38 protein-coding genes and 1 pseudogene are annotated in these 40,621 nt (G+C 47.7%); 10 read left to right on the forward strand and 29 right to left on the reverse strand.

The window, feature by feature from the left end; all coding sequences use genetic code 11:
- From F3H20_RS15300 to F3H20_RS15315, 4 genes and pseudogenes are all read right to left on the reverse strand, one after another.
- Window positions 1-210 (reverse strand): annotated as a pseudogene (locus tag F3H20_RS15300) (IS256 family transposase); the annotation flags it as partial.
- 75 nt (window positions 211-285) lie between these two features.
- Window positions 286-486 (reverse strand): small, acid-soluble spore protein, alpha/beta type, encoded by a 201-nt coding sequence (locus F3H20_RS15305; protein WP_149735781.1) that lies wholly within the window; start codon window positions 484-486, stop codon window positions 286-288.
- A gap of 315 nt (window positions 487-801) precedes the next feature.
- A complete protein-coding gene (locus tag F3H20_RS15310) occupies window positions 802-1,614 on the reverse strand; it encodes a nitroreductase family protein (RefSeq protein WP_149735782.1) in 813 nt (270 codons plus the stop codon).
- Window positions 1,601-2,269 carry a flavodoxin family protein gene (locus F3H20_RS15315; protein WP_149735783.1) on the reverse strand — a complete coding sequence of 223 codons (669 nt, stop codon included), beginning with the start codon at window positions 2,267-2,269 and terminating at the stop codon, window positions 1,601-1,603. The genes F3H20_RS15310 and F3H20_RS15315 overlap by 14 nt, the downstream gene beginning before the upstream one ends.
- Before the next feature lie 111 nt (window positions 2,270-2,380).
- On the opposite strand from F3H20_RS15315, the gene F3H20_RS15320 reads away from it, so the two are divergent.
- Window positions 2,381-2,713, forward strand: a complete 333-nt coding sequence (locus F3H20_RS15320) for a winged helix-turn-helix transcriptional regulator (RefSeq protein WP_149735784.1) — start codon at window positions 2,381-2,383, stop codon at window positions 2,711-2,713.
- A gap of 379 nt (window positions 2,714-3,092) precedes the next feature.
- A complete protein-coding gene (locus F3H20_RS15325; protein ID WP_149735785.1) occupies window positions 3,093-3,551 on the forward strand; it encodes a hypothetical protein in 459 nt (152 codons plus the stop codon).
- A gap of 66 nt (window positions 3,552-3,617) precedes the next feature.
- Here F3H20_RS15325 and F3H20_RS15330 read toward each other — a convergent pair whose 3' ends face one another.
- Complete coding sequence (locus tag F3H20_RS15330; protein ID WP_149735786.1) at window positions 3,618-5,069, reverse strand: nicotinate phosphoribosyltransferase; 1,452 nt, start codon at window positions 5,067-5,069, stop codon at window positions 3,618-3,620.
- 450 nt (window positions 5,070-5,519) lie between these two features.
- On the opposite strand from F3H20_RS15330, the gene gltB reads away from it, so the two are divergent.
- The gene (gene gltB, locus F3H20_RS15335) at window positions 5,520-10,109 is read left to right on the forward strand and encodes a glutamate synthase large subunit (protein ID WP_149735787.1); all 4,590 of its coding nucleotides are present in this window, start codon (window positions 5,520-5,522) and stop codon (window positions 10,107-10,109) included.
- 16 nt (window positions 10,110-10,125) lie between these two features.
- Complete coding sequence (locus F3H20_RS15340) at window positions 10,126-11,610, forward strand: glutamate synthase subunit beta (protein WP_149735788.1); 1,485 nt, start codon at window positions 10,126-10,128, stop codon at window positions 11,608-11,610.
- 140 nt (window positions 11,611-11,750) lie between these two features.
- On the opposite strand, the gene F3H20_RS15345 is transcribed toward F3H20_RS15340, so the two are convergent.
- From F3H20_RS15345 to F3H20_RS15405, 13 genes are all read right to left on the reverse strand, one after another.
- Window positions 11,751-12,524: a glucose-6-phosphate isomerase family protein gene (locus tag F3H20_RS15345; protein ID WP_149735789.1), complete on the reverse strand. Its 774-nt coding sequence runs from the start codon at window positions 12,522-12,524 to the stop codon at window positions 11,751-11,753.
- A gap of 30 nt (window positions 12,525-12,554) precedes the next feature.
- On the reverse strand, window positions 12,555-13,877 hold the full coding sequence (locus tag F3H20_RS15350) for an ABC transporter substrate-binding protein (RefSeq protein WP_223191798.1): 1,323 nt from the start codon (window positions 13,875-13,877) through the stop codon (window positions 12,555-12,557).
- 13 nt (window positions 13,878-13,890) lie between these two features.
- Complete coding sequence (locus F3H20_RS15355; RefSeq protein ID WP_149735790.1) at window positions 13,891-14,565, reverse strand: response regulator transcription factor; 675 nt, start codon at window positions 14,563-14,565, stop codon at window positions 13,891-13,893.
- Window positions 14,540-15,868 (reverse strand): sensor histidine kinase, encoded by a 1,329-nt coding sequence (locus tag F3H20_RS15360; RefSeq protein WP_149735791.1) that lies wholly within the window; start codon window positions 15,866-15,868, stop codon window positions 14,540-14,542. Before F3H20_RS15360 ends, F3H20_RS15355 begins: the two co-directional genes overlap by 26 nt.
- Window positions 15,865-16,836, reverse strand: coding sequence for a sugar ABC transporter substrate-binding protein (locus F3H20_RS15365; RefSeq protein WP_223191799.1), 972 nt, complete (start codon window positions 16,834-16,836; stop codon window positions 15,865-15,867). Before F3H20_RS15365 ends, F3H20_RS15360 begins: the two co-directional genes overlap by 4 nt.
- 120 nt (window positions 16,837-16,956) lie before the next feature.
- The gene (locus F3H20_RS15370; RefSeq protein WP_149735792.1) at window positions 16,957-17,244 is read right to left on the reverse strand and encodes a hypothetical protein; all 288 of its coding nucleotides are present in this window, start codon (window positions 17,242-17,244) and stop codon (window positions 16,957-16,959) included.
- 32 nt (window positions 17,245-17,276) lie between these two features.
- Window positions 17,277-18,089, reverse strand: coding sequence for a PTS system mannose/fructose/sorbose family transporter subunit IID (locus F3H20_RS15375; RefSeq protein ID WP_149735793.1), 813 nt, complete (start codon window positions 18,087-18,089; stop codon window positions 17,277-17,279).
- A 2-nt stretch (window positions 18,090-18,091) separates the two neighbouring features.
- On the reverse strand, window positions 18,092-18,931 hold the full coding sequence (locus tag F3H20_RS15380) for a PTS mannose/fructose/sorbose/N-acetylgalactosamine transporter subunit IIC (RefSeq protein ID WP_149735794.1): 840 nt from the start codon (window positions 18,929-18,931) through the stop codon (window positions 18,092-18,094).
- A gap of 23 nt (window positions 18,932-18,954) precedes the next feature.
- Window positions 18,955-19,449, reverse strand: a complete 495-nt coding sequence (locus tag F3H20_RS15385; protein WP_149735795.1) for a PTS system mannose/fructose/N-acetylgalactosamine-transporter subunit IIB — start codon at window positions 19,447-19,449, stop codon at window positions 18,955-18,957.
- Window positions 19,450-19,462: 13 nt separating this feature from the next.
- Window positions 19,463-19,885, reverse strand: coding sequence for a PTS sugar transporter subunit IIA (locus F3H20_RS15390; RefSeq protein ID WP_149735796.1), 423 nt, complete (start codon window positions 19,883-19,885; stop codon window positions 19,463-19,465).
- A gap of 620 nt (window positions 19,886-20,505) precedes the next feature.
- Window positions 20,506-22,272, reverse strand: coding sequence for a class I mannose-6-phosphate isomerase (locus tag F3H20_RS15395; RefSeq protein WP_149735797.1), 1,767 nt, complete (start codon window positions 22,270-22,272; stop codon window positions 20,506-20,508).
- Between the two features lie 91 nt (window positions 22,273-22,363).
- Window positions 22,364-23,101, reverse strand: a complete 738-nt coding sequence (locus F3H20_RS15400; protein WP_149735798.1) for a GntR family transcriptional regulator — start codon at window positions 23,099-23,101, stop codon at window positions 22,364-22,366.
- A gap of 200 nt (window positions 23,102-23,301) precedes the next feature.
- Window positions 23,302-23,724 carry a hypothetical protein gene (locus F3H20_RS15405; RefSeq protein ID WP_149735799.1) on the reverse strand — a complete coding sequence of 141 codons (423 nt, stop codon included), beginning with the start codon at window positions 23,722-23,724 and terminating at the stop codon, window positions 23,302-23,304.
- Window positions 23,725-23,970: 246 nt separating this feature from the next.
- On the opposite strand from F3H20_RS15405, the gene F3H20_RS15410 reads away from it, so the two are divergent.
- The 5 genes from F3H20_RS15410 (at window position 23,971) to F3H20_RS19985 (ending at window position 28,885) form a co-directional block, all read left to right on the forward strand.
- Window positions 23,971-24,423 carry a hypothetical protein gene (locus F3H20_RS15410; protein WP_149735800.1) on the forward strand — a complete coding sequence of 151 codons (453 nt, stop codon included), beginning with the start codon at window positions 23,971-23,973 and terminating at the stop codon, window positions 24,421-24,423.
- 184 nt (window positions 24,424-24,607) lie between these two features.
- A complete protein-coding gene (locus F3H20_RS15415; protein WP_223191800.1) occupies window positions 24,608-26,230 on the forward strand; it encodes a spore germination protein in 1,623 nt (540 codons plus the stop codon).
- Window positions 26,227-27,471: a Ger(x)C family spore germination protein gene (locus tag F3H20_RS15420; RefSeq protein ID WP_149735801.1), complete on the forward strand. Its 1,245-nt coding sequence runs from the start codon at window positions 26,227-26,229 to the stop codon at window positions 27,469-27,471. Before F3H20_RS15415 ends, F3H20_RS15420 begins: the two co-directional genes overlap by 4 nt.
- 107 nt (window positions 27,472-27,578) lie before the next feature.
- Entirely contained in the window at window positions 27,579-28,742 is a 1,164-nt protein-coding gene (locus F3H20_RS15425; RefSeq protein ID WP_149735802.1) for a GerAB/ArcD/ProY family transporter, read from the forward strand.
- Between the two features lie 2 nt (window positions 28,743-28,744).
- Entirely contained in the window at window positions 28,745-28,885 is a 141-nt protein-coding gene (locus F3H20_RS19985; protein ID WP_177173577.1) for a hypothetical protein, read from the forward strand.
- Between the two features lie 61 nt (window positions 28,886-28,946).
- Here F3H20_RS19985 and F3H20_RS15430 read toward each other — a convergent pair whose 3' ends face one another.
- The 5 genes from F3H20_RS15430 to F3H20_RS15450 all read right to left on the reverse strand — a co-directional run bounded on the left by F3H20_RS15430 (window position 28,947) and on the right by F3H20_RS15450 (window position 34,710).
- Window positions 28,947-30,242, reverse strand: coding sequence for a glutamate-5-semialdehyde dehydrogenase (locus F3H20_RS15430; RefSeq protein ID WP_149735803.1), 1,296 nt, complete (start codon window positions 30,240-30,242; stop codon window positions 28,947-28,949).
- Between the two features lie 78 nt (window positions 30,243-30,320).
- Window positions 30,321-31,196: a PHP domain-containing protein gene (locus tag F3H20_RS15435; RefSeq protein ID WP_149735804.1), complete on the reverse strand. Its 876-nt coding sequence runs from the start codon at window positions 31,194-31,196 to the stop codon at window positions 30,321-30,323.
- 406 nt (window positions 31,197-31,602) lie between these two features.
- Window positions 31,603-32,052, reverse strand: a complete 450-nt coding sequence (locus F3H20_RS15440) for an aminoacyl-tRNA deacylase (RefSeq protein ID WP_149735805.1) — start codon at window positions 32,050-32,052, stop codon at window positions 31,603-31,605.
- Between the two features lie 7 nt (window positions 32,053-32,059).
- Window positions 32,060-32,899, reverse strand: a complete 840-nt coding sequence (aroF, locus tag F3H20_RS15445; RefSeq protein ID WP_149735806.1) for a 3-deoxy-7-phosphoheptulonate synthase — start codon at window positions 32,897-32,899, stop codon at window positions 32,060-32,062.
- A gap of 782 nt (window positions 32,900-33,681) precedes the next feature.
- The gene (locus F3H20_RS15450; protein WP_316843177.1) at window positions 33,682-34,710 is read right to left on the reverse strand and encodes an asparaginase; all 1,029 of its coding nucleotides are present in this window, start codon (window positions 34,708-34,710) and stop codon (window positions 33,682-33,684) included.
- 338 nt (window positions 34,711-35,048) lie between these two features.
- On the opposite strand from F3H20_RS15450, the gene F3H20_RS15455 reads away from it, so the two are divergent.
- Complete coding sequence (locus F3H20_RS15455) at window positions 35,049-35,816, forward strand: epoxyqueuosine reductase (RefSeq protein WP_149735808.1); 768 nt, start codon at window positions 35,049-35,051, stop codon at window positions 35,814-35,816.
- A gap of 63 nt (window positions 35,817-35,879) precedes the next feature.
- On the opposite strand, the gene deoC is transcribed toward F3H20_RS15455, so the two are convergent.
- The 6 genes from deoC to F3H20_RS15485 all read right to left on the reverse strand — a co-directional run.
- Window positions 35,880-36,560 carry a deoxyribose-phosphate aldolase gene (deoC, locus tag F3H20_RS15460; protein WP_149735809.1) on the reverse strand — a complete coding sequence of 227 codons (681 nt, stop codon included), beginning with the start codon at window positions 36,558-36,560 and terminating at the stop codon, window positions 35,880-35,882.
- Window positions 36,561-36,637: 77 nt separating this feature from the next.
- Window positions 36,638-37,021, reverse strand: coding sequence for a bacteriohemerythrin (locus F3H20_RS15465; protein WP_149735810.1), 384 nt, complete (start codon window positions 37,019-37,021; stop codon window positions 36,638-36,640).
- Window positions 37,022-37,257: 236 nt separating this feature from the next.
- A complete protein-coding gene (locus F3H20_RS15470; RefSeq protein WP_149735811.1) occupies window positions 37,258-37,875 on the reverse strand; it encodes an outer membrane beta-barrel protein in 618 nt (205 codons plus the stop codon).
- Window positions 37,876-38,055: 180 nt separating this feature from the next.
- The gene (locus F3H20_RS15475) at window positions 38,056-39,444 is read right to left on the reverse strand and encodes an amino acid permease (RefSeq protein ID WP_149735812.1); all 1,389 of its coding nucleotides are present in this window, start codon (window positions 39,442-39,444) and stop codon (window positions 38,056-38,058) included.
- Between the two features lie 203 nt (window positions 39,445-39,647).
- Complete coding sequence (locus tag F3H20_RS15480) at window positions 39,648-40,196, reverse strand: hypothetical protein (RefSeq protein ID WP_188128362.1); 549 nt, start codon at window positions 40,194-40,196, stop codon at window positions 39,648-39,650.
- Window positions 40,197-40,433: 237 nt separating this feature from the next.
- Window positions 40,434-40,621: transposase (locus F3H20_RS15485; RefSeq protein ID WP_188128363.1), on the reverse strand; the 188-nt coding region annotated here is incomplete at its 5' end.

The following is a 40,621-nucleotide window of genomic DNA, read 5'->3' on the forward strand; positions in this document are numbered from 1 at the left end:
ATTATCGGTTTCCTTATTACGATAATCGTACTTGCTATAGCCTAATTCATCATCTAATTCGCCTTCCAGTCCATTTTCTAAAACGGTACTTACCATTTCCTTAAACAGTTCCTGGACTCCGGCAACATCGTTAATTCCGGCTCTTTGTAGCAGTTCTAGTAATTTCTTTCTTTGTTCTCGTCGTTCCGGGGTGATTTTTCTTTTTACCATAATTAAAACCTCCAAGTTCGGTGCTTCTATTTTACACCATCTTGGAGGTTTACACAGTTTTCGGGATAGTCTCATTTATTTTGCATTCTGATGAAATTCACCATTGGCTTTCGCTTCTTCTGCGATTGCCTGTTCACCGCGTTTGATTGCTTCTCTGACCATCGAACCCACTTCGCCGGTAGTTACATCCGACCAGTCATGGTCTTCGACCTTTTCACCAAACCCTAGATCGTGGGCTAATTTATATTTCGTTTCTTCCGACATAACTTTTCCCATATACAGCCACCTCCAATTATAGTTTAGGAAGCTTAGGGAACCACCAATTTATTCGCACGACGCGTCCTGACGGATCTCTTTTCGCCTAGCCATTAGAAAAGCTATTGAAATAGTGCAACTATTTCTGTGACTTTACTTTTTTGCTAGACGAAAAATTTCTCGCCATGCCGGCAGGCTCATTAAATCAGTGGTTCCTTAAATGTAGTATTTCTTTTATGCCGGGAGATATTCTACTAAAATATATCCAAAAAGCAGCGCAATCCTATGACTAGTTGTTTAGCAAGTAAAAAATTCCTAAATTTATATATTGTTACATTAAACATAAGTGACTGACAACGGGTCCCTGTCCGGCAGGCGTCTAAATGTATATTGAGGGTAACCAGCCATAACAGCGCCAGTGATTACGTTTCCTTCCGGAACCGGAAATAAGGCAAGCAGCGGTGCATAGTTATCAAAGATACACATTTCCAAAATTCCGGCCCAACAAGAACCCAAACCCAAGGCAGGAGCAAAAAGTTCTAAATAGGAAAGAGCGGAAATGGTATTTTCCCGTCCCCTGGCAAAATCTTTCGGGGCTATAGCCAGTATCAAATGGGGCGCGTTACGCAGGACCGTATCCTCTTTCCCCTGTCGCCAAGCCCGTATATGAAGCGGCATACTCTTGTGAAACGGCGGTGTGGCAACCTTCTTTTCCATCCATTGAACCGTCAGTTCCACCGCCTCCCGCAAAATTTGCCGCTGTTCAATAACCATATAGGATATATTCTGGCTATTGCTTGCTGTCGGAGCAAAGCGGGCCATATCCACTAGCTTTGCCAACTGCTCACGGGGTACAGCTTCCTGTTTGTAGCGCCGGCTGGAACGCCGGGAACGCAAAAAAAGTGCTGCCTGTTCCGCCGAAATTTTGGTACTACTAGGAATTTCTGTTTGCTTTGCCAGCGGCGCCCTTGCATAATCCAGCGCTTTAGTCGGGCAAACAGCTACGCAGTGACCACAGCTATTGCAAAATTCCGGATTGACCGCTATAGGGCCTTTATTTTCCTCCATTTTTAATACTTTGATCGGACATACCTCACAGCAAATGCCGCATTGTACGCATAAGTCTGGTTGGGCCTCAATCAGCGCCATTGTCACCGTCTCCCCCGGTCAGCCGGCTTCCCATCTGAAAAGCACTCTCACAGTCTACAGGAAATACTTCCTGATGCCGTTTGAGCTTGTGCGCGGCATCAAATCTGGACGATTCATACTTGGAATAGTCGGAGAACTGGTACGTATCGGTGACGTAAAGCGATTCGACCCTGCCAAATATACGACCGGCCATTTTTTCATTGAAGGAAAAATATTGATCATAGCCCCATTCTTTCATAACTTCTTCAGAAACATTCATCGTGTAAATAAAGCCTAGATCAACCTTTTTGGAAAACAAGGATGTACCGGCTTCATCATAAACTAAATAGGGAAAAATCAGCCGCTCCATAAACGACCTCATTTCTCCCGTTGCCGTTCCCAGATAGACCGGCGATCCCAGGATTAAGGCATCGGCCGCTTCGATTCTGCTTGAAACAGGCTGCAAATCATCAGCAACGGCACATTTACCATAACTTTTGCCGCCTTTCAGCTTGCAGGCAAAACAGCTTCTACAGCCTGTAAAATGCAAATCATACAAATGAATCAGTTCGGTTTCAGCACCGCCTGCCCTGGCTCCCTCCAATGCCTTTTCCAGTAAAACCGCCGTATTTCCCTGCTTGCGTGGACTTCCATTGACTGCAATCACCTTTTTCATAGCATACCTGCCTTTCGTTTTTATAAGAAACTCTGCTATAATTGTATAATAAAGAAAAGAAATGAGAAGTATGTACTTTTAAGATAGCTACTACCTAAAAGGAGAGTATATATGAAAAAGTGGTCACCGGAAACCTCCACCTGTTCTATTACCTATACCTTATCAATTATCAGCAGTAAATGGAAATGGCTTCTCTTATATAAGCTCTTTCAAAACGGCGTCCAGCGTTATGGTGAAATCAAACGCAGCATCCCGCCGATCACTCATAAAATGCTGAGCCAGCAGTTAAAGGAACTGGAGGAAGAAAGCCTGATTAACCGCAAGGAATATCCTCAGGTCCCCCCCAAGGTAGAATACTCTTTAACAACCAAAGGAGAAACGCTCATCCCCGTTCTGGAACTTATGAGTCAATGGGGCGCCGCCCACAAGCCGGCGGTTAAATAGACTAACGGCACTCCTTCCTTATTCGGTCCAAAATCAGCAACAATTCCCCTGAGAAGCTGCTTCAGATACTTACCTATAAGAAAGAAAAGGCGAGGCCAGAAACTATTTCCGGTCTCGCCTTCAAGCGGTCCGGGATAATCTATGACCGGAACGTTGTTTTTCCTTGGCTATTTCCGCAGCAGCTTCTTTAAGAAATCTGGCGGGCTGTAAACTGGTACTATGCTCCGCTGATTATAATGGCGTCGGTTCTCGCTCCAGTCAGCTTCCGGCAGGCAGTAACAAATTGCTTAAAATATCGTACCAAGAAAGCAATAGTTATAAATGCCTTTAAACTGATTCATACTAAAGGGGAAAGGAATCCGTTGAGGAGGTTGTTGTGATGAACCACAAATCGATATGGCTGTACCCGGCAGCCATAGTCCTGCTGGCAGTAATGCTCTTTGCCGGCGGCTGCACTGACATTAATCCCATTGATCAGACTTCTCCCTCTTCGCCAAGCCCAGCGCCCAAACCACCCTCTCAGATAGTCACCCCCGCCGAGGTTAAAGTTATATACAAATATGGTGATACCGGTCCGGTCCAATTAACCAACGCCAATGTGATCCTCAAGCCTGGGCAGAAGCTGATACTGGAACCGGCGGCAGGCCTTACTAAGAACACCCGGTTCCGTTCCTCCGGTGATACCTATATTGGCGACATCGTAAAGCAGGAACAGGAGGGCAAGGATGCCGGCCGGGTTGTGTTTACAGCGCTCAAAGCAGGAAAAGGGAAACTTCAGATTATCCCCAACAGTACCGAGGATAACCGTGCCGCCGATCTTTGGATTACGGTACAATAGCAAGCTTTGCCAAGTAAAAAGAACCGGCTGTCAGGCCTAGGCCCGTCAGCCGGTTCTCTATGTCGTTTATTTTATCAAATACTCTGCCAGCAAATCTTCTTTCAACTGCCACAAGGCTTTAGACAAATCAACATAATATGTATGCGGATTCTCGAACCGGAGAACTTCATCCCACAGGGTGTCCACCTGCTCCTGGCAGTAGGCCCGGACAGTCTTTAAGTCAGGAATATCGTAGACACACTTACCCTTCACATAAGCCGGAACCAGCAGCTTTCTGGCATGGAAATTGGTAACCCGCTTGCGCTTCCAGGTGTGCGACGGATCGAACAGCTCATAGGGCCGGCTTTCGTCAATTTCCTCGTTCGCCAGCGTAATGACATCGGCGATAGCCTTACCGGTTTCCCGGTCAAAAAAGCGCCATACCTGTTTAAAACCGGGATTGGTTAACTTTTCCACATTCTCGCTGATCTTAATTTTGGGCGTCATAACTCCATCCTCTTCGATAGCCGCCAGTTTATAAACCGCGCCAAACACCGGCTCCGATTTAGAGGTGATGAGGCGCTCCCCTACCCCGAAGGAATCAACTTTAGCGCCCTGGACCAGCAATTCACGGATAATATATTCATCAAGCGAATTGGATGCCACGATTTTGCAATCAGGGTAGCCGGCTCTGTCCAGCAGCTTACGGGCCTGCTTGGACAAATAGGTGATGTCGCCGCTGTCCAGACGTATTCCCTTGGGACGGATTCCCCGGGGCGCCAGTTCTTCATCAAAAATCTTAATGGCGTTGGGCACACCCGATTTGAGTACGTTATAGGTGTCAACCAGGAAAACACAGTCATAAGGATAAGTCTGCGCATACGCCCGGAACGCCTCTAGTTCGCTGGGAAACATCTGTACCCAGCTATGGGCCATCGTTCCAAAAGCCGGAATATTAAAATCCCGCTCCGCCAGCGTGCAGGCCGTGCCTACGCAACCGCCGATATAGGAGGCCCGGGCGCCAAAGATCGCCCCGTCATAGCCCTGGGCCCGCCGGGAGCCGAACTCCATGACCGGCCTGCCCTCCGCCGCCCGGACTATCCGGTTGGCCTTGGTAGCAATCAGACTTTGATGATTGATGGTCAAGAGCAGCATGGTTTCGATAAACTGCGCTTCAATGACAGGTCCCCGGACGGTAAGGATAGGTTCGTGCGGGAATATGGGCGTTCCCTCCGGCACCATCCATACATCACAGCTAAACTTAAATTTGCTTAGATATTGCAGGAATTTCTCACTAAATAGCTCTTTACTGCGCAAATAGGCAATATCTTCTTCATTAAACTGGAGCTTGTCCAAATAACGGATTACCTGCTCGACGCCTGCCATAATGGCAAAGCCACCTTTATCAGGAATCTTCCGGAAAAAAATATCAAAATAGGCAATCCGGTTTTCCAGGCCGCCCTCAAGATACCCATTGGCCATGGTCAATTCATAAAAATCGGCCAGCATAGTCAGATTCAGCGTTTCTTCAAAGCTCATCTATAATTCCTCCAAACTCCATATAGCGAAACCTTTTTATTTATTAGATGAAATAATTTACAGTACTCGTCCCTCATTGTAGTAAGCTCTGCGCTAAATGTCAAGTGAACGGCACCCGGGGCTGCCGGGCAAGCTGCTATTTGCTGCTCCGCCGGCAAAAAATTATTATGAAGGAATTACATGGGCTGATATTTTTTCCCTCATACTAACATAGTAATTCCTATTATATATAATGCCTGCAGCCGCCTTATTTACCGCTTACGACAAATACCAATAAAAACCTTCCCGGCTTGCAGGAATTTCATACCATCTTTCGAAAGTAACTACTTATACATTACTTTTTCTTTTTATTACATTAAAGCACGCAAGGACAAAGCAGAACCTGTTCAGCTTTTCTGCCTGCAATCAGGCAGCGACTTGACATGAATCATGCGGAAAGGATGGCGAGATATGAGAAGTTATAAAGTACCGGAGAAGCAGGGACTGTATGACCCGCAATTCGAACATGATGCCTGCGGTATGGGCTTTGTCGTACATATGAAAGGAGAAAAATCCAACGACATACTCCGTCAGTCTTTACAAGCCCTGAAGAATCTTACTCATCGCGGCGGTGTTGGCAGCGAGCCGGATACCGGCGATGGCGCAGGGATTTTATTGCAAATCCCCCACCGGTTTTTTCTTAAGGTTTGCGCCGATCAGCATATCACGCTACCGCCGCCCGGCCAGTATGGCGTAGGCATGGTTTTCCTGCCTCTCCAGGAAACGCTGCGTTACCAGTATGAAACCAGCCTGAAAGAAATCATTCAAGCAGAAGGTCAACAACTGCTGGGCTGGCGTGACGTTCCGGTCGACCCGACCTGCCTGGGTAAGACGGCGCACGACTGCCGGCCGCACATTCGTCAGGTATTTATTGCCGGTTCGGGACTGGCACCGCAGGAGTTTGAGAAAAAACTGTTCGTCATTCGCAAAAGCGCCGAGAAGGCGGCTGCCCAACTGGCAGCAGAAGCCCCGGAGGACTTTTATGTAGCCAGTCTGTCTTCCCGTACCATTGTCTATAAGGGCATGCTGAAGGCCGATCAATTGGAACGCTTTTACCCCGATCTGACTGATCCCGCCTGCGAGACAGCGCTGGCGCTCATTCACTCCCGCTATAGCACCAATACCTTCCCCAGTTGGCCCAGAGCTCACCCCAACCGCTACATGATCCACAACGGCGAGATCAACACCCTGCGGGGCAACGTCAATCAGATGCATGCCCGGGAAGCCATGTTCAAAGACAGCAGCTTTGGTAATGATCTGCCCAAAGTACTGCCGGTCATTAACCAGAACGGCAGCGATTCGGCCATGTTTGACAATTGCGCGGAATTTTTGCTCCATGCAGGCATGGCGTTGCCCCATGTGATCATGATGATGATCCCCGAACCGTGGACTCACCACGAAAGCATGAGTGATGAGAAAAAAGCCTTCTACGAATATCATAGCTGCCTGATGGAGCCGTGGGATGGCCCGGCGGCCATGGCCTTTACCGACGGGACGAAAATTGGCGCCGTACTGGACAGAAACGGCCTGCGCCCCTCCCGATACTACGTCACTACCGATGATACCGTCATTCTTGCTTCCGAAGTGGGAGTTATTGATATTCCACCGGAAAAAATCCGGCAAAAGGAACGGCTCCATCCGGGAAGAATGCTGCTCATCGACACTGAAGCAGGCCGCATGATCAACGACGAGGAACTGAAGCATACGATGGCAGCCAGTCAGCCTTACCGCGAATGGCTCAACCAACACATGGTTCCTCTCGACACCCTGCCCGAACCGGAACCAGCCGTTGCTGTTGATGCGGCAACGCTCATCCAGCAGCAAAAGGCCTTTGGCTATACCTATGAAGAGCTTCGCATCATTGTAACGCCCATGGCTAAAGAGGCCATTGAGCCGATCGGCGCAATGGGTACCGATATTCCGCTGGCAGTTTTATCGGAAAAACCGCAGCTTCTGTTCGACTATTTTAAACAACTCTTTGCGCAAGTAACCAATCCACCGATTGACGCCCTGCGTGAGGCCATCGTAACCTCCACGGATATACTGCTGGGCTCGGAAGGCAACATGCTCCAGCCTACAGCCGCCAGTTGCCGCCGGCTTAAACTGGCCACACCCATTATTGACAATCAGGCACTCCAAAAATTAAAGCAGCTTAACCTCCCCGGCTTTAAAACGGCTACCCTGTCCCTGCTCTATCCGGCCTCTCCGGCGAAAGACGGATTGGCTAAAGCCATGACGGTCCTCTGTGACCAGGCCACCGCCGCCATTGAGGCTGGCGCCAACCTGCTCATCCTGTCCGACCGTGGTATTAACCCGCAGGAGGCTGCGATTCCTTCCTTGCTGGCAGTCGCCGGTTTGCATCACCATTTAATCCGCACCGGTCTCAGAAACCGGGCCAGCCTGATTCTGGAATCGGGCGAACCACGGGAAATTCACCATTTCGCCTGCCTGCTGAGCTACGGAGTGTCAGCCGTCAATCCTTACCTTGCCTTTGCTTCGATTGAACAGTTGATTGACACAGGCTTTCTCACCGGTATTCCGGCGGCCAAGGCCATCGCCAACTACTGTAAAGCGGCCACCAAGGGAGTCGTCAAAATTCTTTCCAAAATGGGTATCTCCACCATCCAAAGCTATCATGGCGCCCAGATCTTTGAAGCCGTCGGTTTAAACGCCGATTTCATCGACACGTACTTTACCCGGACACCCTCCCGCATTGGCGGTATCGGCAGCCAGGAAATCCACCGGGAAACACAGCTTCGGCACCGCAGCGCTTTTCCCCGCAGTCCTTTCTCTTCGGTGGAATTGGACAGCGGCGGCTACTACCAATACCGCCGGGACGGCGAGCATCATTTATACAATCCGGAAACCATCCATAAGCTGCAATATGCCTGCCGCACCGGCAATTATCAAACCTTCAAGGAATACTCCCGGTTGCTTAACGGCGCCAATCAAAAACGCTGCACCCTGCGCGGGTTACTGCAGTTTAAAGCCGCTACAGTCATTCCGCTGGAAGAGGTCGAACCGGTGGAAAGCATTGTAAGGAAATTCAAAACCGGCGCCATGTCGTTCGGGTCAATCAGTCAGGAAGCCCATGAAACGCTGGCCATCGCCATGAACCGGCTCGGCGGCAAGAGCAACACCGGCGAAGGCGGTGAAGACCCGGCCCGCTTCACTCCTGATGAGAACGGCGATTCCCGCTGCAGCGCCATCAAGCAGGTGGCTTCCGGCCGCTTTGGTGTAACCAGCGAATACCTGGTCAGCGCCCGGGAATTGCAAATCAAAATGGCCCAGGGAGCAAAACCGGGCGAAGGCGGCCAGCTCCCCGGCGGCAAAGTGTACCCCTGGATTGCCAAGGTGCGTCATTCCACGCCGGGTGTCGGGTTAATCTCACCCCCGCCCCATCACGATATCTATTCCATTGAAGACTTAAAAGAGCTCATCCACGATCTCAAACATGCCAACCCACAGGCCCGGATCAGCGTCAAACTGGTTTCTGAGGCTGGCGTCGGCACCATTGCCGCCGGCGTGGCCAAGGGTCTGGCCGATGTCATTTTAATCAGCGGCTACGACGGCGGCACAGGCGCATCGCCACGGACTAGTATCCGCCACGCCGGGCTGCCCTGGGAACTGGGTCTGGCTGAAACTCATCAGACGCTGCTCTTAAATAATCTGCGCAGCCGGGTGGTCCTGGAGACCGACGGTAAGCTGATGACCGGCCGGGACGTGGCTATTGCCGCGTTGCTAGGCGCCGAGGAATTCGGATTTGCCACGGCGCCGTTGATTGTTCTTGGCTGTGTCATGATGCGGGTCTGTCATCTTGATACCTGCCCGGTAGGAGTTGCTACGCAAAACCCGCAGCTCAGGAAAAAATTTACCGGCGATCCGCAGCATGTGGTGAATTTCATGCAGTTTATCGCCGAAGAATTGCGGGAAATCATGGCTATGCTCGGTATCGGGAGACTGGAAGAACTGGTGGGACGTTCCGACCTGCTGGAAATGCAGCCCGCCATTGAACATTGGAAAGCCAAGGGACTGGACTATTCGGGTATATTACACCGGCCTCAGGTGCCGGCGACCGTCGGCCGCTATTGCCAGATGCCGCAGAACCATGCGCTGGAACAATCGCTGGACCGCCGGACTTTACTGGACCTCTGCCGGCCGGCTTTAGAAACAGGGACTGCCGTGAGGGCCAGCCTGTCGATCGAAAACACCGACCGCGCTGTCGGAGCCATTTTGGGCAGTGAACTAACCCGTAAATATGGTGCCGCCGGCCTGCCGGATGACACCATTCGCCTTTCCTTTACCGGTTCGGCCGGGCAAAGCTTCGGAGCCTTTGTGCCGCGGGGCATAACTTTACTGTTGGAAGGAGACGCCAACGATTATACCGGCAAAGGGCTCTCGGGCGGCAAAATCATCGTCCGTGCCCCGAAAAACGCCAGCTTCCCGCCGGAAGACAACATCATTATCGGCAATGTCGCCTTCTATGGCGCCACGTCCGGCGAAGCTTACATTAACGGCGTGGCCGGCGAGCGATTCTGCGTTCGCAACAGCGGCCTGCATGCCGTAGTGGAAGCAGTCGGTGACCATGGCTGCGAATACATGACCGGCGGCCGGGTCGTAATTCTCGGCCCCACCGGCCGAAATTTCGCGGCAGGCATGTCGGGCGGCATTGCTTACGTACTGGACGAAGACCGGAGTTTTTCGCGCCGCTGCAACCAGGAAATGGTTGAGCTGACCGGCTTGGCGGACGAGACGGAAGCGGCTCAGGTAAAAGCCATGCTTCAAAAACACCGGGATTACACCGGCAGTCGCCGGGCCCGGTACCTGCTGGAAAACTGGGAAACCTTCCGGAATATTTTCGTCAAAGTCATTCCCAAAGATTATCAGCGCATGCTGCAAGCCATTGAGCGCGCCTACGGCAAGGGCTTAACCGGTGACCAGGCCTTGATGACGGCCTTTGAAGAAAATCACCGCGATTTGGCCCGGGTCGGCGGAAATTGACGGGGAGGTTAGAGTGATGGCAAAACCGACTGGATTTATTGAATATGAACGAAAAATACCGGCAGACCGGCCGCCGCTGGAGCGCATCGGCGATTGGAATGAACTGCACGCCGGACTGCCAGAGGAAGAGCAGCGCATTCAGGGTGCCCGCTGCATGGACTGCGGCATCCCCTACTGCCATTCGGGCCTGTTGATCAGTGGCGCCGCTTCTGGTTGTCCGATCAACAATCTCATTCCCGAATGGAATGAGCTGATTTACCGCGGTCTCTGGAAAAAAGCGCTGCAGCGGCTTCTAAAAACCAATAATTTCCCCGAATTCACCGGCCGGGTCTGCCCGGCTCCCTGCGAAGGTTCCTGCACCCTGGGCATCAATGAACCGATGATTACCATCAAAGTCAATGAATGCGCCATTATCGACCGCGCTTATGAGCAAGGCTGGATCAAACCGCAGCCGCCGACTGTGCGGACCGGCAAGCAAGTGGCTGTTGTCGGCTCCGGCCCGGCCGGACTTGCCTGCGCCGACCAGTTAAATCAGGCCGGACATACCGTAACCGTCTTTGAACGGCGCGACCGGCCCGGCGGCCTCTTGATGTACGGCATCCCCAACATGAAACTGGATAAACAGGTAGTCCTGCGCCGCACCCAGCAAATGTCCGATGAAGGAATCAGCTTCCGAACCGGTGTTGAAATCGGCAAAACACTTCCCGCCGCCCAATTGCTGCAGGACTTTGATGCCGTCGTCCTCTGCACCGGCGCTGCCAAACCAAGGGATCTCAATGCGCCGGGCCGTGAAAACCAAGGCATTCATTTTGCCGTAGATTTTTTACGGGCCAATACGAAAAGCCTGCTGGATTCCGGTCTGGCAGACGGACAATTTATTTCCGCCCGTGGCAAAGATGTTATCGTCATCGGCGGTGGCGACACCGGCACCGACTGTGTGGGAACCTCCATCCGTCACGGCTGCAAAAGTGTCGTCCAGTTTGAAATCCTGCCCCGCCCGGCCTTGGAAAGAACCACCGCCAACCCTTGGCCGGAATGGCCGAAGACACTTAAAACCGATTACGGCCAGCAAGAAGCCATCGCGCTATTCGGCCATGATCCCCGCGCCTTCGCCATTATGACCAAAAAGATTGTTGGCAATGCGGACGGTCAGGTCAAGGAACTGCATACCGTGGAAGTAGACTGGAGGAAAGATGATGCCGGAAGGTTTGTTCCGGTCGAAATTTCCGGCTCCGAAAAGATCTGGCCGGCCCAGTTAGTCCTCATAGCCATGGGCTTTCTCGGTCCGGAAGAGCATTTGCTCAACCAGCTAAGTATCGAGCAGGATGGTCGCAGCAATATAAAAACACCGGCCGGCAGCTTTGCCACCAATCAGGCGAAAGTGTTTTCCGCCGGTGATGCCCGGCGCGGGCAAAGCCTGGTGGTCTGGGCCATCCAGGAAGGACGCGCCGCCGCCCGGGAATGCGATAAGTATTTAATGGGTTATACCGATTTGCCATAAATGTATGAACATAAAGCAAGGGAGGATAGGTAGTTTCTATCCTCCCTTGCTTTATATTCATACAGGTGCCTCTATTGAATTCATTCACACCGGAAAAAGACTTGTTTGCTATCTACTTCCGACCACTCCTACCACCACGATTAAGGCGTATAATTCAGCCACAATTCCTCCGCAACTTTAGGATTATAGACAAATTCAAATGACTCATGGTTTGTTTCGTATTGAGTATAAATGGGAATTCCCCTTTTTATATTAAATTCTTTATATTCTCTTGCTTCTTTTATAATTAAATTAGCTGCTTGATATTGGAGGTTCTTAATGAATACAATTTCCCCGTTATCAATGATCGGGAAATAGGCGAGTCCTCCATGAGCTCTAACTCCGCCATAATCAAAACCATAATCCCTAACACACCACGCACCGAAGGTCATTTCATATTGGGGGTTAGCATTTATCGTACTATGCGCCCACCCCGGCGGAACTATAACTAGGTCGCCGGCTTTAGCCTTAACAGCCATACATCTGCCCGGATCATCCTTATCATATTCCTGCATATATACGATCGCCTCACCACTCCAAATTTCATAAACTTCCGGTGTTGATGCCTGGCAAGAGGCTGATATGGCATGAACATGCCCCTGACTACGGATAGGTTCATTTCCCACCTGTCCTTTGGCAAAAATCATGGCTCCATATAGTAAATTCCTTTGGACTAAATCCTCCCTGTCCCGTCTTTTTCCTACATCCATAGCCACTGAATATACGATTTCCGGTCCTTTTGCCCCAGGATTACTTAAACTCTTTCTTATATCGTCTAACTTTCTTTTTTCAGTTATTGGGCCAAAACTGGTTTCTCCATAATCAAAGTTCATATTATCAATATCTATTTTTATATCAAATCCCGGATTAAACATGGTAATCCTCCTTTTAGCAAATTTTCTGCCTTAATACTGCAAGTATGCATTGATTTCTTTTTGCAATTTATTCAGGGAATTATTAAAAGGAACGGTATTTTCAATGATTTTTCTTAGTTCATTATCGGCCATGAGCATGGTAGACGTATATTTCCGGAATTTCGGCGCAATAACGGCCTCATTCATGGCATCGCTAATAATCGAAATGTCCATTTTGGCATCGCCCGGCGCATCTTTGAGCAAAATTTGACGCGTATCACTGGATTCCACAACAGATTTTAGTACAGGCAATCCCTGAGACTTACTCAAAATCAATTTTTGGATTTTGGGATCTACGCAAAGTTTTTTCAAAAAAGCCCAAGCAAGTTCTTTGTTGCCTGTCCGTGCGCTCATACCAATAAGCAATGTATCCAGTTGCGATAGGTTCTTGCCGGAAGGTCCGGCCGGCATTTTGATGCAGTCCCATTCAAAGGTAGCATATTTTTTGATCCGCCAGGGATATGGATTATATGTGCGGTATTCAGCAAAAGTAAATGGGCGGAACGCGACTTTTCCCATATCAAAATCCCGGGCTGTTACATTGTAGCCATGATTTACTGCCCGTAAATCCATCAGGAAGCGCACGACTTCCTCCATCTTGGCATTGGCAAAATACGATACATTCCCATCGCTGCGGAAAATCTGAAGCCCATTGGTAACGGCCGCCTGCTGCCAGGTATAATCATAACACCCAAACTGGTCTAAAATTCCGTCTCCATCCTTATCTTTCGTTACCTTGCGGCAAATATTGATGAAATCCTGCCAGGTCCAGTTATTATCCGGTACAGCAATTCCCTCTTGGCGCAACAGTGTCTTATTGACAAACATCAAGGTTGGAACACTTTCAAACGGTAACGCATAAGATTCCTTTTGGTATTGCCCATAGGCTATTGCCGGGGGATAATAGGCCCGGCTGTCAAACGAGGGATCTTCTGTCTCTAATAAAGAAAGATTCTGCAGCACCCCCATGGAAGCATACAAATTGAAATCATCGGGCAAAACAAAAAAAACATCCGGTTCCTCGCCCTGCAAAATTTGTTCTGCCAGCCATTCGGTATAATCTTCCTTTTTTATGCCGCTTACATAGCGCACCGAGACGCCCGGATGCTCCTCCTCAAAACTTTTTATCGCCGCATCTATCACTGCATAAGAGTCTCCTGCCGGAACATTCCAATTGCTGCCCGCAAAAATCCCCACACGCAGAACATGTGTTGCATGATAGTGCAATCTATACACGATGCAGCTTCCTGCCAGGAGCAGCAAAATAAACAGCGCTCCCATGCCTTTCCATCTATTATCTCGAAGCCAACGCATATTCTCCCGCCTTTTACGCTTCTTCTCCGCCTGCCTGCACCATCCCGGTTTGCACCGCCCAAATAGCAAGCTGCGTCCGATCCCGCAAATTCAATTTACTGAGCACAGCACTCAAACTATTGCGCACCGTTCCTTCGGAAAGATTCAAACGTTCGGCAATTTCTTTATTGGAAAGACCTCTGCCAACCTGCACCACTACTTTGCGTTCGGTGCGGGTAAGTTCTTCCGCCGCCCTGGCATCCACTTTAATCGCAAAATTATTCTGCGCCATTTTCGAAAACAGCTTGACCACTTTGGTCACAATATTGGAGTTGATCATAGCTCCACCGCCCACAACGTTGCGTATGGCAGCAGATAATTCGGGGACCGACACCCCTTTAAGCAAATATCCACTGGCACCGTATTTGAGAGCATTGTACACATACTCATCATCGTCAAAGGTTGTCAAAATGATGATTTTGATGTTCGGATACTTGTCTTTTATAAGATTGGTGCATTGTACGCCATCCAGTTCCGGCATACGGACATCCATAAGTATCACATCAATCTGATAGCTTTTTAAAAGACGCATGACCTCATTCCCGTTTTCCGCCACAGCGATCACTTTCATATCTGTGTTCATATTCAATACAATCTTCAAGCTTTCACGGATGAGTTCCTGATCATCGGCGATCATCACTTTTATCACTATATCGTCCTCCTATGGGAAGTATCGCTTTGATAATAAAACCGTTCTCGCTTTCACAATGCAAACTGCCCCTAAGCAATGAAACCCGCTCCTGCATATGACGCAGCCCAAACCCCGGAGTAATTTCCCTGCAGCCTATTCCATTATCATGCAAAAGAATTTCCAGTCCCTCCGGTGTGTGTTCTACACAAATTTCAACTCTTGTCGCTTGCCCATGACGGTTGGCATTGGTAAGCCCTTCCTGCACAATACGATACACCACTTCTTCTTCGTCCTTGCGCAGACTCGCAGGCCAATCTTCCCTGCTCCACACTATATGCATGCCGGTGGAAGCGGAAAAATCAACGGCCATCTGCTTAAGTGCCTCATGCAGCAAAAGTTTTTCCAGAGCATCGGGGCGCAATTTATTCACTGAACGGCGGATATCGGTAATGCCGTGCCTTGCCGTTTCCCTGATTTTTTGCAACTGTCCTTTGGTAAAGTCCGGTGCCGCATCAATGGTGGCCAGGCATGCGTCAATGCCGGCGGCGATTCCCGTAAGGGCATGTCCCAGCGTATCGTGGATTTCCCTGGCCAAGCGGTTGCGTTCCCTGGTCTCTGCCATACATTCCGCTTCAAGCGCATAGTCCCTAAGCTGTTCATTAGCGGCGTTGAGTTGTGCATTCAGGGATTTTATATGTTCCTTTTCTTGATGCTGACTTTGTACAAGCATTGTCATATATAACACGAAAATCACCAAATTAAGCGAAGTAAATACATTGGAGACGGCTTTCAATCCCCCTTGTACCGCCGGCGTATAATAGGTAAGGTACGCCTCAATCGGAACGATTTTCATCTGCAGCGCCGCCAGATTGTAGTTGGCGATTAAATAAAGCGCCAGCATGGCGACAACTAAAAACAACCGCTGTTTTTTCCCCTCATAGCCATGCACCAGATCCGCCACAACCAAAAGCACAACACCATCATAGGCCATATTGATGCTCCGCATAACCAATACACAGCAACAAATTTCAAATACAATTAAGCTATACTTCAAAGCAAAATTTTGTATCCTGCCCTCCCGATAGACATAGCTAAGTCCCAATAAAAGCAAGAAAGACAAAATTGCCAGAAAAAATATCCGTTGCGCTGGCCATGGCACGGTGGAAAGAGGCTCCAAAAAAGAACGGGCCGTCATGGATTGAGCAATTTTTTGTTGCGTCACATTCATAAAGCCGGCAAACAGAAAAATAACCAGACCGTTGAAACCGTACAATAAATTATGCAAACCTGATGCGGCCTGTTCACGGCTACTATCTGTCATCCGTCCCATCCCTCCATATTTTCACCGGCCATATTATCCTGGGTCAAAAGACGCGTTGGCAGCTTTATTAGCTTCTCCTGGTTTGTCCCTGCCAGTATTTCATACGCCTTAGCCGCCGCCAAGCGACCGCTAAGGCGCGGATATTGCGCTGCCGTTGCCGTCATATGACCGTGTACTATCATATCTTTCGTCTCCGGGGCGCCATCAACCCCATAAACCATGACCTGTTCCAATCTCCCGGCATTTTTCAAGGCCGCCATAGCCCCCAGCGCTGCCGGATCATTCAAAGCCATGACAATATCTATTTTTTTATGCCGCTGCAGCAATGCTTCCATCGCCGGCATGGCAAGCTCCAACTGCCCTTTGCATTCCGCGGCATCAACAATATGGAATGAAGGATATTGCGCGATGGTATCCTGAAAGCCTTGGATACGGTCAACGGCAGATCTGGCCTGGGAGTGTTTAAGCAATACGATATTCCCTCCCGGGGCATGCGCCACCAAGTGTTTTGCACATTCTACGCCGGCCATATAATTATCAGAAACAATCGTACAAGCCACCAGGTTATCATCTTCAACGTTCGTATCAATGACCACCACAGGAACATGGGCTTGTTTTGCCAGCTCAAGAGCCGGTCCGATTTTCTGCCAATCCACAGCATTCAAAAATAAGACCTTAATGCCGCTGTCGAGAAGTTCTTTGATTTCATCCATCTGCCGCTCCATACTCAGCGCCGAATCCCTTGTCAGCAGGATATCTCCGTGGCTCTCTATAGCGGCGCGGATTTCCTCATCCACAACCTCATAAAACGGATTGTTGAGCGTCATATAGACAGCGCCAAATTTACGCCGATGCTCATTCTGGCGGATTGAATAATCGGTTTCGATTATCTGCTGCATTTTCCAAGCAAAAAAAATGCCGCAAAAAAGCATTGCCATCCAACAAAAAATACGCTGCTTCCTTTTCATATGCCCCTCCATACAAAAATAGCAGATTTACTAAAATTATACTACAATTCCAGCACTGCGGCATTAGTAAAAGCAAAAGAGGACGGGCATGGCACAATTGCCATAGCCCATCCCTTGCAGTCAAGAGTAATCCGATTCCGCTAAGCGCAAGATTTTTTCTATGTTTTCCTTGCCATTGCTGATTCCCTTTTTCACAATAAGAGCAGCACCAAAGCTTGCCACAGCCAAAGATCCTCCGCTCACTTGCATTAAACGCTGGAAATTTTCATTATTGGCTCCCCACCATAGGAAAACCACACCAATTCCCGACAAGGCTAACAGCAGAGAAAACCATCTTTCCAAATTCCGTACCATTTTGGTCTGCATGGCTGCCTCTGTAATAAGTGCGCCTCTGTCCATCGTTTTCATAGCCGGTTCCTCCGTACAAAATTTACGTATGCTTAATACGTCAAACCGGGGTTAAAGAATCCGATGAGTACACCGACAAACGCAACGACAACAAGTAAAAGCATAACCATCGTCGGCGATATATTTTTCTTGGTCATGAGCCACCAGCAAAACATAACGGTCAAGGCCGAAAGCATTTTAGGATAAATTCCATTCAAGGTCTTCTGCAGTTCCGCGCCTCCCGGTAAAACAAGTGAAGTATTAATGTTGATCCAGGAAGCCGCTACTGCGCCGATGACGATGGTACCGATCATAATAATGGAGTCGCGAATCGCCTGCGCTTGCTCGCCTACAAGCACTTCAACCGCTTTCCCACCAAGATCATAGCCCTTAAAGTATACGAAACGCATACCAAACCACATCAAAAGGTTCCAAACGACGATATAGAAAATAGCACCCAGCGGACTTCCTCCACCGGATAATCCCAAGCCAATTCCAAGCAGAATGGGAATGAGCGTGCCGACAATCATCGAATCACCGATACCAGCCAGCGGCCCCATAAGGCCAGCCCGAATCCCGTTGATGGCCTCGCCGTCAATAGGCTGCCCATTAGCCTTGGCTTCTTCAAGCCCGGCGGTCATACCGACAACCAAAGCACCGATTTGCGGTTCCGTATTGAAAAAAGCCGTATATGTCTGCATAGCTTCTTTTTTCTGTTCCTTGGTTTCGTACAGCTCTTCGACAATGGGGAGCATGGCACACAAATAGCCAAAGGTCTGCATATGTTCCTGGGAAAAGCAGGTCAAATTCCCATAAAACCAAGACAGAAATGATTTATTCAGCGTTTTTTCCGATATTTTCTTCATAATTAGATATCCTCCTCATCATCGCCAGCATTAGCCCCTACCACTACGCGTTTATTCTGGGCCATGATGACCTTATAGTTGATAACGGCAAAAAACGACCCAATAATTGCCGATGCGATAAGGTTCAATCCCAAGCAAGCGGCCAAAGTAAAACCGAATAAGAACGTAATAAAATCGACAGCCTTTTTGGCAACCTGCTTTAAAAGGATGGCAACACCGACTGCCGGGAGAAGACTACCTACGGTAAACAGTGTTTTCATAGCAATTCCATCCATCGGTAGGTAGGCTTTCATGACATCAACCATACCTGCCCCCGACATGGTAATGATAAAGGTGGGAAGAAACGAGAAGAGAATGTGGGATATCCACGGCAGCCCCATATCAACAAGATATAATTTACCAAAGTCGCCCTTTTCTACAGCCTTCCAGCCGATATGCTGCCAGACAAGATTCATGGTTGCCGTCCCGTAGAATAATACCGTTCCCAGGGTACCAACGGCTGCACCGAGTGCTGCTGCCATGGCCTGAGCTTGCGTTGTTGCAGGATCAAGACCTATCCCCTTGACTGCACAAATGGCCAGAGGAATCCCGATATAGCTGACCGCACGTACATCGGCCGACACTGTTCCGCCTGGTGTAACCAGTGCAATATAAATGACCTGAATAGCCGCACCAATAATAATACCAGATTGTACATCTCCCAAAATAAGACCAACCACGAGACCGGCTACCAGCGGGCGTCCGAGTGTATAGTTGCCAAAGGTGGTACCGCCTAAGCCCGGCATACTTGACAAGCATGCGAAAAGGCCCAGTAAAGCCGCTTGTAATGCATTAATTTCCATAGATAATCACTCTCTTTCTTTTTTTATTTAAAGCCAAATTGGCCACGGAATTTTCTCCAATTGCCAATGGCTTTTTCCTTAATCAGGGCAAACTCAATTTCATAGCCTGCCTGCATAATGGCTTCTAAAGCTTCCGCCTCTTCTTGCGTAATCGACTGGTTATTGCCAAGCTGCACCGCTCCCGGACGGTCATTGCAAGGCCCGATGACGACGGTCTTAATTCCCGGATCGAATTTTTGATCTACCAGAATTTTTTTCATATCTACCGGATTTTTGGTAATTAAAAAATAACGTGTATCGCTCTCAATGACCTTTTGGCATTTCTTCTGCCAGTCCTCCATCGTCCAAACAAACGTCTTTTTTCCTGAGGCATTGGTATAAGCCGCTTTCAATACCGAATTAGTCGCCGCAGCATCATTGACAGCGACAAGTCCGTCACAAGGATATTCCAATGCCCAGCGAGTGCAAGTCTGGCCATGGATCATGCGATCATCCACACGCATAAACGTAATCGACATATAAATTTCCTCCTCAAATTTCCTGATCTTCTTCGGGTTCCAACGCGAATTGCTGCATGGCATTCCTAGATTCCGCCAATAACAGTTCCGGCAGCGTGGATGGATCGCAGGATTCCCCTGTCAATACAGCAGTCAGCGCCATCGGGAGATTCATTCCGCCAAAGGCCTGTGCCTGCCCAAGCAAACCCCTGTCAGCCAGCACCTTCATGGCTGTTGTGAGCGGCGATCCTCCTATAAGATCGGCCAGAAGCACAATGCGATCCTGTACGGTGACAGGTGCAACCAACTTCTCAACAGCAGCAGCATATGCATCCGCCCCCATCCCGTCTTTCAGGCTTGTGGACAAGACCGTTTCACGGTCACCTGCAATCATTTTCAAGGCACTATGCAGCCCTGAAGCCAACTCTCCATGACTTACCAACATTACATAAAACACATGATCCCTCCCCGGTGTCACTGAATAATTTAAACAGTTAAATGATTTGCAAATTACTGATTATTTTGATTTTAACAAAATACCCAAAAGAAAACAGCTGCAGATCGTCACCTCTTTTATCCTTATCCACATGATATTTGTCATATTCCCCCTGCACAATGTCATGCCCCACCTGAGCCGTGTTCCCAAACTACCATAAACCCTCCCTGACGACGCTTTATATGCTATACTCATTGGATTCATTTTACATAGAGATCTCCACTATTTCCGCAAAATTTTGTGTGCCCTTTAGGGTATAACTCGTCCGACGCGACAATCACGGCCTACGATCATTCGGTTAATTTGCAGACACTCCCGGGCCCAAAAGCTACAGCAGCCATTCATTTGAAATATCCTGAGGCCCCGGTTATATTCATCGCACCGCCCGCATCGTGGCAAGCGCCGGTAGCCAATAAACGGCAAACAAGCAGGAGATAAAAAAAAGCAAACCCCATATATGCTTTCACACAGAGGTTTGCTATCAGAACATTTTTCTTTATGGCAGGCTGCTATGGCAAAAACGGCCTGCCAGAGCTTGTTGTTGAAAAAAGGACATCCCGGCAAGTCTTGCTTGATGTTTACTATATTCTCACATATGCTTTTATAGTGGCAATTCTCTTACCTTTAGATTTTCCATAAGGAGCTACCGTATATTCGCCAACACAGCTCGGTACAATAAAGGTTTCTGCATAATGTACCACAAAGGGGTCAAATTTTCCTGTTGGCGATGTTACAACAGCCTCTTCCCCTTCAACTAAATTAAGCATATTAACTGACCCGCCAGTATTGTGTTTCACCTCTTTATCAAACCAGTGCCTCCTGGTTTCAATAAACTCCAATTCATGAAGTCCAGTTCTTTCCTCCCTGATTCCATCTTCCTCTTTTATAAGATCGACTCTATTTAATAAATTAGCCTGAACCCATTTAGTATTTCTATCATGTTGAATCACGTTTTTTCCATGCTCTATATGAACAGGTCTTGGTATCCCATCAAGGCCTACCCTACCCCAATCCCAAAGTTTCATTGTAAAGATATAGGGAGTTGCGCTTATTTCAAGTACCATGGCATTCTTGCCTGAACAATGGATGGTTCCGGCAGGGATCAAAATGTGATCATGTTTTTTTATGGAGAACTTATTTATGTACTTGGTATCATCGAAGGTTTCTCCCTTACGCTGCGCCTTTTCTAGCGCCGGAATTAAATTTTCCCTATTGACTCCGTCTTTTATGCCAAGATAAACACAGGCATCCGCTTCCGCATCTAAAATATAGTAGCTTTCATCCTGGGTATAATGCATTCCAAAGTTTTCTTGAATATACTCTGTTAATGGGTGTACCTGAAGACTTAAGTTGCCGCCTCCCATAGTATCCAAGAAATCAAATCGGATAGGAAATTCAAGTCCAAATCTTGAATGAACTTTAGGACCTAAAAGCTCATTTGGCTTCCTGAATACAATATTAATAGCCGCGATTTCAATCACGACATCATCTATTTTTAAATATACTGAGTTTTCTTCCGGTACTCCATCAAAGCACCAGGCGAAATTATTATACGTTTTCCTTAGATCACATACTTCCTCCATCCATTTTCCACCCCAAATTCCTTCATCAAAATAAGGTACCAACCTAAACGGTTTTTTCGAGGCTTGGTCTAAAGCTCCTCTAAAGGCATTCCCTGTAATCATCTTCGGATCATCTTTTCGATTCGTATCAATTAAATAATCTATATCATCAAATAACGATCTCTTATGCCTGTCCAATACTCTCCATTCGACGAAATAGGCTCGCTTATATTTTCTAAGAATGTCTTCATTAAAATTACCTGCACCCCAGTTATCTAATTCTTTAGATCTTAGTCTCTGTTGTATTTCCCATCTTGCCATATCTCCATAAATCAGTATATCTCCCTTGGTTATTAAAGCTGCCCCTATTCCATATACAATAACCACTCCATGATCTACTTTGTCTATAGTTTCTTTTAATACACTCAGAAGCTTCTCATCATAAAATTCAATGAGTTTATGAACTGATAACACACCAAATACCCTATCTTCCGTAATATTTCTATCTAATTTTTTTCTTATAATATGTTCAGGCAGTTTGGCTTCTTCCGAATAAATGATCTTCTCTGCACCAATTCTATTAATAAGACTTGTTTCCAATTCCTCTTTTCTTACTCCATGGTAATAATCAATAACAATGACCATCTTCTGTTTGTTAGACTTTCTAATGGTTTTATGTAAAATTTCCAGAATCCTATCATACCCTCTCACGGCGTTGTCCCTGTACCCGTCTATTTCGATCATAGGTGCTTTATCATAATTAGCTGTTCTACCTTTAAAATACATACCATCGCTCCTTTACCTTTTAAAGAATATTAGTATAATATTATATCGTTATAACATTTTCCAATATAAAAATACTTCCCTGCACTGTTTGTCATGTGTTCACTTCAATGAAGTAGGAATATTTATCTCCCCGGTAAAAAGACTCGGTATATTCTACGGTCTGCCTGTTATGGTCAAAGGAAATCCGGGTTCGCTTCAGCACAGGACTTCCCTTAACAATTTCAAGATCCTCGCTAATTTTATCAAAGGCCTCAACTGCTTCGAAATGCTCCTGTATTTTAGCAATTTTAGTATTATTATGGGTAGCAATAAACTCATAAAGAGAACCAAAATATACCGTACTATCCAGGGGGAGATTCATCGCCTTTTTAAAATAAGTAATAAAAACTACAATCGGAACATCATCAACGCATCGAATTCGGTATACTTGGTAAACATCGTCATTCTCCTGAATTCTTAAGGCATTGGCAATTCGTTTACCCGCCTTTTGCACTCTTATTATGGCTAATTTTGTTACAGCCCGCAGACCTTTTTCTTGCATTTCATTTGTAAAACTCATTATTTTGTTCAACTTTTCTTGAATCTTGCCGGTATTTCCGATAACCTCAGTACCTTTTCCCCGTTGTCTTAATAAATAACCTTCGTTTGCCAGCTCAATAATCGCCTGCCGAACCGTAATCCGGCTAACATTAAAATACTTTTGCAAATCGACTTCACTGGGTATGATTTCTCCAGGAAGAAATTCTTCATTTTCTATTTTTTTCCGTAAATATTCCTTAATTTGTAGGTATAGGGGCATTGCGCCCCTGCTATAATCCAGATCTTCCAACTTAGGTACACCTCACTACGATCTCCCGCTTTATTATAACATTATATCATTATTCCCTTATGCGTCAAAGTGTACCCTTTGTTCCATAGCAATCCAGGCCTTTCATGATTTTTATCTTATCATAAAAGGCCTATTGTCTTTCTCCCAATCTTGAGCCCAGCTACCTGGCTGTTTTTTGAGCACTTCCCCACCGTTTGCTGTTACCGTCTTACTGGCGAAGTACATACGGCACCGATGGAAACAATCTCCGCCACATTGATCCATACAATTTGACCGGCTACATAGGGACAGGAAGGCTGCGTAAGGGCCATAACCAAGAACTCTTCTTCCTTTTTCTTTTTAAACGGTTTTTGGTATTCTGTAGTTTCAGTCTCTTCCGTTTCACTATCTTTACAATCTTCGTACTCACTGTAATCACTTTCACATTCAGACGATTCTCCGCCCATACCGGCAAAAGAAATGGAAATATGTTTACCCCGTTTAAAGTCAAGCTGGCTTTCCGCTAAAACCACACCGGTAAACACGCCTTGCCGCCTATGCCTGCTATGGCCTCCCGTTGCTGCCGTAGTCAGTACGGTGACCGGAGAACCAAATTCCAGTTTAAAACCACCCGGATAATTCATATACAACATTCTCACCTCGCCGAAACTTATGTCTACTATATATTATTCCACCCATACCGTGATGTGCTTGCCACAGTACGTGTTACCAATTGTGGGCCGCCATTTTCTTTTTCCGTTCGGAAATATTCTCAAAACAGGGCTGTAACAGGCGAAGTTGCAGGTATTCTTGTTAAGTAACCATCCCTTTAGCGACTGCATACTATGAAGTAGGTAACCCAAATACATTAACAAAGGAGCGATTACGATATGGGTCTTCCTAAAGGTTTAGACTTTGCCGGCGGGGCCATTGTTACCCTGGTGTTAGACGATTTTCAGCAGCTTACCGGCCGTTTTATCGGTGTTCTGGATGATGACCGCAAGCAATTCAAAGGAGGCCATCATGATCCTTGTAAACCCGAGCCTGATCCCTGCTGCAAAAAGCCGGAACCACCAGATCCCTGCTGCAAACCTGGTCATTTAGAAGTAGAAGTGGAAGACAGCCGCGAATTTTTGGTATTGCAATTATCGGAAGCCTCCGGAGTAACCTCGCTTACTTCGGCTACTCCTACTATTGTAGGCGGTGTGGTGACTGCGGTTGCCCTTGGTTTTACCTCCACCAGCTTCGCGGCCGGCTCATTTGTCGCCATCAATGTAGACCGGATTATTTATGCCGCCACCGGCGGTGTAACCAGTACCTTCACTATTCCCATCATCTTATAGTTTGCTTAGTCAGTCTGAAAAACAACAACTCCACTTGCTTACGGCAAGTGGAGTTGTTGCTTTCGGAACGGATATAACTATATTCCAATTAAAACCTTAAATTCCAGCTACCCCCTTGCAAGGAATAATAAATAAACAAAAGTAAATAATACTAAAAAGTTAGATCCTGTTTCCGGCATTTGGGGTGAAGAGCATCTACAAAAAATTCTTAAAACGTATACGCTTTTTGCAATCTTTACAGGAACAGCGCTCTACACCCCTTGCACCATCTGCGGACGTCACTCAGGGTGTCATCAGTTCCAATTTAGAAGCTAATTTAACCTATCTGAAGCGGGCTATTGGGAAAAGCAGCGACATGATTTTCCGGGAATTTAAAATCGGTGATCCGTCCCAAACCAAGGCATTTATCTGTTTTATTGATGGCTTGGCCGATAAGGAAAAAGTGGATGACCATGTGATCAAGGCCCTGATGATTGATGCCCGCGATACAGGAAACACCAATCAGGCCTTGCCCCAAGATACTTATACACTTGTAAAGGAAAGCATTCTCAGTGTCTCGGAGCTCACGGAATCACAATTCTTTAATAAAACCTTGGACAGCATTTTATCAGGCTCTGTTGTTTTATTCATCAATGGCTATGATACCGCTTTTATTCTGGGGCTACGGGGCTGGAGCACAAGAAACATTTCCGAACCGAATACGGAAAATGCGATCAGAGGTCCCCGTGAAGGATTTACCGAGACACTGCGCGTCAATACGTCCATGCTCCGGCGAAAAATCAAAAATCCTAACCTGGTTTTGGAAACTAAAAAACTTGGCCGACAGACCCGCACCGATGTTTGTATTGCCTATATCAGCGGTATTGCCAATGAAAATATTCTGAAGGAAGTAAAAACCCGGCTTGACCGGATTGCTACCGATGCCATTTTAGAATCGGGATACATTGAACAGTACATTGAAGATAATCCCTTTTCCCCTTTTTCCACGATTGGCAACTCAGAAAAGCCGGATATTGTAGCCGCCAAACTACTGGAAGGGCGGATCGCCCTGCTCTGCGACGGCACCCCCTGCGTGCTTACCGTTCCTCATTTATTTGTCGAAACATTTCAGTCCGCCGAAGATTACTATTCCCGTCCCTATTTATCTACCGTGGTGCTTTGGCTCCGTTTAATAGCCTTCCTCATTACCTTAACGGCCCCTGCCTTATATGTAGCGTTAGAGACCTTTCACCAGGAGATGATTCCTACCGTTCTCTTAATTACGGCGGCGGCGGCAAGAGAAGGGATTCCTTTTCCGGCCTTTCTTGAAGCCCTGATCATCGGAACTATATTTGAAATACTAAGGGAGTCCGGTGTCCGGATGCCCCGTCCCATCGGGCAGGCAATCAGCATTGTCGGCGCGCTGGTTGTCGGAGAAGCGGCCGTACGGGCAGGTATCATCAGTGCGCCTATGGTCATTATCGCAGCGTTAACAGCCATTACCGGCTTCATTCTGACCCCCCTGTTGGACGCAATTGTACTATTTCGCTTTACCTTGCTTGGCTTGGCCGCCATCTTTGGCTTATACGGCGTTACCCTGGGCATTCTTTTCATTCTTGGCCATTTGTGTTCCCTACGCTCGTTTGGTTCACCTTATTTAGCCCCATTTGCGCCTACAATAAAAGCCGAATTAAAAGATTCCCTGGTTCGGGTTCCCTTATGGATGATGCGTTCCCGCCCCAAATCGATTACCTGGAAACGTTCACGGCGCCAGGCTGTTTCAGCAAGATCGCACACCCCCGCCCCGGAGGAAGGTGACACTGAATGATCCGGACTTTTTATATTCTGGTAATAGTCTTCCTCTGCCTTACGCTGTTAACAGGCTGCTGGAGCCGCAAAGAATTAAATGAGCTTGGCATCGTTCTGGCGGTCGCCCTGGATCAGGACCCGCAAAGTGACGGTATCCTTTTAACAGCACAAGTGGTAAAACCGGGAGCACTGAAGCAAGAAGGCGGCAACGGCGGTGAAAAAGAACCGGTCCAGCTCATTACTGCCAAAGGTGCTACCATAGCCGATGCTATCAAAAACATGTCCAAGGAACTTGATCGAAAACCGTTTTTTTCTCACAATAAGCTGGTAGTCATCGATGAGCAGCTTGCCCGTAAAGGCTTATTGCCGCTTTTAGATTTTTGGGGAAGATCTACCGAAATACGCCCCATACTCTGGCTGTTCATCGCCAAAGGAGTACCGGCCAGAGAAATCATCAGCGAAAAACACGGAATCGAAAATATCCAGGCAACCTATTTAAATGCACTCATTAGGCGCAATACGTTTCATTCCGAAGCCAGTACCCCCAGTCTATTGGAATTTTTAAAAGATCTTGGCAGTGATACGAATGATCCTTTTACAGGAGCTGTGGAGATTGTGGACGTCCTGCCCTCAACCGATAAAGAAGGAGCAGCTAAAGGGGTCAGACTGGCCGGCACCGCTGTATTCAAGAAAGATAAACTGGCCGGTTTTCTTACTGACCGTGAGACAAGAGGCCTCAATTGGGTGATCGGAGAAGTAAAGAACGGAATGATCCAGGTTCCCTCTCCGAAAGAAGCCGGTAAATTAATTACGATTAACATTAAAGACGCTACCTGCCATATCAAACCTGAATTAATAAATGGAAACTACAGTTTTACCATTAAAATTTCCGAAGAAGGCGACATTGCCGAAGAGCAGAGCCTTGACGATATTACTAAGCTTCCGGTCCTGGCGGAAATCAACCAGGCACAGCAGCAGGTTATTGAAGCAGAAGTCAGAGATACGATTCATAAGGTACAAAAAGAATATGGTACCGATATTTTCGGGTTTGGTAAAATGCTGTACGCCGACTACCCTGATGAATGGCAAAAGATTAAGACTGACTGGCCGGACATCTTTCCCCACGTGGAATATACGCTAAAAGTTACCACAAAAATAAGAAGGACCGGATTACTCCAAAAATCCCTCATCGAAAAGGAAGGGCCGGAGCCGGAAGTAAACAGCAGAAACAGACCCTATGATATGCTAAAAGAAGAATGATTCGCAGCCCCGGTGACTTGGTTGACGGATCATCCAACGGTATGTCAGCAAGAGGTGCAATTTTTTAAAAACAAACTTCATTCACTTTTTTTGCGGGGGAAACAGCAATGAAAACCAAAGTACGCATCAGCAACTATCAGATTTTTTGCTTACTGGTTATGCATTCTTTAGGCAGTTCCACCATCTTTGCCCTGGGAATACGGGCCAAACAGGATGCCTGGCTTGTCGTCCTGTCCGGTCTGGTCCTTGGCTTTGGCATCATATGGCTGCACACGGAATTGCAGAAGCACTACCCGGAGAACAATCTGACCGAGATCAATGCAGCCGTCTTAGGGAAATTTTTAGGCAGCCTTGTCACGCTTTCCTTTGCCGGCTATTTTATCTGGGTCTCCACTTTAAATTTCAGTGAATTTGCCGAACTTATCGGTATCACCATACTTCCCGACACTCCCATTTTGGCGATTCAGTGCACTTTTATCCTGCTCATCATCTATCTTACCTATAACGGCATAGAAGTACTGGCCCGGATGAGTGAGTTTCTCATGCCTATCGTCATGTTATCCCTTATACTGATGTATGGATTAACCGTCATATCCGGCAATGCCCATCTTCTGGAACTGCAGCCCATTCTTGCCAATGGAATAAAGCCCGTTTTAGCAGAGGTTTATCCCTCTTTTTCCACTTTTCCCTACGGCGAAGATGTCGTTTTTCTTATGTTTTACTGTTATTCAAACAACACCAAACTGATTCGAAAGTACGCATTTTCCGCGATCTTCCTGCTAGGTGCCTCACTGGTCGCTTCCACCATACTGATCATCGCCGTGCTGGGCGTCCCCCTTGCGGCAGCGACAACCATTCCCTTGATCGAAGTTGTCAAGATGATTAATATTGGCAACATCATTACCAATATCGATGCCATTGCCGTCATCGTGATTTTTGTCGGCGGACTATTTAAAGCCATGCTGTTTTTTTACGGCTCGGTGCTGGCCCTGACAACCCTGCTTAAGCTAAAAAGAAAGAGGGTTATCATCGCTATGGCAATATTTCTGGTCTGGATTAACCTGACCGCCATACCCAATTTTGTTTTCCACCGTTTTATCGGAATCTCCTTCGGCAACAGTTATATTCATGAACTTTATACCATTTATCTCCCGTTGATGCTGTTGATCATTACCTGGCTGAAAGCATTCAACAGTAAATTAAAAACCGCCGGTGATGGCCAAAAGACCCGCTCATGCACAACTACAGAATATTGCCGGGAAGGAGATTAGCCATGCCGACACTGGAGCTTTTACAAAACGTCGGGCCCTATCCGGCCAGCATCTATCTGAGCGGCTTGTTCTCGCTCTTTTTTACCGGCCTTGTTGCCGTCTACTATGTCTTTGTCTGCCTTTATTCCTTTGTGCGCCGCTAAAACAAAAAACCTTACACAGCAAGTGGCATGATAGCTACTCGCGTGTAAGGTTTATACCTTTTTATAAAGGAAAATCCTTATTGATTTTTTTATGGGTAAAGCGCCGGGAACGGTTGGCATACTCCTCTACAATATGGCCGTTGCCGATCACCTTATATTTATAGATAATCATACCTTCCAGACCGACCGGACCGCGGGCGTGAATCTTGCTGGTACTGATTCCCACTTCAGCGCCAAATCCGTAACGGAAGCCGTCGCTAAACCGGGTCGAACAGTTCCACATCACATTGCCGGAATCCACATATTCCATAAACTGTGCGGCCTTTTCCCGGTTTTTGGTGATGATGCTGTCAGTATGGCCGGAACCATAGGTATTGATATGCCGGACAGCATCCTCCAGACCGGCAACCAGCCTGATAGCCAGCTTATAGTCAAGATACTCGGTCTTCCAGTCCTCTTCCGTAGCCGCCGCGATGGGAATAATGGAACAGGTTTTAGGACAGCCAACCAATTCCACCTGCTTTTTATCCAGCTCGGCTTTGAGTCTGGGTAAAAATTCCGGTGCCACTCGCTCGTGAACCAGCAGCGTCTCCAATGCGTTACACACTGAAACATACTGAGTCTTGGAATCGGTAACCAGCCTGACCGCCATAGCCACATCAGCCTCATCGTCTACATAGGCATGGCAAATTCCGTCGGCGTGGCCCATAACGGGAATCTTGGAGTTATTCATAATGTACTGGACAAACTCATTGGAACCGCGGGGAATAATCAAATCAATATAACAGTCCATTTTCAGCATGGCGCTGACATCCTCGCGGGTTTCTAAGAGCGCCAGCCAGTTGGCCGGCAGGCCGGCTTCCAGCGTAGCCTGCCGGATTACCTCGGCCAGCATCCGGTTGGTTTCGCGGGCTTCCGAGCCGCCTTTTAAGAGTACGCTGTTGCCGCTTTTCAGGCAAATGGTGGAAATCTGAACCAGCGCATCGGGGCGTGATTCAAATATCACACCGATCACACCGATCGGACAGGTCACCCGGTACAGCTCCAAGCCTTCATCCAATTCGGTGGCCAGCATAGTTTTGCCTACCGGGTTTTCCAAACCAATCAGGCTATGAATTCCGTCAATGGCATCCTGCAGTTTTGCCTCATCAAATTTCAGGCGCTTGAGTAAAGGAGCCGCCAACTTTTCCTGTTCACTCCGTCTCAGATCCGCCTCATTGGCCTTTATAATTTCGTCTTTACGCGCCAGAAGCGCTTCGGCAATGCGGGCCAACGCGTGATTTTTCAGTTCCGCACCGGCTCCGGCCAACTGGATTGAAGCTTCCTTCACCTGCCGCGCCAACGTCTCCATACTCATACCTTTACCCTCCTGAGTAAGCCTACCCATTGTAGTATTACCGTATTTTACATCGTTACTACTTCGCTGTTGTTAAAGTCATTTCCTGCCGCTTTGCCGGGAATTAAGCGTCTCCCGGATGGCTTTGTAAATACAAAAGGGCACGCCAAAACTCCCATCCCCTGTGCCTAAGTCAATGCCGCTCCGGTTGGCGCCATGAAAATCGGTGCCGCCCGACGGCAGTAAATCAAATTCGGCAATCAGTTCATCGGCATAGGCAGTTTCGGCAGGACTGAAGGAAGGATAGAACCGTTCCAGCCCGTCAAGCCCTTTTTCTTTTAAATACATTATATGTTTTTTCATCTCTGCCGGTGAATAGCCGGCCAGCCCAATCCGTTTGGTATAATGGGCCAAGAAGGAAAGTCCGCCTGCTGCCTTTATTGTTTTCAAAGCACTTTCCACCGTCCACATTTCAGCTTCGCCATAGGGAATTCTATCCAGATAAATATCCCATACGTCCTGCGGTTCGGCACATAAGCGATTCGCCATAAAATATCGCAATACCGCATACCGGTCCAAATATTGGCCGGCCTTGTAAGATATAAGGAGTTCACGGGTTATAGCGACACCCTGTTCGTTCAACCGGGCGATAATCCCATCAATACTGGCATCCCGGTTCTGTTTAATCCTTTGATAAGCTTCGGCAAATTCGCGGTTATATAGATCAATGCCCAGACCAAGAATATGCAGGGTTTTGCCGTCCTCATAACAGGCGCTGATTTCAATACCCGGCACAAGTTGAACCTGGTATTCACCAGCCGCCTGCTGCGCTTCGGCAATTCCTTCAATACAGTCATGGTCGGTCAGTGCAATCACGCCGATACGGTTCCTGGCTGCAAGTTCAATCACTTGCCGCGGGCTTAGCGTGCCATCCGATAAATAGGAATGTGTATGTAAGTCAATCTCGGCCGGCATAAAAATACCCCCTATTTTGTTAGCACGATTATACTATACCGACAAAAAAAGAGTCAAGGAAACTTCTCCTTGGCTCCATTATGTTGACTGGCTTTAATGGTACCGCTGCCTACGGTGATTGAGGAATACATAACTTAAAAACAGTGTGACAAAAACAACATTCAGGCCTATAAAAAATACTTTCTGCGATACTCCCAGAATAGGCTGAATATACTGTCCGACAAAGACGAAGAAAATAAATGATGGGAGATATGCCATACAATAGAGAAGGCCCAGTCCGAATAAAATGACGAGCAGGTTTCGCATTTCATCGTCCCCTTCCAAACATTTTTCCTCCTACTATAATTGTATGACTCTTTAGATAATTCCGTCAATACATTTATCGATTTATTTTATTACCTGTTTTTTATGTTTCCAGCATGGCCGTAATCCGGTTTAGCTGTTGAAGCGCTGCAGGTTCAATTTTCAGGGTACGTGTCGCCTGTCCCGACCCGCCATAAACAAAATCATAGCGAAACAAGCGCCGGTCTAAAATATAAGGCACCGAAAGGCCGATCATCGGAACACAGCCTGCAGCAAAGCCCGTTACCTGTTCGACTTCCTTCCGGCTTGCCAGGCAAACCCGTTTGCAATTTACCAGAGCGGCAATTTCCTTAAAGTTAACTTTTCCGCGGTCACCGGCTATCACCAGCGCCTTATACCCATCCTCTGTTTTTAAAAACAGGGTAGGTGCCGTCTGACCCTCGACGATATGAAAATAAGCAGCACCCTCCTGCACTGAAAGTAGGGGAGTATCATGCAATATCAATTCGTATGCGTAACCACTGTTTCGCAGCAGGTTTGCGACTCTATCCATAAGCTGCCTACTCGCCAACGGCTTTTTGCCGTGCTAATCCGCCAAGAAATCCAGATAAGGCCCGAAGCTCCTGCATCAGTAAAAAATATTCCTGGGGATACAGAGACTGGGGACCGTCGCATAGGGCGATCTCCGGGTTGGGATGCATCTCAATCATGATGCCGTCCGCCCCGGCGGCCAAAGCGGCCAGAGACATCGGGGCCACCAGATCGCGCCGGCCAGTTGCATGACTGGGATCGACGATGACCGGCAGATGGCTGGCTTGCTTTAGCGCCGGAATAACACTCATGTCCAGCGTATTCCTGCTATGCGTAGCAAAGGTGCGAATTCCCCGTTCGCAAAAAACAACTTGTTGATTGCCTTCGCACAAAATATATTCGGCCGCCTGAAGCCATTCGTCCATAGTTGCTGCAAGCCCCCGCTTTAATACGACCGGTTTCTGGGATCGTCCCGCCGCTTTAAGCAGGGAAAAGTTTTGCATATTCCGGGCGCCAATCTGTAACAGGTCTGCATACTGTGCCACGACCGGCACTGCGTCCGGCTCCAGCACTTCCGTAACAATTTTTAACCCGGTCAGGGCACGGGCCTCCGCCATATACTCCAGTCCCTTCTCAGCCAGGCCCTGAAAATCGTAGGGCGATGTCCGCGGCTTAAAGGCGCCGCCCCGCATAATCTGCGCGCCGCCCTGACGTACCAGTCTGGCCGTAGCCAATAGCTGCTCCTTCGATTCCACGGCACAAGGGCCGGCAATAAACACTTTGGCGGTGCCGCCAATAACCACATCGCCTACGCGGATGACCGTATCTTCAGCCTTATATTCCCGGGAAACCAGTCTGTAACCTCCCATATCATACCCTCCTTATCACTTCTTAATATGTTGAGTATAAAAAGTAAGAATGATCCGCCTGTGCCAAATTCTTCTGGACACCGGCAGAAAGATTTTATGCTTTGTAACAATACAAAAAAGCCATTTCCCCGGTAAGGGGCAAATGACTTTGCGGTGCCACCCTTATGGACGCTATGCTTTCTCCAAAGAAAACACAAAAGCTATTCCACCCGCGAAGGGATGAAATAGCTCGTAATGCCACCCTTTTTCGAAAACCTGCGTTTTCCTCTGTTCAGGCACGGGATATTGCTATCCGATACCCTAGCCCGCTAACGTTGGCGTACGGCCCAGCCTACCAATCCAAGGACCTTCGGTGGGCAGCTCACGGGGCCATTCCATAGCACCTTATAGGCCGGTCATTGCACCTTCGGAAACTCCGATCACCGGCTCGCTGAACTAAAGGAGAAAGCTATGTACTCATCCCGCTCAATGCTGTTATACATTCAGTTGTTATAGAATATGATATCCTGTAAAATACTGTATGTCAAGAAGAAATCTATTGTATCATAGATGCTATCGATCGGCCAACGGTGTAAAGTACCAGCATGCCGGTAAATAAAATAACCGGATGGGTACGCCATTTATAAGTTTTCATTCCAATCACCTCGCTCACATATGTAAGGATAAAAAACAATTATGACAAGGCTGTGACAAACAGCCTTTATTGTCTCTGCTTTTAGTATGCCCTGTTGCCGGGAGATTTATTCCCCCCAAGGGTATGAAGACACGCCCTAGACTTTTTGCTAATACTCCCAGAAAATTGCCTGAATCTCCTCCAGGCTAGCGGTCTGGGTTAATGCCAGCATCAGCAAAATCCGGGCCTTTTGCGGGTTCAGATTATCGGCGGCAATAAACCGGTACTGATCATCATCAACGGCTCCATTGCGGGTAACCACACCGCTGCCCACCCGTGTGCTCCGCACCACGACAACACCTTGCTTCTGAATCCCGCCCAATACGTCTTTCATGTGCTTTGACATATTGCCGTTGCCAAGTCCGGCATAGACAAGGCCTTTGGCGCCGGCCTCAGCAGCCGCACAAGCCAAGGTACCCCGGTCGTTGACATGACCGTAAATAATGTCCACCTGCGGCAGTTCGTTTATTTTCTCTATCGGAAAGGAAGTCATATACGTATGCTTGCGAATCGGCATCCGGTAAAAATAAGGCGTACCGTCCACGACATAGCCAAAATTGCCCACATCAGGCGTCTTAAAAGTATCCTGCAGCGCCGTATTGGTCTTGGTCACCTCACGGCTGCAATGAATAGTATCATTTAAGGTAACCAGTACGCCCTTACCCCAGGCCTGGGGACTGGACGCCAAAATAACTGCGTTATATAGATTCATCGGCCCGTCACAGCTAAGCGAAGTGGATGGGCGCATTGCGCCGACCAGAACCACCGGCTTTTCACTGTTGACCACCAGATTCAAGAAATAAGCCGTCTCCTCCAGCGTATCAGTACCATGGGTGACAACAACTCCGTCCACATCTTCCCGCTCCAGCAGGCTGCTGACCCGTCGCGCCAGCTCCAGCCAAACTTCATGGGTCATATCGGCACTGTCCAACTGAACAAACTGTTCGCTGGTGATATTGGCAATCGTCTTAAGCGGAGTGATTTGGCTGATAATATCGTCGACCGTTAAAATAGCCGACCGGTAGCCGGTTGTGTCGGTCGCAGAAGGCGATACGCCGGCAATGGTGCCGCCTGTAGCTAAAACTGCAATATTTTTCATACTTTCATTCCCTTCAGATGTACATAGTATACACCTAATTCAATACTTTTTCCATATTCAATATATCACTATACATAAAAATCCTGAAAAATCGTTTTCAGCCCTAGTGATTCGCCAACGTAGAAAGTGCAAATTAATTTGCGGGAATTTTTCCGCAAGGCAAGACGGAGGAAACGCACCTATCAAACATAGGTAAGTCGACGACAACGAGGCCTTGCGGAGAAAGTACCGTAAAGGAATCGTAGTTTCAGCGTTGGTGGACCACTAGTTTCCCATCGAAAAAAATTATACAAATTCTGTATAATAGCTTACAATGAAAGGAAAGCAGAAAGCAATACCCAGATTTTTTTATAAACCAGGGGGAGGTCCGATGAATTATGCAATTAAATGATATTCAAAACCGCGTGTCCAGCTTTGTTGCTACCAGTCCCCTCAACTGTTTGGAGGAATTGCAGTCACTAAAGCTGTATGGTGAACCGTTGGTAGGGATCGCCAGCGTCGGCGATCCCTATTTCGACCGTCTTAAGGAGCCGGACGCCATCGGCAGCCGGCATCTTTCGCCGGCTGAATGGCTGCCTGGCGCCGTATCGGTTGTTTCTTATTTCCTTCCGTTTACCGAAGAAATCCGCCGGCCAAACCGCCGGCCGGGAGTAGCCGCCCGGGAATGGCTGTACGGCCGCATAGAAGGGGAACTCTTCAATAACGCCCTGCGCCGGCACCTAACAGATACCTTTCGACAAACCGGCTGGCAGGCGCTTGCTCCGGCTCTTGATAAACGCTTTGCCGTTTTGGAGCGACGCAGCAACTGGTCGGAACGGCATGTCGCCTTTATTGCCGGTCTGGGGACCTTCAGCCTGAGCCGTTCACTCATTACCCGGCAGGGTTCAGCCGGCCGCTTCGGCAGTCTGATTGTCGATGCTTATCTGGAGCCAACACCCCGCCCTTATGAAAGGATTGACGAATACTGCACCAAATGCGGTGCCTGTATCTTGCGCTGTCCCCCGCTGGCCATCAGCGAAGCAGGCAAGAACAACACGGTCTGCGCCGAATATCTTGACCGTGTCCTGGCCCGTTACCGTCCCCGTTATGGCTGCGGCAAATGCCAGACAGGCGTCCCGTGCGAAGAAAAAATTCCGCTGCCATAAAAAATAAGTAAAACCAGGAAAGTTTAGGGTGTCAACCCGAAAGCTTTCCTGGTTTTTCATACGCTACGCTTCAGCCTTGCTTAAAGCCTCGATGATTTGAACACCGGCACTGGTCCCCAGCCGTTCTGCTCCGGCTTCAATCATCTGCAGGGCCGTCGCCAGATCGCGAATGCCGCCGGCCGCTTTTACCTTAGCGACATCGCCGACAATCCGTTTCATGAGCGCTACATCCTCCACCGTAGCTCCGCCTGTCCCGAAACCCGTGGAGGTTTTTATAAAGTCCGGTTTTACAGCCATCGCTGTTTTTGCTAAAAATATTTTCTCCGCTTCGGTTAAATAGCAGTTTTCAAAAATCACCTTGGAAATCACATTTTTCTCCCTGCATAGCTCGACAATGTCCTGCATTTCCCGTTCGATATATTCGTAATTCTTATTCTTCAGCTCAGCAAGATTAACGACATAATCAATTTCATCCGCGCCCCGGGCGATGGCATCTCCCGTTTCAAACAGTTTGCACGCCAGCGTAGTCTGTCCCAAGGGAAAACCGACCGCTGCCCCAACATGTACCGGCGAACCGTTCAACAATCTTTTGCAGCGTTCCACTTGCGCCGGATTAATGGCCACCATTTTGAAATCATACCGTCTTGCTTCATCACATAACTGCCGGAACATAGATTCATCAGCAAACGCCTTAAGATTAGTGTGATCCACCATATTAGCCAATTGCCTTACGGAAAGCTTCATTCTTCATCCTCCTGTATTGCATATTGACAGCAACAGGGCTCACTGACCATTACCAGTTGAGCCCTGCCTACCCTCGTTTATTGTTTATATTTCATGTCGACTGTTTCCACATGATACAGGAACCAGTTATTAAGAAACGGAATGATTTGTCTGGCCTTACTGTACTCGCCTCGCTCAATGCAGGCTCTGCATTCCCTGACCTTTTCCAGATACAGCTCGTGTTGTATGGATTGTATCTCCAGATCACTGCTGTCTATTTCCCGCAAAAACTGTTCCTCACGACAAAAATGACTCTCGGCATGCTGGACAAGCTCGTTTAGCAACAGGTTGATCAGACTCCGATTCTGCTGCAAAGTCACTAGTTCATGTAGATGGCCAATCAGCTCCGTCATCTTCTGGTGATCGGCATCCATAGTGGGATTATTTACACTAAAGTTATCATTCCAAACTTTGAATGTCATAATAATACCCCCTTATGTAATTGTCGTATTACATAAATTATAGATGCGATGAAAAAAATCCTGCTTAAAAATTCAAGCAGGATGACAATTTTATCATTTATTTTTGGACAAACAACGGGCTGCCCTGCATCGTTGCTGCCAGGACAGCCCTGCTCTCCACTCCGTGTATTTAGGGAACCACTGATTTATTCGCACCGCGCAGCCAGGCAGGCTCATTAAATCAACAGTTCCCTAGCTTATAAGGAAAGCGTCACGCCGCCGACCAAGCCTTTGGCTGTAACATCGCTCTTTGCGTCGTCGTTAAAGATGACTCCCTTATATTTGGTATCACGGTAACCCAGGTTCAGTTTTGCATTATCCGTCATGCTGTAGCTAAGTCCCAATTCATAACCGGAAACACGGGTGCCGGTGCTTAAAACACCGTAGGCTTTAGTCTTAGGCGCAATCGGCAGGCTGCCGGCCACTCCCACAACAACCCCATTGCGTTTGGGCCCTCCGTCAGCCTGGGTCTGCGTCACACCGCCAAATAAAGATACATTGGCAATGGTATCGATCATATTATTGACCAGTACGAGCTGCTGCGCTTTGATGTCGCTGCTGCCATGCAACGGATTATCGGTTTTAAAATCATTGTATGTATACTGACCGGCGTAGCCAAAACCAACCCCAACGGTAAGCGCGTAACCGACATTTTGTTTGCCGTCCACTTTTACATTATCGCTGGACAAATTCGGGGAACCCATATTCAGATCAAGCGATACATGTCCCAAAGAATAACTCGGCATGGGACTGGCGCTGCAAACCGCAGTAGTAGCAAGCATCATACCGCACAGTATACCTAACATTTTTTTCATAAGTAAAAATCTCCTTTTCGGGTAGTCTCGTAGAAATTTTACACTACCATTATTATAATTCAATAATAATCATAGACTACCACATTACTTATGTCAACTGTAATGCCTGCCGTAAAAATCTGGCAATACCGCCTGCCGCGGGAGTCCCACGGTTAATCACACCGTAGTCAAGACTTCTTATTACTGTTTTTCCGGCTGATTATCTTTTTTATTCATCCCCAGACCATAGTATGACGCAACAACCAGTCCGAACCAGACCGGGGCAATATACAGAGCGACACGGGTATCGGCATCCATAAACATGACAAACACGACAAAAAGCAAGAATACCAGCCCGGCCCAAGTGGAAAATGGCGTGTGCGGCATCGGATACTTAATCTGCCCAATTTGCTCGTCAGTTAAGGTCTGCCGGTATTTTTTCTGAACCAGCAGGATTACCCCCCAGATCCAAAGCGCTCCAAAGGTAGCCACGCTGGTAACATAGGTGAATACATGAGCCGGGATCAAATAATTAAGCACCACGCCAATCAGCAAAAAAACGGCCGAAACCAGAATCCCCCGCACCGGTACCTGATCGTTGCTCAACTGACGGAAAGCTGCAGGCGCTTTGTCCTGCAAAGCCAGATTGTACAGCATCCGGCCAGTGCTGAACAGCCCGCTGTTGCAAGAGGAAAGCGCAGCCGTGAGGACCACGAAATTAATGATGCCGGCAGCCGCCCGGATGCCAAGCTTATTAAAGGTAAGCACAAAGGGACTGCCCATCGTGCCGATTTGGTTCCAGGGATACAATGACATGATGACAAACAACGCACCAACATAAAAAATCAGGATACGCCAAAACACCTTATCTATGGCGGCAGGCAACGACTTTTCCGGATTTTTCGCTTCGCCGGCCGTTACGCCGACCAGTTCAATACCCAGATAGGAAAACATGACCATCACGCAGGCCATCGCCATCCCTTCCACCCCATGAGGGAAAAAGCCCTGATTAATCCAGAGATTGGATATGCCGATCGCCACGCCGCCATTACCCAGTCCAAACAGAATCATACCCGCTCCGATGATAATCATCGCCAGGATAGTAACTATCTTGATCAGCGCGAACCAAAACTCAAACTCTCCAAACGCACGGACGCTGATAATATTTACACCGGTCATTGCCACAAGCGCCAGCAGCGCCGGAATCCACTGCGGCACTTCCGGCAGCCAGTAAGTCACATACACTCCGACGGCGGTAATTTCGGCCATACAGGTAACCACCCACATAAACCAGTAGGTCCAGCCGGTAATATAGCCATACACCGGTCCTAAAAAAATATGGGCATGGGCACTGAACGAACCGGAGACTGGATAAGCAACAGCTACTTCGCCTAAAGCCCGCATAATATAAAACATAATAAGTCCCGCCAGCACATACACCAGCATCAACGACGGTCCGGCCGTCTTGATAGCGGCCCCTGAGCCTAAAAACAAGCCAACACCGATAGCTCCGCCCAGTGCGATCAGTTGAATATGCCGCTCCTCCAGACCGCGATGCAGTTCTTCCTGCAAAGCACTTTCTCTCTTCATGGCAATCTCCCCATTCATTCAAAAAAGTAAACTTCAGTTATTTATATTAACACACCACCGGTTTCCTGTCATTATTTACCGTAACCTATTTTAGAAAATTCAGCCTTTTTTATATTATTTTTTAAATATATTTCTATTTATTGTTCATTTAAAAAACACAAAATCCTTTTTTATTCTTAAAACTAACAAAAACACCGGATAGATCAAGACTTTGATCTATCCGGTGTTTTGTCATTCTCCAGCGGCAGCGGTTTAGCCGCCGGCTGCAATACGGCAAACGTCCCGCCGTTCCGTGGCTGTCGCTCTTCCTCTTCAGTTAGCTTAACGTAACCCCAGGTCGCCATCAAATACCAGGGAACAAAGGGAGCAATCGAATCAAACAGACCGTTGGCCAGTGACAGGATTCCCAGTTTGGTAATGGTTTGGCAGAACATCATGCTATACACCATGCCCATAACTGTATAAATATAACGATATACCGTCTCTGACGGCAGAAAATAAAAGTACAGCATAAAAAATACCGTCCAGGCAATCGGAGCCATAAAGTGTATACCGAACAGGCCAAAAGGTTCATAGTTAATGTACCGGAACTCACCGATATAATTGGCAAAGCTGACTACCAAAATATCAGTCAGGCCGCCAAATATCATGCCATAAATAGCCAGACGGCGAATGTCCCGACGGGGAACCAGGGCTACCAGAATCACCGTGAACCCGAAGGTATAATAAAACGGAATTAAATTTGCCGTCATTTGTTATCCTCCTTGCAAAAAATCCGTTTTTTTTAATTTATACTATTATAACCACCGGGCCCGCACCTATTCATGTGCGTCTTACACCCTCCCGGCAAATCCTTCAGTCAGGACCACCCGTAAAACGGGTGGCTTGATTACGCCCTATAAGGGCAAGGTACTAGCTGAGTCTCAAGACTCACTGAAAAAGTCCGCCAACCGCATAACCTTTTCAGTCAGCCCCTAAAGGGGCTCTTTTTATGACTTTTTCACGGGCTCACCCGTAAACGGGTCTGTCAATTCCTTCAAACTTAGCTGGTCGACAATTATATCTTCTTGTAACTGCTCTCGGATATATTTTGCTATTGCCTCTTTGTTTCGTCCCACCGTATCCACAAAATATCCTTTGCACCAAAAATGCCTGTTTCCATACTTATATTTTAAAT

This window comes from Propionispora hippei DSM 15287 (genome assembly GCF_900141835.1).
GTDB classification, from domain to species: Bacteria; Bacillota; Negativicutes; order Propionisporales; family Propionisporaceae; genus Propionispora; species Propionispora hippei.

Coding starts and splice junctions, on each gene's coding strand:
- F3H20_RS15305 (WP_149735781.1), bottom strand. CDS start 486: ATGGGAAAAGTTATGTCGGAAGAAACGAAATATAAATTAGCCCACGAT.
- F3H20_RS15310 (WP_149735782.1), bottom strand. CDS start 1,614: ATGGCGCTGATTGAGGCCCAACCAGACTTATGCGTACAATGCGGCATT.
- F3H20_RS15315 (WP_149735783.1), bottom strand. CDS start 2,269: ATGAAAAAGGTGATTGCAGTCAATGGAAGTCCACGCAAGCAGGGAAAT.
- F3H20_RS15320 (WP_149735784.1), top strand. CDS start 2,381: ATGAAAAAGTGGTCACCGGAAACCTCCACCTGTTCTATTACCTATACC.
- F3H20_RS15325 (WP_149735785.1), top strand. CDS start 3,093: ATGAACCACAAATCGATATGGCTGTACCCGGCAGCCATAGTCCTGCTG.
- F3H20_RS15330 (WP_149735786.1), bottom strand. CDS start 5,069: ATGAGCTTTGAAGAAACGCTGAATCTGACTATGCTGGCCGATTTTTAT.
- gltB (WP_149735787.1), top strand. CDS start 5,520: ATGAGAAGTTATAAAGTACCGGAGAAGCAGGGACTGTATGACCCGCAA.
- F3H20_RS15340 (WP_149735788.1), top strand. CDS start 10,126: ATGGCAAAACCGACTGGATTTATTGAATATGAACGAAAAATACCGGCA.
- F3H20_RS15345 (WP_149735789.1), bottom strand. CDS start 12,524: ATGTTTAATCCGGGATTTGATATAAAAATAGATATTGATAATATGAAC.
- F3H20_RS15350 (WP_223191798.1), bottom strand. CDS start 13,877: ATGCGTTGGCTTCGAGATAATAGATGGAAAGGCATGGGAGCGCTGTTT.
- F3H20_RS15360 (WP_149735791.1), bottom strand. CDS start 15,868: ATGACAGATAGTAGCCGTGAACAGGCCGCATCAGGTTTGCATAATTTA.
- F3H20_RS15365 (WP_223191799.1), bottom strand. CDS start 16,836: ATGAAAAGGAAGCAGCGTATTTTTTGTTGGATGGCAATGCTTTTTTGC.
- F3H20_RS15370 (WP_149735792.1), bottom strand. CDS start 17,244: ATGAAAACGATGGACAGAGGCGCACTTATTACAGAGGCAGCCATGCAG.
- F3H20_RS15375 (WP_149735793.1), bottom strand. CDS start 18,089: ATGAAGAAAATATCGGAAAAAACGCTGAATAAATCATTTCTGTCTTGG.
- F3H20_RS15380 (WP_149735794.1), bottom strand. CDS start 18,931: ATGGAAATTAATGCATTACAAGCGGCTTTACTGGGCCTTTTCGCATGC.
- F3H20_RS15385 (WP_149735795.1), bottom strand. CDS start 19,449: ATGTCGATTACGTTTATGCGTGTGGATGATCGCATGATCCATGGCCAG.
- F3H20_RS15395 (WP_149735797.1), bottom strand. CDS start 22,272: ATGTATTTTAAAGGTAGAACAGCTAATTATGATAAAGCACCTATGATC.
- F3H20_RS15405 (WP_149735799.1), bottom strand. CDS start 23,724: ATGAATTATCCGGGTGGTTTTAAACTGGAATTTGGTTCTCCGGTCACC.
- F3H20_RS15410 (WP_149735800.1), top strand. CDS start 23,971: ATGGGTCTTCCTAAAGGTTTAGACTTTGCCGGCGGGGCCATTGTTACC.
- F3H20_RS15420 (WP_149735801.1), top strand. CDS start 26,227: ATGATCCGGACTTTTTATATTCTGGTAATAGTCTTCCTCTGCCTTACG.
- F3H20_RS15425 (WP_149735802.1), top strand. CDS start 27,579: ATGAAAACCAAAGTACGCATCAGCAACTATCAGATTTTTTGCTTACTG.
- F3H20_RS19985 (WP_177173577.1), top strand. CDS start 28,745: ATGCCGACACTGGAGCTTTTACAAAACGTCGGGCCCTATCCGGCCAGC.
- F3H20_RS15430 (WP_149735803.1), bottom strand. CDS start 30,242: ATGAGTATGGAGACGTTGGCGCGGCAGGTGAAGGAAGCTTCAATCCAG.
- F3H20_RS15435 (WP_149735804.1), bottom strand. CDS start 31,196: ATGCCGGCCGAGATTGACTTACATACACATTCCTATTTATCGGATGGC.
- F3H20_RS15440 (WP_149735805.1), bottom strand. CDS start 32,052: ATGGATAGAGTCGCAAACCTGCTGCGAAACAGTGGTTACGCATACGAA.
- aroF (WP_149735806.1), bottom strand. CDS start 32,899: ATGGGAGGTTACAGACTGGTTTCCCGGGAATATAAGGCTGAAGATACG.
- F3H20_RS15455 (WP_149735808.1), top strand. CDS start 35,049: ATGCAATTAAATGATATTCAAAACCGCGTGTCCAGCTTTGTTGCTACC.
- deoC (WP_149735809.1), bottom strand. CDS start 36,560: ATGAAGCTTTCCGTAAGGCAATTGGCTAATATGGTGGATCACACTAAT.
- F3H20_RS15465 (WP_149735810.1), bottom strand. CDS start 37,021: ATGACATTCAAAGTTTGGAATGATAACTTTAGTGTAAATAATCCCACT.
- F3H20_RS15470 (WP_149735811.1), bottom strand. CDS start 37,875: ATGAAAAAAATGTTAGGTATACTGTGCGGTATGATGCTTGCTACTACT.
- F3H20_RS15475 (WP_149735812.1), bottom strand. CDS start 39,444: ATGAAGAGAGAAAGTGCTTTGCAGGAAGAACTGCATCGCGGTCTGGAG.
- F3H20_RS15480 (WP_188128362.1), bottom strand. CDS start 40,196: ATGACGGCAAATTTAATTCCGTTTTATTATACCTTCGGGTTCACGGTG.